The 57,164-nt window shown below is 71.1% G+C and carries 51 protein-coding genes and 3 pseudogenes (1 of these 54 running past the window's edge); 24 read left to right on the forward strand and 30 right to left on the reverse strand.

The genetic code is table 11. From position 1 onward, the window contains the following. Positions 1–154 precede the first annotated feature (154 nt). Positions 155–1,111: pseudogene (locus IG08_RS54845) on the forward strand (cytochrome P450). 35 nt (positions 1,112–1,146) lie between these two features. Then, positions 1,147–1,872 carry an SDR family NAD(P)-dependent oxidoreductase gene (locus IG08_RS54850; RefSeq protein WP_063757821.1) on the forward strand — a complete coding sequence of 242 codons (726 nt, stop codon included), beginning with the start codon at positions 1,147–1,149 and terminating at the stop codon, positions 1,870–1,872. On the opposite strand, the gene IG08_RS62750 is transcribed toward IG08_RS54850, so the two are convergent. Then, positions 1,794–2,258, reverse strand: coding sequence for an amidohydrolase family protein (locus tag IG08_RS62750; protein ID WP_275937274.1), 465 nt, complete (start codon positions 2,256–2,258; stop codon positions 1,794–1,796). The two genes, IG08_RS54850 and IG08_RS62750, sit on opposite strands and share 79 nt — an antisense overlap. A gap of 584 nt (positions 2,259–2,842) precedes the next feature. Here IG08_RS62750 and IG08_RS0139105 point away from each other — a divergent pair. Then, the gene (locus IG08_RS0139105; protein WP_234343074.1) at positions 2,843–3,808 is read left to right on the forward strand and encodes a VOC family protein; all 966 of its coding nucleotides are present in this window, start codon (positions 2,843–2,845) and stop codon (positions 3,806–3,808) included. On the opposite strand, the gene IG08_RS0139110 is transcribed toward IG08_RS0139105, so the two are convergent. The 9 genes from IG08_RS0139110 to IG08_RS0139150 form a co-directional block, all read right to left on the reverse strand. Next, positions 3,792–4,442, reverse strand: a complete 651-nt coding sequence (locus IG08_RS0139110) for a CoA transferase subunit B (RefSeq protein ID WP_030614416.1) — start codon at positions 4,440–4,442, stop codon at positions 3,792–3,794. The two genes, IG08_RS0139105 and IG08_RS0139110, sit on opposite strands and share 17 nt — an antisense overlap. Next, a complete protein-coding gene (locus tag IG08_RS0139115) occupies positions 4,439–5,194 on the reverse strand; it encodes a CoA transferase subunit A (RefSeq protein ID WP_030614419.1) in 756 nt (251 codons plus the stop codon). Before IG08_RS0139115 ends, IG08_RS0139110 begins: the two co-directional genes overlap by 4 nt. Before the next feature lie 346 nt (positions 5,195–5,540). Beyond that, positions 5,541–6,278, reverse strand: a complete 738-nt coding sequence (locus tag IG08_RS0139120) for an SDR family NAD(P)-dependent oxidoreductase (RefSeq protein WP_030614422.1) — start codon at positions 6,276–6,278, stop codon at positions 5,541–5,543. Beyond that, on the reverse strand, positions 6,275–7,204 hold the full coding sequence (locus tag IG08_RS0139125; protein WP_030614425.1) for a fumarylacetoacetate hydrolase family protein: 930 nt from the start codon (positions 7,202–7,204) through the stop codon (positions 6,275–6,277). Before IG08_RS0139125 ends, IG08_RS0139120 begins: the two co-directional genes overlap by 4 nt. A 7-nt stretch (positions 7,205–7,211) precedes the next feature. Further along, a complete protein-coding gene (locus tag IG08_RS0139130; RefSeq protein WP_030614427.1) occupies positions 7,212–8,144 on the reverse strand; it encodes a VOC family protein in 933 nt (310 codons plus the stop codon). Between the two features lie 5 nt (positions 8,145–8,149). Beyond that, complete coding sequence (locus IG08_RS0139135) at positions 8,150–9,148, reverse strand: amidohydrolase family protein (protein WP_030614429.1); 999 nt, start codon at positions 9,146–9,148, stop codon at positions 8,150–8,152. Continuing rightward, positions 9,145–10,275: an FAD-dependent oxidoreductase gene (locus IG08_RS0139140; protein ID WP_030614432.1), complete on the reverse strand. Its 1,131-nt coding sequence runs from the start codon at positions 10,273–10,275 to the stop codon at positions 9,145–9,147. Before IG08_RS0139140 ends, IG08_RS0139135 begins: the two co-directional genes overlap by 4 nt. A gap of 24 nt (positions 10,276–10,299) precedes the next feature. Then, complete coding sequence (locus IG08_RS0139145; protein ID WP_420823307.1) at positions 10,300–11,292, reverse strand: cyclase family protein; 993 nt, start codon at positions 11,290–11,292, stop codon at positions 10,300–10,302. After that, positions 11,289–12,290, reverse strand: coding sequence for a fumarylacetoacetate hydrolase family protein (locus tag IG08_RS0139150; protein WP_078655908.1), 1,002 nt, complete (start codon positions 12,288–12,290; stop codon positions 11,289–11,291). Before IG08_RS0139150 ends, IG08_RS0139145 begins: the two co-directional genes overlap by 4 nt. Positions 12,291–12,392: 102 nt before the next feature. On the opposite strand from IG08_RS0139150, the gene IG08_RS0139155 reads away from it, so the two are divergent. From IG08_RS0139155 to IG08_RS0139165, 3 genes are all read left to right on the forward strand, one after another. After that, positions 12,393–13,400 (forward strand): LysR family transcriptional regulator, encoded by a 1,008-nt coding sequence (locus IG08_RS0139155; RefSeq protein ID WP_078655909.1) that lies wholly within the window; start codon positions 12,393–12,395, stop codon positions 13,398–13,400. A 177-nt stretch (positions 13,401–13,577) separates the two neighbouring features. After that, positions 13,578–14,783 carry an MFS transporter gene (locus IG08_RS0139160; RefSeq protein ID WP_043456332.1) on the forward strand — a complete coding sequence of 402 codons (1,206 nt, stop codon included), beginning with the start codon at positions 13,578–13,580 and terminating at the stop codon, positions 14,781–14,783. 10 nt (positions 14,784–14,793) lie between these two features. Next, positions 14,794–15,672, forward strand: a complete 879-nt coding sequence (locus IG08_RS0139165) for an isocitrate lyase/PEP mutase family protein (RefSeq protein ID WP_030614447.1) — start codon at positions 14,794–14,796, stop codon at positions 15,670–15,672. Position 15,673: 1 nt separating this feature from the next. On the opposite strand, the gene IG08_RS0139170 is transcribed toward IG08_RS0139165, so the two are convergent. Then, positions 15,674–16,792, reverse strand: a complete 1,119-nt coding sequence (locus IG08_RS0139170; RefSeq protein WP_030614450.1) for a sensor histidine kinase — start codon at positions 16,790–16,792, stop codon at positions 15,674–15,676. A gap of 50 nt (positions 16,793–16,842) precedes the next feature. Continuing rightward, the gene (locus IG08_RS0139175; protein ID WP_052425044.1) at positions 16,843–17,511 is read right to left on the reverse strand and encodes a response regulator; all 669 of its coding nucleotides are present in this window, start codon (positions 17,509–17,511) and stop codon (positions 16,843–16,845) included. A 195-nt stretch (positions 17,512–17,706) separates the two neighbouring features. Between IG08_RS0139175 and IG08_RS0139180 the strand changes: the two genes are divergently transcribed. Continuing rightward, positions 17,707–18,912, forward strand: coding sequence for a DUF418 domain-containing protein (locus tag IG08_RS0139180; protein WP_030614456.1), 1,206 nt, complete (start codon positions 17,707–17,709; stop codon positions 18,910–18,912). Between the two features lie 41 nt (positions 18,913–18,953). Here IG08_RS0139180 and IG08_RS0139185 read toward each other — a convergent pair whose 3' ends face one another. Together IG08_RS0139185 and IG08_RS0139190 are read right to left on the reverse strand one after the other, a co-directional pair. Continuing rightward, positions 18,954–20,042, reverse strand: a complete 1,089-nt coding sequence (locus tag IG08_RS0139185; protein WP_030614459.1) for an L-idonate 5-dehydrogenase — start codon at positions 20,040–20,042, stop codon at positions 18,954–18,956. A gap of 20 nt (positions 20,043–20,062) precedes the next feature. Next, positions 20,063–20,833: an SDR family oxidoreductase gene (locus IG08_RS0139190; RefSeq protein ID WP_030614461.1), complete on the reverse strand. Its 771-nt coding sequence runs from the start codon at positions 20,831–20,833 to the stop codon at positions 20,063–20,065. A gap of 227 nt (positions 20,834–21,060) precedes the next feature. Between IG08_RS0139190 and IG08_RS0139195 the strand changes: the two genes are divergently transcribed. Together IG08_RS0139195 and IG08_RS0139200 are read left to right on the forward strand one after the other, a co-directional pair. Further along, positions 21,061–21,828, forward strand: coding sequence for an IclR family transcriptional regulator (locus IG08_RS0139195; protein ID WP_030614463.1), 768 nt, complete (start codon positions 21,061–21,063; stop codon positions 21,826–21,828). 62 nt (positions 21,829–21,890) lie between these two features. Next, positions 21,891–23,090: a 4-hydroxybenzoate 3-monooxygenase gene (locus IG08_RS0139200; protein ID WP_234343075.1), complete on the forward strand. Its 1,200-nt coding sequence runs from the start codon at positions 21,891–21,893 to the stop codon at positions 23,088–23,090. A 112-nt stretch (positions 23,091–23,202) separates the two neighbouring features. Here the strand turns inward: IG08_RS0139200 and IG08_RS0139205 are convergent, their stop codons facing one another. Further along, a complete protein-coding gene (locus IG08_RS0139205; RefSeq protein WP_030614468.1) occupies positions 23,203–24,204 on the reverse strand; it encodes an asparaginase in 1,002 nt (333 codons plus the stop codon). A gap of 374 nt (positions 24,205–24,578) precedes the next feature. Here IG08_RS0139205 and IG08_RS0139210 point away from each other — a divergent pair, with 374 nt between their 5' ends. Genes IG08_RS0139210 through IG08_RS0139220 form a run of 3 tightly spaced genes read left to right on the forward strand, consistent with a single transcriptional unit; the run spans position 24,579 to position 27,423 of the window. Then, entirely contained in the window at positions 24,579–25,634 is a 1,056-nt protein-coding gene (locus IG08_RS0139210; RefSeq protein WP_030614473.1) for a FecCD family ABC transporter permease, read from the forward strand. 2 nt (positions 25,635–25,636) lie between these two features. Then, positions 25,637–26,404: an ABC transporter ATP-binding protein gene (locus IG08_RS0139215; RefSeq protein WP_030614476.1), complete on the forward strand. Its 768-nt coding sequence runs from the start codon at positions 25,637–25,639 to the stop codon at positions 26,402–26,404. A gap of 11 nt (positions 26,405–26,415) precedes the next feature. Continuing rightward, the gene (locus tag IG08_RS0139220; protein ID WP_030614479.1) at positions 26,416–27,423 is read left to right on the forward strand and encodes an ABC transporter substrate-binding protein; all 1,008 of its coding nucleotides are present in this window, start codon (positions 26,416–26,418) and stop codon (positions 27,421–27,423) included. Positions 27,424–27,550: 127 nt separating this feature from the next. On the opposite strand, the pseudogene IG08_RS0139225 reads toward IG08_RS0139220, so the two are convergent. After that, positions 27,551–28,675 (reverse strand): annotated as a pseudogene (locus IG08_RS0139225) (cobalt-precorrin-5B (C(1))-methyltransferase); the annotation flags it as partial. A gap of 188 nt (positions 28,676–28,863) precedes the next feature. On the opposite strand from IG08_RS0139225, the gene nicT reads away from it, so the two are divergent. Continuing rightward, on the forward strand, positions 28,864–29,943 hold the full coding sequence (nicT, locus tag IG08_RS0139230; RefSeq protein ID WP_030614485.1) for a Nickel transporter NicT: 1,080 nt from the start codon (positions 28,864–28,866) through the stop codon (positions 29,941–29,943). 10 nt (positions 29,944–29,953) lie between these two features. Here nicT and IG08_RS0139235 read toward each other — a convergent pair whose 3' ends face one another. The 5 genes from IG08_RS0139235 to IG08_RS59425 all read right to left on the reverse strand — a co-directional run bounded on the left by IG08_RS0139235 (position 29,954) and on the right by IG08_RS59425 (position 37,254). Further along, entirely contained in the window at positions 29,954–30,625 is a 672-nt protein-coding gene (locus IG08_RS0139235; RefSeq protein WP_106981114.1) for a precorrin-8X methylmutase, read from the reverse strand. 29 nt (positions 30,626–30,654) lie between these two features. After that, positions 30,655–31,653: a methylmalonyl Co-A mutase-associated GTPase MeaB gene (gene meaB, locus IG08_RS0139240; protein ID WP_030614491.1), complete on the reverse strand. Its 999-nt coding sequence runs from the start codon at positions 31,651–31,653 to the stop codon at positions 30,655–30,657. Beyond that, the gene (scpA, locus tag IG08_RS0139245) at positions 31,650–33,824 is read right to left on the reverse strand and encodes a methylmalonyl-CoA mutase (protein WP_030614493.1); all 2,175 of its coding nucleotides are present in this window, start codon (positions 33,822–33,824) and stop codon (positions 31,650–31,652) included. The genes meaB and scpA overlap by 4 nt, the downstream gene beginning before the upstream one ends. After that, a complete protein-coding gene (locus IG08_RS0139250; protein WP_030614496.1) occupies positions 33,824–35,626 on the reverse strand; it encodes a methylmalonyl-CoA mutase subunit beta in 1,803 nt (600 codons plus the stop codon). Before IG08_RS0139250 ends, scpA begins: the two co-directional genes overlap by 1 nt. An 848-nt stretch (positions 35,627–36,474) precedes the next feature. Continuing rightward, positions 36,475–37,254, reverse strand: a complete 780-nt coding sequence (locus IG08_RS59425) for a serine hydrolase domain-containing protein (RefSeq protein WP_234343077.1) — start codon at positions 37,252–37,254, stop codon at positions 36,475–36,477. A 508-nt stretch (positions 37,255–37,762) separates the two neighbouring features. Between IG08_RS59425 and IG08_RS56085 the strand changes: the two genes are divergently transcribed. From IG08_RS56085 to IG08_RS0139290, 5 genes are all read left to right on the forward strand, one after another. After that, a complete protein-coding gene (locus IG08_RS56085) occupies positions 37,763–38,188 on the forward strand; it encodes a Zn-ribbon domain-containing OB-fold protein (protein WP_052425045.1) in 426 nt (141 codons plus the stop codon). A gap of 59 nt (positions 38,189–38,247) precedes the next feature. Next, entirely contained in the window at positions 38,248–39,456 is a 1,209-nt protein-coding gene (locus IG08_RS0139275; RefSeq protein WP_234343078.1) for a CaiB/BaiF CoA transferase family protein, read from the forward strand. Between the two features lie 85 nt (positions 39,457–39,541). Next, on the forward strand, positions 39,542–40,720 hold the full coding sequence (locus IG08_RS0139280) for an acyl-CoA dehydrogenase family protein (RefSeq protein WP_030614510.1): 1,179 nt from the start codon (positions 39,542–39,544) through the stop codon (positions 40,718–40,720). Between the two features lie 26 nt (positions 40,721–40,746). Then, complete coding sequence (locus IG08_RS0139285) at positions 40,747–41,523, forward strand: electron transfer flavoprotein subunit beta/FixA family protein (protein WP_030614513.1); 777 nt, start codon at positions 40,747–40,749, stop codon at positions 41,521–41,523. A gap of 26 nt (positions 41,524–41,549) precedes the next feature. Continuing rightward, positions 41,550–42,515: an electron transfer flavoprotein subunit alpha/FixB family protein gene (locus IG08_RS0139290; protein WP_030614516.1), complete on the forward strand. Its 966-nt coding sequence runs from the start codon at positions 41,550–41,552 to the stop codon at positions 42,513–42,515. Between the two features lie 241 nt (positions 42,516–42,756). Here the strand turns inward: IG08_RS0139290 and IG08_RS0139295 are convergent, their stop codons facing one another. Further along, positions 42,757–43,710 carry a LysR family transcriptional regulator gene (locus IG08_RS0139295; RefSeq protein WP_030614519.1) on the reverse strand — a complete coding sequence of 318 codons (954 nt, stop codon included), beginning with the start codon at positions 43,708–43,710 and terminating at the stop codon, positions 42,757–42,759. 154 nt (positions 43,711–43,864) lie between these two features. Here IG08_RS0139295 and IG08_RS0139300 point away from each other — a divergent pair, with 154 nt between their 5' ends. From IG08_RS0139300 to IG08_RS63155, 3 genes and pseudogenes are all read left to right on the forward strand, one after another. Next, positions 43,865–45,037, forward strand: a complete 1,173-nt coding sequence (locus tag IG08_RS0139300; protein ID WP_030614523.1) for an acyl-CoA dehydrogenase family protein — start codon at positions 43,865–43,867, stop codon at positions 45,035–45,037. A gap of 245 nt (positions 45,038–45,282) precedes the next feature. Continuing rightward, positions 45,283–45,780: a flavin reductase family protein gene (locus IG08_RS0139305; RefSeq protein WP_030614526.1), complete on the forward strand. Its 498-nt coding sequence runs from the start codon at positions 45,283–45,285 to the stop codon at positions 45,778–45,780. 37 nt (positions 45,781–45,817) lie between these two features. Next, a pseudogene (locus IG08_RS63155) lies at positions 45,818–46,254 on the forward strand (protein kinase domain-containing protein); the annotation flags it as partial. Positions 46,255–46,467: 213 nt separating this feature from the next. Here IG08_RS63155 and IG08_RS0139315 read toward each other — a convergent pair. Further along, positions 46,468–47,472 (reverse strand): SDR family NAD(P)-dependent oxidoreductase, encoded by a 1,005-nt coding sequence (locus tag IG08_RS0139315; RefSeq protein WP_078655911.1) that lies wholly within the window; start codon positions 47,470–47,472, stop codon positions 46,468–46,470. A gap of 137 nt (positions 47,473–47,609) precedes the next feature. Between IG08_RS0139315 and IG08_RS0139320 the strand changes: the two genes are divergently transcribed. Next, positions 47,610–48,482 (forward strand): helix-turn-helix transcriptional regulator, encoded by an 873-nt coding sequence (locus IG08_RS0139320; RefSeq protein WP_030614535.1) that lies wholly within the window; start codon positions 47,610–47,612, stop codon positions 48,480–48,482. Here IG08_RS0139320 and IG08_RS0139325 read toward each other — a convergent pair. From IG08_RS0139325 to eno, 6 genes are all read right to left on the reverse strand, one after another. Further along, positions 48,467–49,333 (reverse strand): 3-hydroxybutyryl-CoA dehydrogenase, encoded by an 867-nt coding sequence (locus IG08_RS0139325; RefSeq protein ID WP_030614537.1) that lies wholly within the window; start codon positions 49,331–49,333, stop codon positions 48,467–48,469. The genes IG08_RS0139320 and IG08_RS0139325 overlap by 16 nt on opposite strands. A 49-nt stretch (positions 49,334–49,382) precedes the next feature. Further along, complete coding sequence (locus IG08_RS0139330) at positions 49,383–50,291, reverse strand: LysR substrate-binding domain-containing protein (RefSeq protein ID WP_030614542.1); 909 nt, start codon at positions 50,289–50,291, stop codon at positions 49,383–49,385. Positions 50,292–50,400: 109 nt separating this feature from the next. Beyond that, positions 50,401–51,507 (reverse strand): alcohol dehydrogenase catalytic domain-containing protein, encoded by a 1,107-nt coding sequence (locus IG08_RS0139335; protein ID WP_030614545.1) that lies wholly within the window; start codon positions 51,505–51,507, stop codon positions 50,401–50,403. Positions 51,508–51,568: 61 nt separating this feature from the next. Continuing rightward, a complete protein-coding gene (locus tag IG08_RS0139340) occupies positions 51,569–52,120 on the reverse strand; it encodes a carboxymuconolactone decarboxylase family protein (RefSeq protein ID WP_030614548.1) in 552 nt (183 codons plus the stop codon). Between the two features lie 24 nt (positions 52,121–52,144). After that, complete coding sequence (locus IG08_RS0139345) at positions 52,145–53,149, reverse strand: VOC family protein (RefSeq protein ID WP_030614550.1); 1,005 nt, start codon at positions 53,147–53,149, stop codon at positions 52,145–52,147. A gap of 60 nt (positions 53,150–53,209) precedes the next feature. Further along, positions 53,210–54,520, reverse strand: coding sequence for a phosphopyruvate hydratase (gene eno / locus IG08_RS0139350; RefSeq protein WP_030614553.1), 1,311 nt, complete (start codon positions 54,518–54,520; stop codon positions 53,210–53,212). A 469-nt stretch (positions 54,521–54,989) separates the two neighbouring features. Here eno and IG08_RS0139355 point away from each other — a divergent pair, with 469 nt between their 5' ends. Then, a complete protein-coding gene (locus tag IG08_RS0139355; protein ID WP_078655912.1) occupies positions 54,990–55,583 on the forward strand; it encodes an NADPH-dependent FMN reductase in 594 nt (197 codons plus the stop codon). 82 nt (positions 55,584–55,665) lie between these two features. Here the strand turns inward: IG08_RS0139355 and IG08_RS0139360 are convergent, their stop codons facing one another. After that, the gene (locus IG08_RS0139360; protein ID WP_030614558.1) at positions 55,666–56,697 is read right to left on the reverse strand and encodes a LacI family DNA-binding transcriptional regulator; all 1,032 of its coding nucleotides are present in this window, start codon (positions 56,695–56,697) and stop codon (positions 55,666–55,668) included. A gap of 185 nt (positions 56,698–56,882) precedes the next feature. On the opposite strand from IG08_RS0139360, the gene IG08_RS0139365 reads away from it, so the two are divergent. Further along, positions 56,883–57,164: the 5' portion of a fumarylacetoacetate hydrolase family protein gene (locus tag IG08_RS0139365; RefSeq protein WP_030614561.1), read on the forward strand. 498 nt of this gene lie beyond the right edge of the window; the window shows 282 of its 780 coding nt (coding positions 1–282); the start codon lies at positions 56,883–56,885; its stop codon lies off the right edge, out of view.

Here is a 57,164-nt window from a genome sequence, read left to right on the forward strand (position 1 = left end):
GTCGTCGTCCTGAACGAGAACCCGCCCGCCGAGCTGGCCGACGACGTCCGCACCGCGGCCGCGGTCTGCCCCGCGCTGGCCATCCGCATCGAGGAATAGCGACACCCCGTCCCCGAACCTCCCCCGTTCCCCCCACACAACAGGAGGAAAGACCATGGCTGAGGCAACCACCGAACTCGCTCCCGACGAGCAGGTCTACGAGTACCAGGACGACAGGGACGCCAAGTGCCCCTTCGCCCCGCCGCCCGGACTGCGCGCCCTGAACGACAAGGCTCCCGTGACGCGGGGCAAGATCTGGGACGGCAGCACCCCGTGGCTGGTCACCGGGCATGCCGCGCAGCGCGCGATCCTGTCGGACCCCCGGGTCAGCTCGGACGACAAGCAGCCCGGCTTCCCGTACCCGAACCAGCGACGAGCTCATCGACAAGATGCTGGCCGGCCCCAAGCCGGCCGACCTGGTGACCTCACTCGCGCTGCCGCTGCCCTCGCTGATGATCTGCGCGCTGCTCGGTGTGCCGTACGAGGACCACGACTTCTTCTCGCAGCCCGGGTCAAGGACGGCGACCTCACCCTTCCCGAAGCCACCTTGCTGGCCATCATCCTGCTGATCGCCGGGCACGAGACCAGCGCCACCATGATCACGGTGGGCACCGCCCTGCTCCTGGAGAACCCCGAGCAGCTGGCGCGGCTGCAGCAGATCGACAACACCAAGGACGCAGCCGGCGCGGTCGAGGAGATCTTGCGGTATCTGACCGTCGCTCAGTTCGGGCAGCGCCGCATCGCCAGCGAGGACTTCGAGTTCGAGGGTGTGGACATCAAGGCCGGGGACGGCATCGTCGTCCCGCTGCCGGCCGGGAACTGGGACCCGGACGCCTTCCCGGACCCGGAGAAGCTCGACCTCACCCGCAAGGCGACCCACCACCACGCCTTCGGCTGGGGCATCCACCAGTGCCTGGGCCAGCAGCTCGCCCGCATCGAACTGCAGGTCGTCTACGGCACGCTCTACCGCCGCGTCCCGACCCTGCGCCTCGCGGTCGACCGCGACGAGCTCGAGTTCCGCCCGGCCGACGCGCTGGCCTTCGGCATCCGCGAGCTGCCGGTCACCTGGTAAACGACACACGCCCCGCACTTCAACAGGAGTCACGCATGAGCGAGTTCAGCTTCGACGGACGCGTCGTGGTCGTCACCGGCGCCGGCCGAGGCATCGGCCGGGCCTACGCCCGGCTCCTGGCGGAGCGCGGGGCGAAGGTCGTCGTCAACGACCTGGGCGGATCGATGGAGGGCGACGGCTCGGACGCCGGGCCCGCGCAGAAGGTCGTCGACGAGATCACCGCCGCGGGCGGCACCGCGGTGGCCGACACCCACGACGTGTCCACCCCGGAGGGCGGCGAGGCCATCATCGGCACCGCGCTCGAGCACTTCGGCCGGATCGACGTCCTGGTCAACAACGCCGGGATCATCCGCTGGTCCGGTCTTCCGGAGGTCGACGCGGACAACCTGGAGCGGCACCTCGCCGTGCATCTCCTCGGTTCGTTCAACACGATGCGGGCCGCCTGGCCGCACTTCGTCGAGCAGCAGTACGGCCGCGTCGTGCTGACCACCTCCAGCGGCATGTTCGGCCTCGGTGGCGCCGATGGTGGCGTATCTCGCCCACGAGAGCTGCCCGGTCAACGGCGAGATCTACACCGCCGGCGCCGGCCGCTTCGCCCGCCTCTTCATCGCCTCCACCGACGGCTACGCACACCTGGACGGCCGGGCCACGGTCGAGGACGTCGCCGCGAACTGGGACGCGATCAACGACGAGAAGGGCTACTACGTGCCCTCCGACCTGATGGCCTGGTCGGGCTCCTTCCTGCCCGCTGGGCGGACTGACGCACGCGGGCCGCGAGCGGGCGGGCCGGAGGCGCCGGTACGGGGCCGGTGGCCAGTCGGGGGAAGAGGACCTCGGCGTTGGAGCGGTTGACGGCCTGGAGGGCGCCGGGGTCCACCCCGGTGTCGAGGCCGTTGGCGAAGTACTGGCCGGCGGCGGTGGGCGCGAACGGCCAGTCGCTGCCGAACAGCACGTGCCCGGGCCGGGCGAAGGCCAGCAGCGTGGGCAGGGCGGCGGGGCTGGAGGACAGCGCGGTGTCGAAGTAGAAGCCGCGGAAGTCCTCCAGGACGTCCAGCGGGCTGCGCCCGGTGTCGGCGGCGATGGCGACGGCCATGCGGTGCGAGGAGTACGGGACGAAGCCGCCGGCGTGGCTGAGGACGAAGCGGATGTCCGGGTAGCGCCGGGGGACTTCGTTGCGTACGAGGAGATAAGCGGCCCGGGTGTTCGGCGGGGAGCGACGCCGAGTGGTCGTTGAGCCGCTGGGCCGGCGCGGCGGCCTCGCCCGGGTCGGTGAGGAACGCGGTGCCGGGGGTGGAGACGGACACGATCGCCGTGGCGGTGCCCAGTAGGTCCATCAGCTCCAGGGCAGATTCCGGACTCCAGTCGGGCAGGGCCCGGCCGCCGGCCTCGGCGATGCCGGATTTCGCGAGAAGATCGCGGTAGAAGGCGGGGACGATGTGCTGGTGGACGTCGATACGGCCTGCCGGGGTGGTCATGAGGCGGCTTCCTCCGTGGTGAACAGGCCGAGGCCGGACACAGATGACATGCGGGTTCGCTTCCGGTGGATTCAGACGAACGTCACCTGGGATCAGACGGACGTCACCTGGGATCAGACGAACCTCACCGACACCGGGCCGAGGCCGCCGAAGCGTGCCTCGACCTTCTGGCCGGCGCTGACGAAGGGGGCGGTGGTCATGGCGCCGGGCAGCACCACCTGGCCGGGGCTTCAGGGCGGTGCCGAAGGCGGCCAGTGTGTTGGCCAGCCAGGCGACCGCGGCGGCGGGATGGCCAAGGACCTCCGCACCGCTGCCCGACGCGACGTGCTCGCCGTCGATGACCAGGTCGGCGGTGAGGGCGGCGAGGTCGGGGGCGTACGCCGTCGGCGTCCAGGGGCCGCAGACCAGCCCCGCCGAGTTGGCGTTGTCGGCGACCGGCTGGCACATCGACGACCATGCGAGCTTCGAGCAGATCGAGGCCCGCGTACGAGCCCACGGCGTGCCGGTGGCCGAAGGCTCCGAGGACGAGGCGCAGTTGCGCGGGGTCGAACGCCTGCTGCGCTTCCCCGGCCCCAAGGGCATCACCCAGGAGATCTACACGACCCCCGTGAAGTCGGCCGAGCCCCTGCGGATGGCGGCCTCCGGCTGGGTCACCGGCGACTCCGGCATGGGCCACGTCGCCATCACCTCGGCCAAGCCGACGCAACTGCGCGGCTACTTCGACACGGTCTTCGACGCCCGCCTGACCGACTACATCGACGAGACGATCAGCGGCGTCAAGCTCAAGATCCGCTTCCTGCGGGTCAACGAACGCCACCACTCCATCGCGATCGCCGCCGTCCGCGGTCTGCCGATCGACCCCGTCCGCACCCGCGTCCAGCACCTCAACATCCAGGCCGCGAGCCTGGACGACGTGGCCCAGAGCTACCAGCGGGTGTGCGAACTCGGCTTCGACATGGCCCTGTCGGTGGGCCGGCACACCAACGACAAGGAGCTCTCCTACTACGCCCGCACCCCCTCGGGCTTCGAGTGGGAGGTCGGCTGGAACCCGATCGTCGTCGACGAGTCCACCTGGCAGCCCACCACCCACCAGGGCATCAGCATCTGGGGCCACACACCCGTCGGGCAGACGATCATCGACAAGCTGGACCAGTTCCGGTTCGGGGTCCGCTCGCTGGCCCGCCCCGAGAACACCGTCCCCGCACTCAGCATGCGGCGGTGACCGCGTCGGTGCGCAGGGGAGCGGCGGTCTTCGCCGTGATCTCGTCGTACGTCACCCCCGGCGCCGTCTCGACGAGGGCGAGGCCGCCCGGGGTGACGTCGAGGACACCGAGGTCGGTGATGATCCGGTGGACGCACCGCTCGGCCGTGAGCGGCAGGGCGCACTCCTGGACGATCTTCGGCGAGCCGTCCCTGGCGGTGTGCTCCATGAGGACGATGACGCGCCGGGCGCCGTGCACCAGGTCCATCGCGCCGCCCATCCCCTTGACCATCTTCCCGGGGATCATCCAGTTGGCGAGATCGCCGTGCTCCGACACCTGCATGGCGCCGAGCACGGCGGTGTCGATGTGCCCGCCGCGGATCATGCCGAAGGAGAGCGCCGAGTCGAAGAAGGAGGCGCCGGGCAGGACGGTGACGGTCTCCTTGCCCGCGTTGATGAGATCGGGGTCGACCTCGTCCTCGGAGGGGTAGGGGCCGGTGCCGAGGATGCCGTTCTCGGAGTGCAGGACGACGTGCACTCCGGGCGGCAGATGACCGGGGATCAGCGTGGGCAGGCCGATGCCGAGGTTGACGTAGGAGCCGTCGGTGAGTTCGGCGGCGGCGCGGGCGGCCATCTGGTCGCGGGTCCAGCTCATGCTCGTACGGTCCTCTTCTCTATGCGCTTGTCGGCTGCCTGGGTGGGGGTCAGCTCCACAACTCGTTGCACGAAGACACCCGGCAGCTGCACCTCGTCCGGGCTCAACTCGCCCGGTTCCACGAGCTCTTCGACCTCGGCGACGGTGATCCGCCCGGCCATCGCCGCCAGCGGGTTGAAGTTGGCGGCGGCGCGGCGGAAGACCAGGTTGCCGTGCCGGTCGCCGCGCCAGGCCCGTACGAGGGCGTAGTCGGTGGTGATGCCGTGCTCCAGGACGTGCGTACGGCCGTGGAAGTCGCGGGTCTCCTTGGCGGGGGAGGCCAGGGCGACCGAGCCGTCGGGGGCGTGGCGCCAGGGCAGTCCGCCCTTGGCCACCTGGGTGCCGATGCCCGCCGGGGTGTAGAAGGCGGGGATGCCCGCGCCGCCCGCGCGCAGGCGTTCGGCGAGGGTGCCCTGCGGGACCAGCTCGACTTCCAGTTCGCCGGAGAGGTACTGGCGGGCGAACTCCTTGTTCTCACCGACGTACGAGCCTGTGACCCGGGCGATGCGCCCGGCGGCCAGCAGCACGCCCAGGCCCCGGCCGTCGACACCGCAGTTGTTCGACACCACCCGCAGCCCCGTCGCGCCCTGCTCGTACAGGGCCCGGATCAGGACCTCCGGTACGCCGCTGAGCCCGAAGCCGCCGACGGCGAGCGACGCGCCGTCGGGGATGTCGGCGACCGCCTCTTCGGCGCTCGCGCTCACCTTGTTCACAAAGGGTCCTTTCAACCGGGGAGTACCGACGACCAGCCGCCGTCGACGACGAGGCAGGCGCCGGTGATGTACGAGGCCTCGTCGGAGACGAGGAAGACGGCCGCGTGGTGGCGGCCAGGCGACGTTGGCTGCCGGCCACACCGAGTGCGGCTCGGCCCGCAGAGTGAAGGCGAAGTCCTCGTACGGCTGCTCGTCCACCGCTTCGCAACGGACGGCGCCGGCGTTGGCGTAGAGGATGTCGATCCCGCCGAGGTGATCGCTCCCTCGGCTGTGAACCGCAGCGCCGCCGCCAGGCCCCGGCCGCGGGCCGTGCCCGAGACCAGGGACACCTTCCCTCCGAGCCGTCTCATGCGATGCCGTCCCGCATCGCGTCGGAGATGGACTTGACGCCGCCGTGCGCGGTGAGCCCGCCGTCGACCGGGATCTCGGCGCCGGTGACGAAGGACGCCTCGTCGGACAGCAGGAACACCACGACCGAGGCGACCTCGGCGACCGTGCCGGTGCGGCCCAACGGCGTCTCGCGGACGTTCGCCACACGGAACGCCGGGGCGGCCGAGGCCGTCATCGCGGTCTCGATGAAGCCGGGGTGGACGGTGTTCACGCGGATGCCGCGTGGGCCCAGCTCCGTGGCCGCCGCCTTCGACAGGCCGCGCAGCGCCCATTTGCTGGACGTGTACGCCACCGGGTAGTGCCCGGTGAGCGCGGCGGTCGAGCCGACGTTGACGACGGACGAGCCGGGCGGCATGAGCGGGGCGAGGTGCTGGATGCCGAGCAGCGGGCCGGTGACGTTGACGGCGTGGACGCGGTCGAAGTCCTCGGTCCGTACGTCGCCGAGGCGGGCCCGCCAGGTGATGCCCGCGTTGTTCACCAGGCCGTGGATCCGCCCGTACGACTCCCGCAGTTCGGCGGCGAGTTGGGCCCAGTCGTCGGCGCTGCTGACGTCGAGCCGGCGGCAGTCGCCGTCCGGCTCGACGTCGGTGGCGATGACGCGGGCGCCCTCCCGGGTGAGGGCCTCGGCCTCCTCGGCACCCTGGCCGCGGGCGGCGCCGGTGACGACCACCACCTTGCCCAGCAGTCGCTTCACGGGCGCTCCCGGGAACGGCGCCGGCCGGTCGGCAACGGCACCGGATTGGTGCCCGCGACCACGGTGTTGGACGTGGAGCCGAGGCCCTCGACGGTGAGCGTCACGGTGTCGCCGGGCTTGAGCGGCGGCGGGTCCTGCCGTCCCCGAACGCCCCACAGCTCCGCCAGACAGCCGCCGTTGCCGCAGGTGCCCGAGCCGAGCACGTCTCCGGGACGGACGACGGTGCCGCGCGAGGCGTAGGCGACCATTTCCTCGAAGGTCCAACTCATGTTGGACAGCAGGTCCTTGCCGACGACCTCGCCGTTGACCTCGGCGGTGAGCGCCAGGCGGAGGAAGCCGTCGGTGTCTCGGTACGGCTCCAACTCGTCTGCGGTCACCAGGTACGGGCCGAGCGTGGCGGCCGTGTCCTTGCCCTTGCAGGGGCCGAGGTTGACCTGCATCTCACGGGACTGGAGGTCGCGCGCCGACCAGTCGTTGAGGATGGTGTAGCCGACGATGTGGTCGCGGGCCTGCTCGGGAGTGAGGTCGCGGCCCTCGCTGCCGATGACGGCGGCGACCTCGAGTTCGAAGTCGAGGACCTGCGAGCCCGGGGGCACGGGGACGCCGTCGTGCGGGCCGATGACCGCGTACGGGTTGGTGAAGTAGAAGGTCGGGGCGTCGTACCAGGCCGCCGGGACCCCACCGGAGCCGTCGATGGAGCGCCGTACGCCTTCGACGTGTTCCTCGAAGGTGACGAAGTCGCGGAGGGTCGGCGGCTGCAGAGGCGGCAGCAGGTGTACGTCGGCGAGCGGGACGGCGGCGCCCACGGGGCGTACCCCGTAGGCGGCCTCGACCGCCGAGGTGCCGTCCGGCAGGGGGCGTACGACGGTGTCCTCGACGACACCGCAGCGACGGCGGCCTTCATGGACGTAGGTGGCTATGCGCACGGGGACCTCACACCGGCGGGGCGACGAACACGCCGCGGTCGACGTCGTTGAACGACTCCTTGGCGACCAGCTCGTTCATCGCGTTCGCGGTGCCCCACTGGTCGGTGACCTCGGGCTTCGAGAAGTCGTAGACGTGCGGGTGCCAGGTGTCCTCGTCGAGGACCTCCAACTCCGTCGTGTACTCGACCGTGTTGCCGTGCGGGTCCAGGAAGTAGGTGAAGGTGTTGTCGCCCGCCATGTGCCGGCCCGGTCCCCAGACCTTCTGGAAGCCGGCCCGCATCACCCGGCCGGAGCCGCGCATGTACTCGTCGAGGCCGCGCATTTCGAAGGAGACGTGGTGCAGGGCGGTGTGCGGGCCCTGGGCGATGGCCATCGAGTGGTGCTGGTTGCTGATCCGCATGAAGTGCATGACCTCGCCCATGTGCGGCGAGCTGAGGGTGTCGCTCAGGGCGAAGCCCAGGTGGCGCTCGTACCACTCCCGAGTCCGGTTCAGATCGGGGGAGTTGAGGACGACGTGCGACAACTTGACCGGGATCGCCTCCTTCTCCTCGATCCTGCGGTGCTGCCGGACCTCGACGTCCGCCGAGACCTCGATGGTGCGGCCGTCGACGTCGAAGAAACGGAAGCCGTAGCCGCCGCCGGGGGTGTCGACCTTGCCCGGCTGGGAGACCAACTGGACGCCACCGGCGAGGAGTTGCTCGGCGAGCGTGTCGACGTCGGCGGCCGAGGAGGCCCCGTACGAGACGAGGTCCAGACGCTTCTCGTCGGCCTTGCGCAGCCGTACGACGTACTGCTCGGGCGAGCCCTCCGCGGCCAGGAAGGAGATCCCGGAGTCCTCGGCGACCTTGGTCAGGCCCCAGACACCGGCGTAGAAGTCGAGCTGCTTGTCGTAGTCGGGTACGGCGAGGTCGACGTGCCGCAGGTGGGTGAGCAGACGCATGATGGTCAGTCCTTCCGGAGGAGGGCGGCGGCGTTGCCGCCCCGTACGGCGTGGAAGTCGGTGTCGGGCAGCCGGGCCGCGCGCAGCGCGCCTACCGGGTCCTCGGTGCCCATGTCGAAGGGGAAGTCGGAGCCGAGCAGGACGCGGTCGGCACCGGCGACCCGGATCAACTCCCTGAGGACGTGCGGGTCGTGGACCAGGGAGTCGAAGTACAGGCGTCTGAGGTAGCTGCTCGGCAGGTGCGCGCAGCCCGCGCCCGCGTCGGAGCGGGCCGACCAGGCGTGGTCGGAGCGGCCGAGGTGGGTGGGCAGATAGCCGCCGCCGTGCGCCGCGATCAGCTTCAGCTCCGGATGGCGGTCCAGGACGCCGGAGAAGATGAGATGGGAGAGCGCGACGGCGTTCTCGGTGGGCTGGCCGACGACGTTGGACAGGTACCACTGGTCCAGCCGCTCGTCGAGCGTGCACCCGAAGGGGTGCAGGAAGAGGATCGCGCCCGTCTCCTCGACCCGGGTCCAAAAGGGTTCGTACGCCGGATCGGACAGCTCCCTGCCCGCTGCGTGCGAGGAGATCTCGACGCCCAACAGGTCCTGCTCCAGGGCGTGTTCCAGGGCGCGCACGGCCAGTGAAGGGTGCTGGAGCGGGACGAGCCCGAGCCCCTTCAACCGGTCGGGCGCCTGCGCGCAGTGCGCGGCCGTCGCCTCGTTCGCGAGCCGGTGGACCTTCTCGGCCGTCTCCTCGTCCGCCCAGTAGTGGTAGTGCGAGGGGGAGGGACTGACCAGCTGGACGTCCACGCCCTGGGCGTCCATCGCGGCCAGCCGTACGGAGACATCGGTGGCCTTGGGGAGGATCGAGCGCACCATGGGGCCGCTGACCGCGAGGGACGCGGCGCCGTTGCGGCGGGCGTCGAGCGCCTTGGCCTCGGCCAGGCCGGGGAGTCCGGCGACGGCCTCCTCCACCTCGGGGATCAGGACGTGGGCGTGCACGTCGACGGTGGGTGCTGTCACGGCAGTTCCTTCAGGAAGTTCATCGTGCGGCCGATCAGTCCGGGCACGTCGGCGTCCCGGACGCCGTCCAGCTGCCACTGCCCGATCTGCACGGACGCCTCGACGACGGTCCGTACCCGGCCGATGCGGCGCTCGTAGTACGCCTGGAAGAGGTCGTCGTCCCAGTCGCGCCCGCTCGTGAGCAGCTCCGCGAGGACGGAGGCATCCTCCAGGGACTGGGCCGCGCCCTGGGCGATGGTGGGCGGGCAGCAGTGGGCGGCGTCGCCGACGAGGACGACCCGGCCGCGGTGCCACGAGCCCTCGACCAGCAGCTTGTCGAACCAGGTGTAGTTGACCTTCGCCGGATCGTTGATGTGCTCGACGATCTCGGGCCAGGCACCGCCGTACGCCTGCGCGAGCCGGCGCATCTCGTCCGCGTACGTCGCCGGGTCGATGGCGGCGCGGTCGCGGTTGGCCTCGACGACGTAGGCGTAGATGGTGTTCTCGCTGGTCGGGCAGTAGCCGGCGATGTAGGCCGGGCCGCCGTAGGCGAGGTTCGTGCGGGTGACGCCCTCGGGGCGCGGGGCGGGGGTGCGCCAGATGGCCATGCCGGTCGGCTCGGGCTTGTCGACGATGCCGATCGTGGCCCTGGTGGTCGAGTTGAGGCCGTCGGCGGCGATCACCAGGTCGTAGCGGCCGCTCGTGCCGTCGCTGAAGCTCACGGAGACACCGTCGGCGTCCTGCTCCAGGGTCTTCGCGGTGGTGCCCAGCCGGACGGTGGCGCCGGAGGTGCGGACCGCGTCGATGAGGATCTGCTGGAGCCGGGGCCGCTGCATGCCGAGGGTGGCGGGCAGGTCCTCGCCGCCGGTCCGGATGTCCTCGTTCTCATGGATCAGGGTGCCGTCGGGGATGGTCACGCCGAGCGAGCCGAAGGCGTACCCGGAGGCCTCCACCTCCTCCCACACCCCGAGTTCGCGCAGGACGCGCAGGGCGTTGCCCTGGAGGGTGATGCCGGAGCCGGTGGTGGCGTTCCAGTCGGGCCTGGCCTCGATCAGGTCCACGGCGAGGCCGGCGCGGCGCAGCAGGATCGTGATGGCGTTTCCGGAGGCGCCACCGCCGATGACGAGGACACTGCGGGGATGGGTCATGGGGGAACTCCCTTGTTCCGCCGGTTACTTGACGGCGATCGGGTTGACCGGGGAGCCGACGGCTCCGGTGATGGGCAGAGGGGCGGCGGTGAGCCAGAACTCGTACACGCCGTCGCGTGCGCAGTCGGCCGCGAGCGCGTCCGGGTCCCACATCTCGCCGATCAGCAGGCCGATGTGGGGGATGGCGACCTGGTGCAGCGGCTGGAAGGCGTGCTCGAACTCGTTCGGCCGGACCTCGAAGCCCCAGGTGTCGGTGGCGATCGCGGCGATCTCGGTGCGGTGCAGCCAGCCGGCCGTGGTGAACGACAGACCGGGGGAGTCGCCGCCGGCGTAGTCGCCCCAGCCCTCGCGACGGGCGCGAGCGAGCCGTCCCGTCCGTACGACGACGATGTCGCCGCGGCCGACGGCCACGCCGTGGGCCTCGGCCGTCGCGGTCAGGTGCTCCTCGGTGACGGCGAAGCCGTCGGGCAACTCTCCCCCACTCTCGGCTCCGCTCGAGCGGGAGGTGCCCCCACCGGTGCCGACCACTTGGCCCACGTCGAGGAGCACGCCACGCCCGGCGACGTACGGCGCCATGTGCTCGATGCCGGTGACGAGGTCGCCGTCGGAGGTGACGACCTTCTCGGCCCGCCGCCCGTTCCACGCGTTGCCGTGGTCGAAGATGTGCCCGAGCCCGTCCCACTGGGTGGAGCACTGCAGCGGCATCGCGATCACGTCGTCGGCGCCGCCGATGCCGTGCGGGAAGCCCTGGTTGCCGAGGGCGGCGTCGGTGCCGGTGTCGAGCATGGTGTGCACGGGGTTGGTCCGCCGACGCCAGCCCTTCTGGGGGCCGTTCATGTCGAAGGACTGCGAGAGGGAGAAGCTGACGCCGCGCCGGATCAGGGCGGCGCCCTCCAGCCGCTTGGCTTCGTCGAGGAAGTTCAGCGTGCCGAGCACGTCGTCCCCGCCCCAACGCCCCCAGTTGGAACAGGACTTGGCGGCCTCGGCGATCGCGCCCTCGGGGTCGTGGTGGTTCACCGGGACTCCCCGACACATCGCGTGCGCTGCGCGCCCAGCCCGGTGACCGACCCGTCCATGACGTCGCCGTCGCGCAGCAGGCGTCCCCAGTGCATGCCGTTGCCGGCCGGGGATCCCGTCAACACCAGGTCGCCGGGGAGTAGTTGGGCGGTCTGCGAGGCGTATGACACCAACCGTGCGACGCCGAAGAGCATGTCCTTGGTGGACTCGTCCTGCATGGTCTCGCCGTTCAGCTTCAGCGTGACCCGCAGGTCACCGGGGTCGGCGATCGACTCGGCCGGCACGATCCACGGCCCGAGCGGGGTGAATCCGGGCGCGTTCTTGGAGCGCAGCCAGTCGGTGCCGATGGCCGGCATGTCCCGGCGGAAGACGGTGGCGCGGTCGGTGAGGTCGTTGGCGATCGTGTACCCGGCGACGTACTCCAGCGCCTCCTCGACGGACACCCGGTGGGCCGGCTTGGCGATCACGGCCGCCAACTCCAGTTCCCAGTCCGGCTTCGCGGCCCAGGCGGGGAGCGCGACATCGTCGTACGGACCGGTGATCGCGCTCGGCAGACCGGTGAAGACGTACGGCAGGTCCTCGGCCGCCCGGCGGTCCATGATCTCGGCGATCTCCGCCCGCGCCTCCTCGACCGTGCGGGGGTCGTCGGGGGAGCGGTGGGCGACCTCGAGGTCGATCACGTGCTGCCGGTAGTTGGCGCCGGACTGGAAGATCTGCCGGGGCTCGACGGGGGCGTGCACGCGCAGGCCGTCGAGCGGCTGCCAGTCGGCGTCCGCGTCCGCCGCCAGCTCCCGCAGGCGCGGGAGCACCTCGGCCCAGCGCTCCAGGACCCCGCGGGCCGTGAGGGCGGGGTCGCCGAGGGCCGTACGGAGGTCCAGCACACGTCCCTCGGGGACCACGAGGCCGGGGAAGGGGGCCTGGTCGTGGGTGGAGAGAGTGCCCAGGGCGAAGGGTCCGGCGAAGGATGCGGCGGAAGGGGCTGCGGGTTTCACGGGCATGTCCTCCTGATTGCGATGTGACTAATCTGGCCCGGCATCCCGTAATCTGGGAAATCGATTCTGTGGATGCGGATCATCCGTCCCGTTTATGGGGAGCACGCAGTGAACCTGGCCAGCCTCGACCTCAACCTCGTCGTCGCCCTGCGCGCGCTCCTGGAGGAACGCAACGTCACCCGTGCCGGACGGCGGATCGGCCTCAGCCAGCCCGCGATGAGCGCCGCCCTCGCCCGCCTGCGCCGCCACTTCGACGACGAGCTGCTCTCCCGCGTCGGTGGCCACTACGAGCTCACCGCCCTCGGTCAGGTCCTCCTCGACCGCACCTCCACCGCCTGCGACCTGCTGGAACGCCTCTTCACCAGCCAGGCCGACTTCGACCCGGCGGTCGAGTCCCGCGAGTTCACGATCGTGGCCTCCGACTACGCGGTCGCCGTCTTCGGAGCCGAACTCGCCCGCACGGTCCACCGGGAGGCGCCCGGCATCCGACTGCGCTTCGTCCAGACGCCGCCCGGCATCGTCGAGCAGACCGGCACCCTGCTCAGCACGACCGACGGCCTGCTCATGCCGCACGGCATCATCAGCGACTTCCCCGCCACCGAGCTCTACCAGGACCAGTGGGTCTTCCTCGTCGCCGACGACAACCCCGAGGTCGGTGACCAGCTCACCCGCGACGATCTGGCGCGGCTGCCCTGGGTGACGTACCGGCGCACCTACGACGCCCCGGCCGTCCGCCAGCTCGCCATGCTCGGCATCGAACCGCGGGTCGAGGTGTCCGTCGACGGCTTCACGCTGCTGCCGTTCATGGTCGCGGGCACCCGCCGTATCGCACTCGTCCAGGAACTCCTGGCCGAGCGTCTGGGCGGCCTCGCCCCCGTGCGGATCATGAGGGCCCCCTATGAGGCCGTACCGCTGCAGGAAGCCCTGTGGTGGCATCCGGTGCACACCCACGACGCCGCGCACATCTGGCTGCGGGAGACGGCGGCGCGGGTGGGAGCGACGGTGGCCGCGCGGGTCGGGACGGCGGTGGCCGGGCGAGCCGTCCAGGGGGTGGCCGGGCAGGTCATCCAGGCGGTGGATGAAGGTGATCCGGGAGATCGATCGCGTGAGGGCTAGGCGGCGGGGGCGGGCTGGCCCATAGTCGGGGCAGTTCCTGATGCCCGCCCTGCCCGCCTCGCTCACCGCTCGGGCTTCGGGCTCATTCCCCTCGGGTGCGGCTGCGCCCCGCACCACGGCGCACGGCCATGGCGGCGGTACGGCTCCGCACCCCCGCCACCGCTCGTGGAGTCCCGCATGCCCGGATCCGTCTCCCTGTCCGCGCCCGCCTCCGGCACCGTCCCCGCAGGGGGCCGGCTGCGCGCCACGCTCCTCATGGCCGGCAGCTGTCTGCCCGTCCTCGGTGCCGTCCTCATCGCGCCCGTACTGCCGAAGATGCAGGACCACTTCGACTCGGTGCCGGGTGCCAAGACCTTGGTCCCCGTCGTCCTGACCGTCCCGGCCCTCGCCCTCGCCCTGCTCGCCCCGTTCGCCGGCGTCGTCGTCGACCGCCTGGGCCGCAAACGCCTGCTGGTCGTCGCGACCGTGCTGTACGCCGTGTTCGGCACCGCCCCGCTCTGGCTGGACTCACTCGGCGCCATCGTGGCCACCCGCGTTCTGGTCGGCATCGCCGAGGCCGCGATCATGACCTGCTGCACCACCCTGATCGGCGACTACTACTCGGGCCGGGTCCGGGACCGCTACCTCGCCCTGCAGACCATGTGCGCCTCCGCCTCGGCCACCGCGTTCTTCGCCGTCGGCGGAGCGCTCGGCTCGGCGGGCTGGCGCGCCCCCTTCTGGATGTACGCCGTCGGCCTGCTGCTGGCCCCGGCGATGGCGGTCGCGCTCCCCAAGCCCGCTCCCGGTCTGCCTTCGGGCCAACTCGCCGACGAGAAGCGGCCGTTCCCCGTCCGGCGGCTCGCCGGCATCTGCGCGCTGACGGTGTTCGGCGCGATGGTCTTCTACACCGTGCCGGTCGAGATGTCGTACCTGATGGACGACTTGGGCGTGAAGTCCACCGGCGCCATCGGCCTGGCCACCGCCCTCGCCAGCGCGGCCACCGTGGCCGGTTCGATCGCCTTCACCAAGCTGCCCGGAGAGCCCGCCGGCAGGCTGCCCGTGGTCTTCGCGCTGTGCGCGCTCGGGTTCGTGGTGATGGGGCTGGCCACCAGCCCGGTGCTCCTGATCGCCGGTGCGGTGCTCAACTGCCTCGGTACGGGTGTGCTGTTGCCGTCCTTGCTCACCGTGGCGTTGTCCAAGCTGGAGTACGCCGACCGCGGGCGCGGCACCGGGCTGTGGCTGGCGGCCTTCTTCGGGGGCGAGTTCGTCTGCCCGCTCGTGCTGATCGCCGTGGAGTCGGCGACCGGCAGCCTGGCCGCCGCCGTCGGCCTGCTGGGTCTCGCCGCGGCCCTGACGGCATGCGGTCTGCTGTGGGCCGGACGTCGGGCGTCGTCGGTCGTCTAGATTCGGGTGTGTGGACATCGACAAACGAGAACGAGCCGAACGATTCGTCGAGTTGCACCGGGCGGGGTGTTTCCTGCTCCCCAACGCATGGGACGTGGGAAGCGCCCGCATCCTTCAGGCGGCAGGCTTCCCGGCCGTGGCCACCACGAGCGCGGGCGTCGCCTTCTCCCTCGGCCGCCCGGACCACGATTTCTTCGCCGACAGCGAGAAGGAGAACGAGAAGGGGGAGCAGTCGGAGGGCCGCGTCGACCGCGAGACGATGATGCGCCGGGTCCGCGAGATCGCCGACGGGATCGCCGTACCGCTGAGCGCGGACCTCGAGGACGGGTACGGCGAGGCGCCCGAGACCGTCGCGGCGACGATCTCGATGACGCTCGCGGCCGGCGCCGCGGGCGGCAACATCGAGGACTTCACCGGCGACCGCGCCCGGCCGCTGTACGACGCCGAGCTCTCGGTGGACCGTATCCGCGCCGCCCGGGCCGCCGTGGACGCCGGCGGTGAGCCGTTCGTCCTGGTCGGCAGGACCGATGTGCTGCTGGTGGGCGGTTCGCTCGACGAGAGCATCCGGCGGGCCAACGCCTACCTGGCGGCCGGCGCCGACTGCGCCTTCGTGCCGGGTGCCGCCGACGCCACCACCATCGGCACGCTGGTGCGCGAACTCGACGGCCCGCTCAACGTGGTCATGGGGTTGACCGGCAACGCACTGTCCCTGGACGACCTGCGGGAGCTCGGCGTACGGCGGGTCACGGTCGGCGGCAGCATCGCCCGCGCGATGTACCGCCACCTGCTGGGCGCCGCACGGGAGTTGGCGGAACGGGGCACGTTCTCCTACGCCGCCGACCAGCTCTCCCAGACGGAGCTCAACGACCTCTTCCGCGGCGGAACCTGAGTCAGTCCGGGTGGGCCGGAACCCGCAGGATCACCTCGTAGCCGCCGTCGGAGGTGGGCCTCGACTCAAGGGTTCCGCCGAGGAGTTCGGCGCGCTCCCTGAGCCCGACCAGGCCCTGGCGCGAGCCGGGCAGGGGCAGGGAGGGACGGGTGGGCGCGGTGTTGGTCACGGTCACGCCGAAGTCGTCGTCCGTGCTCCAGAGGCGAACGGCCGCGGTCGCGCCCGGCGCGTGCTTGCGGACGTTGGTCAGGGCCTCCTGGACAGTGCGGTAGACGGCACGCTGCCCGGGTGTGCCGATGCCCGGCGGGAGTTCGCCGGTCAGCTCCGCGTCGATGCCGCTGGTGGTGACCAGCTTGTGGAGGTCGGCGAGGGTGGGCTGCGGGGTGAGTTCCGTGGCCCGCCCGCCGGAGGCCCTGAGCAGCGTGACCATGTGGCGCAGCTCGTCGAGCGTGTCGACGCTGAGGGCGCGGATGGTGCGGGCGCCCTCCTTGAACTCCGGCTCTTTGGCGGCGACTTGGAGCGCTCCGGCCTGTACGGCGATCAGGCTGACCTGGTGCGAGACGACGTCGTGCATCTCCCGGGCGAGCTGGGCGCGTTCGCGGGCCAGCACGGCCTGGGAGTGCAGCAGCCGCTCGTGTTCGCGCGACTCCTCGATCTCGACGAGCCGGCCCGCCAAGTCCCGCCGCGCCTGGACCAGTTGGCCCAGCAGGATGGGCGCCGTGGCCGTGGCGAGCGTGTAGATGAAGTCGACCAGGGTCCAGGTGCGCTCGTGCGAGGACACGTCGGTCAGCGGCCAGGGGGCGGCGGAGGCGAGGGCGAACAGCACGGCGCACACGACGAGCAGACGGCGGTTGCGGGACCGCTCGGCCAGCGTGAACAGGGCCGCGCACGGGGCGAACACGATGTCCAGCATCAGGAGGGCCGGCAGCGTGCACACGAACACCGCGAGTGGGAAGCGGCGGCGGAGGGCGAGCGCCGCACAGCCCGCGGCGGCCACCGCCGTCACGAGGGGCGAGGCGTCCCACAGGTTGATCCAGACGTCCACGGCCGCGATCGCGACGACGACGGCATCGACGGCCGGGGCGGGGATGCGGGCCCACCAGGCTCTGGGCGCGGTCATCGCCCTGGACCCGCTCTGCACCCTGGGCCTGCTCTTCGCCTCGGGTGTCCTCATCGCCCGGACCCCGACGAGCGCCGCGGAGCGTCGTCGTCGAGCAGCCCGGCCCGCTGGGCGAGCAGCGCCGCCTGCACCCGGCTGCCCACCCGCAGCTTGGTGAGGATCGCGCTGACGTGGTCCTTCACCGTGCCCGCGCTGAGGTGGAGGCGGCCGCCGATGTCGGCGTTGGACAGCCCCTCCGCGATCAGCACCAGCACCTCGCGCTCCCGTCCGGTCAGCCGTCCCACCCGGGCGGCCTCCTCGTCGTCGACCGCCGTGGCCCCGGGGTGGCTCTGCCAGACGGCACGGGACGCCTTCGGCGACATGACGACTCCGCCCGCCGCCAACGTCCGTACCAGCTGGGCGAGTTGATCGGGCTCGGTGTCCTTGAGCAGGAACCCGGCGGCGCCGGAGCGCAGCGCGGTCAGGATGTACTCGTCGGCGTCGAACGTCGTCAGCATCGCCACCACCGGCGGCCCGGGCAGGGCGCGCAGCTCCCGCAGCACGGTCAGGCCGTCGACGTCCGGCATCCGGATGTCGAGGAGGACGACGTCGGGGCCTTCCGCGCGGACGGCGTCGACCGCCTCCCCACCTGTCGTGGTCGCGACGACCTCGATGTCGTCGGCCGCGCTCAGGATGAGCCGGAAGCCGGACCGCACCAGGGCCTCGTCGTCGACCACCATTACCCGGATCACGAGCGTTCCGCCTTGCCGTCGTCTGCGCGGGTGTCTGCGTCAACCGTAGGACGGGCACTGCCCGGTGAGGGGCCCTGACAGGACAGTCCCGCCACCCGGGGGGACGGTTCCCGCCGATCAGGGGGTACGGACCGGACGGCTGCCGGATACTCCGTGGCCGGGCCGCTTCCCAGCCTGGGAGACATGACCCGCAACGCACAGGAATCGGCGCTCGCGACGCCGACCACCGCCCCGCAGAGCGGCCGAACCCCCGTGGGCCGCCTGATCGGCGTGGACCTCGCCCGCGGCCTCGCGGTCCTCGGGATGTACGCGGCCCACGTCGGCCCCGACCCGGCCGAGGGCGGTGTCACCGGCCACCTGATGGAGCTGGCGCACGGCCGCGCCTCCGCCCTCTTCGCCTTCCTGGCCGGCTTCTCGCTCCTGCTGATCACCGGCCGCCGTGCCCCGAAGACCGGCCGCGCGGGCCGACAGGCGGTCGCCAAGGTGGTGATCCGGGCGCTCGTCCTGCTGGCGCTGGGCACCGCGCTGACCCTGACCGACACCCCGGTCGAGGTGATCCTCGCCTTCTACGGCCTGTACTTCCTGCTCGTCCTGCCGCTGTACCGGCTCGGCGCCCGCACCCTCGCGATCATCGCCGGAGCGAGTGCGCTGGTCCTGCCACAGATCCTCTACGTCGTCCAGCACGCGCTGAACTCCGGCGAACCCGGCGGCATCTGGACCTGGCCGACCGGCGCCGACGGCCTCGTCTCGCTCCTCTTCACCGGCAGTTACCCGGCCCTGGCCTGGATCCCGTTCGTCATTGCAGGCATGGCCGTGGCCCGCCTCGACCTGACCGCCAGCGCCGTCCGCACACGTCTCGCGATCACCGGTGTCTCCCTCGCCGTGCTCGGCCACGGCGGCTCCTGGCTGGCCCTGCACCTGGTCCCCGGCGCGATGGTCACGCTCGGCACGTCCGACGGGAGCGAGGGCGGCTCGGTCGCGTCGGCGTGGTGGTCCGACACCTGGGGCTGGCCGAGCGGCGACACCCCGCTCGGCCTGCTCGTGGCCTCCCCGCACAGCGAGACGACCCTGTCGGTCCTGGCCAACACGGGCGTGGCGATCACGGTCCTGGTCGGCTGCCTCGCAGCGGTCGACTCCTCCCCGCGCTTCCACCGGCTCGCCCGCCCGGTGATCGCGGTCGGCGCGATGTCCCTGACCGCCTACGTCTTCCACGTCGTAGGCATCCGCCTCCTCGGCATCGAGGACCTGCCCGGGTCCCCGCTGCACGTCCTGCTCGGCTTCGTCGTGGCGGTCACCGTGTTCGCGACGCTCTGGTCCCGGTACTTCCGGCGCGGTCCCCTGGAGTGGCTGCTCGGCAAGGCCACCAAGCCGGCCGAGCTGGTCCGGTGACGACTTCACCGGCACGGCGTGGACCTTCACCGCCGACGACACTATGAACCGGAGAGATCCAGCAGCACCTTCGAGGCGACCGTGCGGTCCTGGGCCACGTCGAACGCGGCGACGGACTGCTCCAACGGGAAGGTGTGGGTGAGGACCGGCTCCACGGGCAGTCCCTGCGCCAGCAGCGCCAGTGCCTCGTCGAACTCGGTGTCGAAGCGGAAGGCCCCGCGCAGTGCGAGCTCCCGGGTGACCGCGACATTGCCCAGCAGCCCCACCTCACCGGGCGGCAGCAGCCCCAGCAGTACGACGGTCCCGCCACGGCGTACCCGCTCGACGCAGGTCCGCAGCCCCGCCGGTGCCCCGGACGCCTCGACGGCGATGTCGAAATCACCGGAGCCGGAGCCGGAGCCGGAGCCGGAGCCGGAACCGGAGCCGGAACCGGAACCGGAGCCGGACCAGGCCGGATCGTCTGGCCGGTCCGCGCGTGCCGTGCCGGTGGCGCCCACCTCGGTGGCGATCCGCAGAGGTTCGTCGTGGAGGTCGCTGACGACGACCTCGGCGGCGCCCGCGTGCCGCAGCGCCGCCACGACGAGGCAGCCGATCGGACCGGCGCCGGTGACCAGGACCCGCCGGCCCCGGACCTCGCCCGCCCGGTGCACGGCGTGCAGCGCCACCGACAGCGGTTCGGCGAGCACGGCACGCCGCAGGCTCAGCCCGGGCGGCAGCGGCCGTATCTGCTCGGCGGGCACGCTGATGAGCTGGGCGAACCCGCCCTGGACGTGCGGAGTGTGGGCGGCACTGCCCAGGTAGCGGGTGCGGGCGCAGATGTTGCGCCGGCCGCCCGCGCACTCGCGGCAGGTGCCGCACGGGGTGGCCGGATGAACCGCGACGGCGGTGCCGACCGCCGGTCCGACCGCGCCGGTCCCGAGGGCGGCGACATGGCCGACCACCTCGTGGCCCAGCACCATGGGCTCCCGGAGGGCGAAGTCCCCGACCCGACCCCGGTGGTAGTAGTGCAGATCCGAACCGCAGATCCCGCCGAGCGCGACGGTGACCGCGATCTCGCCGGGTCCGGGACCGTCGTACGGCCGCTGCTCGACCCGCAGATCGCCGGCTCCGTGGACAACACACGCGTGCATGAGGGAAGGCTCCTTGGCGTTCACAGGACGGAGAGCATGCCGCCGTCGACGTACAGCAGCTGCCCGTTGACGAAGTCGGAGGCCGGTGAGGAGAGGAAGAGCAGGGCGCCGACGAGTTCCTCGACCTTGCCCCAGCGACCGGCCGGGGTCCGCTTGCGCACCCACGCGCTGAACTCCTCGTCGGCGACCAGCGCGGAGGTCAGTTCGGTGTCGAAGTAGCCGGGGCCGATGCTGTTGACCTGGATGCCGTGCGGGCCGAGGTCGGCGCACATGCCCTTGGTGAGCATCTTCAGGCCGCCCTTGGTGGCCGAGTAGGGCGCGATGCCGGGGCGCACCGCCTCGCTCTGCAGCGAGCAGATGTTGACGATCTTGCCGTGGCCGCGGGGCACCATGCGCCGGGCGACCTCGCGGCCGACGAGGAAGGCGCTGGTGAGGTTGGTGTCGAGCAGCCCGTGCCAGTCCTCGTCGGTGAAGTCGAGGAAGGGGGCGCGGCGTTGGGCACCGGTGTTGTTCACCAGGATGTCGATCGGCCCGGCGAGGTCCTCGATCCGGGTGACGGCGGCGGCGACCGCGGCGGAGTCGGTGACGTCGAACGCCTCCGCGCGGACCGCCTCACCGAACTCCGAGGCCAGCTCCTTGCGGGTGGCCTCCAGGGTGACGGCGTCGCGGCCGTTGAGGACGACCGTGCAGCCGGCCTCCAGCAGCCCCTGGGCCAGCGCCCGGCCGATGCCGCGGCTCGATCCGGTCACCAGGGCCACCTTGCCGGTGACGTCGAAGAGGGAGTGGCTCATCCACTCGTCCTTTCAGCCAGGCTCGGGGCGCCGGACAACGCGGCACTCCCCGGGCAGCGGAGTAGGCGCGGGGCGGGCCGGGTGATGAGCACTGTCATCCGCGCCACTCCTCGCTTTTCCACTGAATGGAAACAATGTCTGCTCAATGGAAAACATCGTTGGCATCGTCGGCGCGCGATGTCAACCACTGGGTGGGATCGCTTTCCGCTGAGTGGTAATTTGCCGCCGTGACTACCAGCGAAGTCCCCGCCGATGTCGTGGGCCGGGCGATCCGGCTGCTCGTCCTGGTCGGCGAGCATCCGCACGGCATCACGCTGTCGGAACTGGCCCGCGCGAGCGGCGTCCCCGTCAGCACCGCACACCGGCTGGTCAACTCCCTCTGCCGGGAAGGCCTGGTCGAGTTCGAGACCGCCGGCAAGCGCTACAAGCCGGGTCTACGGCTGTTCCAGCTCGGCCAGCAGGCCGGTCAGGCGTACGGATTCGCCGGCACCGCCCTCCCCGTGATGCAGCGCGTGACGCGGCAGACCGAGGAAGCCACCCTGATGTCCGTCCTCGACGGCACCCGGCACCTGTACGTGCACTACGTCGACGGCCCCATGCCGGTCGGCGTGCGCAGCGAGCCGGGCCGCCACGGTCCGCTGCACTGCACCTCGATGGGCAAGGTCCTCATCGCCTTCGCGCCCGAGGACGTACGCGCCGACCTCCTGGACCGCGTCGAGCTCACGCCGTACGGACCGAACAGCATCACCGACCGCGACGTCCTGCGCGAGGACGTGGCCCGCGCCGCCGAACGCGGTTACGCCACGGCCGACGAGGAGCACCACGCCGGCCTGCGCGCGGTGGCCGTCCCGATCCTGCGGCCCGACGGCAGCCTCTTCGCCGCCCTCTCCACCGCCGCCCCCGCCTTCCGCCGCAGCCTGGACGACCTGGTCGCCATGGTGCCGCTGCTCCAGGCGGCGGCCTCCGAGTTGGGCGTACGGCTGCCCGCTCGCTGAGGCCGCACGTGAGCGGGTCCCTCCGGTCCCCGCTCGGTTACGCTGCCCTCGGAGGTGCCCAAGTGGCCGAAGAGGCAACGGAGTTGACGGAGTCCACCACCGTCGCGGTGATCGGCGCGGGCCCGGCCGGTCTGACCGTCGCCGCCCTGCTGCGGAGCAGCGGCATCGACTGCGTCGTCCTGGAACGCCAGACCCGCGAGTACGTGGCACAGCGCCAGCGCGCCGGCATCGTCGAAACCCGCGCCGTCCGGATGTTCGACTCCTGGGGGCTGGCCGACCGCGTCCTCGGCGGTGCCCCGCACGACGGCATCCTGGACATCCGGGTGGACGGCGAGAGCCATCTGGTCTCCGACAACGACGGCTCCGAAGGCCCTACGGCCGTCCTCTGCCCCCAGCAGGTACTGGTCCAGAAACTCACCGCCACCTACCTCGCCGACGGCGGCGACCTGCGCTTCGAGGCCGCCGACGTCTCCCTGCACCACCTGACCGGCGACCGCCCGACCGTCCGCTACCGCACCCCCGACGGCACCCTCCGCACCCTCACCTGTGACTTCGTCGCCGGCTGCGACGGCGACCACGGCATCAGCCGTAGCGCGGTCCCCGACGGCGTCCTCACCGCCCACGCCTTCGACCACGGCATCGGCTGGCTCACCGTCCTCGCCGACGCCCCGCCCCCGGCCCACCCGCTCCTCGCGGTCAGCCCGGACGGCTTCGCGGCCCACTTCCCCCGCGGCCCGTACAGCAGTCGCTACTACCTCCAGTGCCCGCCCGAGGACCACCCCGGCGCCTGGCCCGACACCCGTGTCTGGGACGCACTGCGCATCCGGCTCGGTGACCCCGTCCTCACCGCCGGCCCGATCACCGACCGCGAGATCTTCCGGCTCCGCAGCCTCGTCCACGACCCCATGCAGTACGGCCGTCTCTACCTCGTCGGCGACGCCGCCCACATCGTCTCGCCCATGGGCGGCAAGGGCATGAACCTCGCTCTCTACGACGCCGATCTCTTCGCCCGCGCGGTCCGGGACTCCGTCCGCGACCACGACGACACCGCCCTGCGCACCTACTCGCAGCGCTGTCTGCGCCGCGTCTGGAGCGACCAGGAGTTCTCCCACTGGCTGACCCGGACGCTCCACGACGCCGGCGACGACACCCGCTCCGGCCCCTTCCACCGCAGCCTCGCCCGCGCCCGGCTCGACCGGCTCTTCACCTTGCCCTCCGCCGCCCGCACCTTCGCGGAACTCATGACGGGGGTGGACCCCTGAGCAGCGGTTCGGCAGCGCCCCAAGGGGCGCGGGGAACCGCGCGACCAGCCACGATGCCGCCGCAGACGAACGACGGCACAACGCGGCACCTCCAGCGGAGCGCCCCGGCGGCTCAGCGCGCGAAGGCGGCGAACCCCTCGGCGATCGCCTCGCGGTCCGAGTCACCCTGCGCCAGCAGTTCGTGAAGCAGGAGGCGTGCCTGGTACGGGCCGAGATCCCCGGCCGGGACGAGCCCCCGGCCGATCAGGTCTCTCTCGGAGCCGGGATAGCCGTAAGTACCCGTCAGGACAGGGCCGTTGTCGATGCGCGACGCGAGCACCACGGGGACCCGCGCGGCGAGCCGTTCCAGGCTCTCGACCAGCCGCTGCGGCACATGGCCGACACCGAACGCGGCGACCACGAGCCCGTCGCACCGGCCCTCCCACGCCGCGAGCAGCTCGCCGTCGTCGCCGAGGCTCACCGTGTACAGGCCCACGCGCACGTCCCGGCCCCGCCGCCACGCCAACGGTCCGAACCGGCGGGGCGGCGCGGCAGTCAGCCGTACACCGTCCTCGGCGATCCGGCCGAGAGGCCCGGCGGCGGGTGACGTGAAGGCGGCGGGGCTCGTGGTGTGGGACTTGCGGACGTGGCGCGCCGCGTGGATCTCGTCGTTCAGGACCACCAGCACACCGGCGCCCCGCAGTTGGGGAGCGGCGGCTGCGAGCACGGCCGCGTACAGGTTGGCGGGACCGTCGGGGCCGGCCATGGTCGGGTTGCGCAGGGCGCCGGTGACCACGACCGGCTGCTCGTGGCCGTGATGCAGGTCGAGGACGAACGCCGTCTCCTCGATCGTGTCGGTGCCCTGCGTGATCACGACTCCGTCGACATCGCCGTCGGTGAGGGTCTCGTCGATCGCCGCGCCGAGTTCCGCGAGGTCGCCGAAGGAGAGCGAGGCGCCGGGCACCCGGCGGAAGTCGTGCACGCGCAGCTCGACACCGCGGCCCTTCAGGTGGGGGACGGCGGCCAGCAGGTCATGGGCGGAGAGGGCCGGGACGACTCCGCCGGTCGCCGGATCGGCGGCCATGGCGATGGTGCCGCCGAGAGAGTAGACGGCCACCGTCCTCGTCGCGCCCATCCTCGCCCCACTTTCCGACGGGTCTCGGGCCGAATGGTTCGCGCCCCGGGGGATCGTCCGGTGCAGGCTATCGGGCGGCCCCGCGAAGTCGCCCGGACCGCGAGAGACGCGTCTGCCGACAAGGGCGCGGGCGCCGTTTGTTAGGCTCCGCTTGCCTCCCGCGGGGGAAGTCCGGTGAGAGTCCGGCGCTGACCCGCAACGGTGTGCGCGACGTCCGAACGGCCTGTCGCGCGAGCCCGATCGCCCGAGGGTGGTGCGACCCGTTGAACGCTCGCCGTGGACTGCGAGAGGGGACCGCGCGGCCAACGCGTCGTACGGGCTGTCTCCTTGCGTGAGGCTCCTCCGGCGGCCCCAGGCGAAGGACCGCCCCGACCGTGCGCCGAAGCCCCACTCCCAGCCGAATACCCCTGCCGCCCCTGGTACTCGGGCTCGGGCTGTTCCTCCTGGTGTCGCTCGTGTGCGGAGTGTCGCTCGGGGCGGCCGGGATCGCGTGGGCGGAGGTGTTCCGGTTCCTGTGGGCGGGGCTCACCGGCGGGACCGTGCACACGGATGACGCCGCCGCGTACACCATCGTCTGGGAGATCCGGCTGCCGCGGGTCGTGCTCGGCGCGGTCGTCGGGGCGGGGCTCGCGGCCGTCGGGGTGGCCGTGCAGGCCATGGTCCGCAACGCGCTCGCGGATCCCTTCGTACTGGGCATCTCCTCGGGCGCGGCGGTGGGCGCCAACGCCGTGATCCTTCTCGGGGCGTTCGCGGGCCTTGGTGTGTGGGCGCTGTCGGTGTCCGCGTTCGCCTCGGCGCTCGCGGCGATGGTGCTGGTGTACGCGGTGGCCCGCTCGCCGCACGGGCTGACCCCGCTGCGGCTGATCCTGACCGGGACGGCACTGGCGTACGGCTTCGAGGCCGTCACCACTGTCATGGTGTTCGGCGCGGCCCGGGGCGAGGCGGCCCGCTCGGCGATGATGTGGCTGCTGGGGAGCCTGGGCGGGGCGACCTGGGCGCAGGTGCCGCTCGCCGCGGTGACCGTGGCGGCCGGGTGGGCGTGGCTGCGATGGCGGGCCGAGTCGCTCAACGCCCTCGCCATGGGGGACGAGACCTCCGCCGCGCTCGGAGTCCAACCGGGGCGGCTGCGCCGGGAGTTGTTCCTCGTCACCGCCGCCGTGACCGGGACCGTGGTCGCGGTCAGCGGGGCGATCGGGTTCGTCGGGCTGATGGTGCCGCACGTGGTCCGGATGCTGGTCGGCGCCGACCACCGGCGGGTGCTGGCCGTCGCCCCGCTCGTGGGCGCGGTGCTGCTGGTGTGGGCGGACGTACTGTCCCGACTCCTGCTCGCGCCCGCCGAGTTGCCCGTCGGAGTGATCACCGCGGTGGTCGGGGTGCCCGCCTTCCTGCTGCTCATGCGGCGCGGCGGCTATGCGTTCGGAGGCCGCTGACCATGAGGCTCGACATCGAGGGCGTGACGGTCGAGGCCTCCGGCGCCAGGATCGTCGACGACGTCCGACTGGCCGTGGACAGCGGGGCGTTCGTCGGGCTCGTCGGCCCCAACGGCAGCGGCAAGTCGACGCTCCTGCGCTGTGTGTACCGGGCGCTGCGTGCTGCCGGGGGAGTGGTCCGGCTCGACGGGACCGACGTGCACGCCATGGATCCCCGGGCCGCCGCCCGTGTACTGGCCGCCCTGCCGCAGGAGTCGTCGGCCGAGTTCGATTTCACCGTCGCCGAGGTGGTCGCCATGGGGCGGCTGCCGCACCGGGACCGTACGGCCGCGTCCGACGAGGAGATCTGCGCGCAGGCCATGCTCCGGACCGGTGTGGAGCACCTCGCCGAGCGCGGCTTCCTCGCCCTGTCCGGCGGCGAGAAACAGCGCGTCCTCATCGCCCGCGCCCTCGCCCAGCAACCCCGGGTGCTGGTGCTCGACGAACCCACCAACCACCTCGACATCGCCCACCAGTTGGACGTGCTGTCCCTGGTGCGCGCCAGTGGCGTCACCGTGCTCGCCGCCCTGCACGACCTCAACCTGGCCGCCGCGCACTGCGACCTCCTGTACGTCATCTCCGGCGGCCGGGTCGTCGCCTCCGGCCCACCGCACGACGTGCTCCGACCCGCGCTGCTCGCCGAGGTGTTCGGGGTCCGCGCCCATCCCGTACGGCACCCCGAGACCGGCGCCGTCCAGCTCCTGTTCGACCTGCTCCCGACCACCACCTGAGGAACCCCCACATGCGCAAGCTGCTCGCCGCCGCCCTCTGCCTCGCCGCGACCGCCGCCGTCTCCGGCTGCGGCGCCACCGTCGAGTCGGCCGGGGACGGGGACGCCAAGTCCGCCAAGGCGGTCACCCTCACCAACTGCGGCAAGAAGGTCACCTACGACAAGGTCCCCGAGCGCGTGGTCACCAACGACGTCGGCATCACCGAGCTGATGTTCGCCCTCGGCCTGGAGGACCGCATGGCCGGGTTCGCCATGCCCGACGACAAGGGCGACCTGACCGGCGTGCCCTGGAAGGACGGCTACGACAAGGTGAAGTGGCTCTCCAAGGACCAGCTCACCAAGGAGAACGTCCTCGACGCGAAGGGCGACCTCGTCTTCGCCGGCTGGAACTATGGCTTCCGCGACGACAACGGCTTCACGCCCGACACCCTGAAGAAGCTCGGCATCCCCTCGTACATCCTCACCGAGTCCTGCCGCAACGGCCGTACCAAGACCTCGCGCGGCATCATGCCGCCCCTGGACGCCCTGTACACCGACCTCACCAACCTCGGGAAGCTGTTCGGCGCCGAGAAGCGCGCGGCCACGCTGATCGCCGGCTTCAAGAAGCAGATCGCCGCCGTGCACGCCGAGGCGCCCGCGCAGAAGCCCAAGGTCTTCCTCTACGACAGCGGCCAGGACCAGCCCTTCACCTCCGGCCGCTACGCCGCCCCCGAGCAGATCATCACCGAGGCCGGCGGCGTCAACGTCATGCACGACGTCGACGACTCCTGGACCACCGTCGGCTGGGAGAGCGTCGTCGAGCGGGACCCCGACGTCATCGTCATCTGCAACTACGGCGACGTGAGCGCAGAGCAGAAGAAGAAGTTCCTGCACTCCTACGCGCCCCTGCGCAACGTCTCGGCGGTCAAGCACAAGCGGATCTTCGTCCTCGACTACGTCGACCTGGTCGAGAGCCCCCGCAACCCGTCGGCCATCGCCCGCCTCGGCGCGTACCTGCGCACGGTGGCCGGGCAGGAGTGACGACCGGCAAAGCGGCCCAGGCCGCGCCCCGTAAGGGGCGCGGGGCTGTATCGATATGCGGCTCCGCCGCGTGGGCGCGACCAGCCCCCACCGGCCCGCGGCAAACGAACCGCATAACCAGCGGAGCGCTCCGGCCCACCACCGTGCCCGCCCGGTCGATGCAGATCACGTCGACCGCGACGGGCGCGCCCCGCAGCACGGCCAGCGCCTCGTCGCGGGCGGCCGCCGCCACGAGGTCGCCGAGCGGCACCCCGGCCGCCGCGCACAACTGCAGCGCGGCCAGGCCCGTGTTGGCGTCCGCCACCTCGGCGGCGAGCGACTCGTCGGCGCCGCCGCGCCGGGCCAGTTCGGCGAGGAAGCCCTTGTCGACCTGGGAGCGGCCCGAGTGCAGGTCCAGGTGACCGGCCGCCAGCTTCGACAGCTTGGCGAAGCCGCCGCAGATCGTCAGCCGGTCGACGGGGTGGCGGCGTACGTACTTCAGCACCGCGCCCGCGAAGTCGCCCATGTCGAGCAGGGCGTCCTCGGGGAGGCCGTACTCGGCGACGACGGTCTTCTCCGACGTCGACCCCGTGCACCCGGCGACATGCGTCCGCCCGGCCGCCCGCGCCACGTCCACGCCCCGCCGGATGGAGTCGATCCACGCCGAGCAGGAGTACGGCACCACGATCCCCGTCGTGCCGAGGATCGACAGGCCGCCGAGGATGCCGAGCCGCGGGTTCCAGGTGGAGCGGGCGATCTCCTCGCCGTGGTCGACGGAGACGGTGATCTCGACGTCCCCGGTGCCGCCGTGCCGCGCCGCGACCTGGGCGATGTGGTCGCGCATCATCCGGCGCGGGACCGGGTTGACCGCCGGTTCGCCGACGGACAGGGGCAGACCGGGACGGGTGATCGTGCCCACCCCGGGCCCCGCCTTGAACACCACCCCCGTCCCGGCGGGCAGCCGCCGCACCGTGGCCCGGACCATGGCCCCGTGCGTGACGTCCGGGTCGTCGCCCGCGTCCTTCACGATCCCGGCCATCGCGTACGCGTCCGTCAGCTCCTCGGCCGCCAGCGCGAACGACGGCGTCTGCCCCTTGGGCAGCGTGATCGTCACCGGGTCGGGGAACTCGCCGGTCAGCAGGGCGGTGTACGCGGCCGTCGTCGCCGCGGTCGCACAGGCTCCGGTGGTCCAGCCGGGGCGCAGGCCGGTGTGCTGGAGCTGGGCGCCGCGGCCGCCCTTGGCCTCGCCGACGCCTTGCACTTCGCTGCTCATGAACGGACCCGGGCTTCCCTGCACATACTGATTCTCGACTGAAACCTTACGTCGGCTTTGCCGCCCCATTCTTGTACCTGCAACCTCTTCGCAGAAGCCTGGGGTACGCGGCTGAAAACGGCCGTTCGCCGAGACGTAAGGCCCGCCTCCCCATGACCACCTCCCCGTGGCAGCGCATCCGCACCTCGATGACCCGCAGGGAGTGGGCGAGCCTCGGCGGGATGGCCGCGTTCATCCTGGCGCTGCACGTCATCGGCTGGTTCACGCTGGTGGTGATCGTCGCCCCGGAGCACTACAGCCTCGGCACGAAGACGTTCGGCATCGGCATCGGCGTGACCGCCTACACGCTCGGCATGCGGCACGCCTTCGACGCCGACCACATCGCCGCCATCGACAACACCACCCGGAAGCTGATGAGCGAGGGGCAGCGGCCGCTGTCGGTGGGCTTCTGGTTCTCGCTCGGCCACTCGTCGATCGTCTTCGCGCTGGCCTTCCTGCTCTCCCTCGGTGTGAAGGCGCTGGCCGGGCCGGTGGCGAACGACGACTCCACGCTGCACGGCGTCACCGGCTGGATCGGTACGACGGTCTCCGGGACGTTCCTCTACGCCATCGCGATCATCAACCTCGTGATCATGGCGGGGATCTGGAAGGTCTTCCGCCAGATGCGCACCGGCCGCTTCGACGAGGCCGCCCTCGAAGAACAGCTCGACAAGCGGGGCTTCATGAACCGTCTCCTGGGCCGCCTGATGAAGTCGATCACCAAGCCGTGGCAGATGTACCCGCTCGGCCTGCTCTTCGGCCTCGGCTTCGACACGGCGACCGAGATCGCCCTGCTCGTCCTGGCCGGCTCGGGCGCCGCCTCCGGGCTGCCCTGGTACGCGATCCTGTGCCTGCCGGTCCTGTTCGCGGCCGGCATGTCGCTGCTCGACACGATCGACGGCTCGTTCATGAACTTCGCCTACGGCTGGGCGTTCTCCAAGCCGGTCCGCAAGGTCTACTACAACCTCACGATCACCGGCCTGTCCGTCGCCGTCGCGCTCCTCATCGGCACGGTCGAACTGCTGGGCCTGATCGCCGAGCAGGCGGATCTGCACGGCCCCTTCTGGGACTGGGTCTCCGGCCTCGACCTGAACACCGTCGGCTACGCCATCGTCGGGCTGTTCTTTGCCACCTGGGCGGTGGCCCTGCTGGTGTGGAAGGTCGGCAGGATCGAGGAGAAGTGGACGGCAGGCCTGGCACAGCCCGTCCCGGCCGAGCCTCACCCGTAGTGCCCGCCGCTCACTCCTCCTCGCTCGCGATCGCGTTGACCGCGGCGGCGGCGATGGCGCTGCCCCCGCGGCGGCCGCGCACGATCAGGTGCTCCAGGCCGGACGGGTGCGCGGCGAGCGCGTCCTTGGACTCGGCGGCGCCGACGAAGCCGACCGGGACGCCGATGACGGCGGCGGGCCGGGGCGCGCCCTCCTCGATCATCTCCAGGAGCCGGAACAGGGCGGTGGGCGCGTTGCCGACGGCGACCACGGCGCCCTCCAGCCGGTCCCGCCACAGCTCCAGCGCGGCGGCGCTGCGGGTGGTGCCGAGCTTCGCGGCCAGCTCCGGGACGGACGGGTCGGAGAGCGTGCAGAGCACGTCGTTGCCGGCGGGCAGGCGCTTGCGGGTCACGCCGCTGGCCACCATCCGGACGTCGCAGAGGATCGGCGCTCCGGCGCGCAGGGCCTCGCGGGCGCGGGCCACCACACCGGGCGTGTAGGCCACGTCGCCCGCGAGGTCGACCATTCCGCAGGCGTGGATCATCCGGACCACGACCTGGCTGACGTCGGCGGGCAGGCCCGCGAGGTCCGCCTCCGCGCGGATGGTGGCGAAGGACTGGCGGTAGATGGCCGCGCCGTCCTTCTCGTAGTCGTACGTGGTCACGGTGTTGTTCTCGCTGCTCTCGGGGTTCGTACGGCTCATGAGGTGATCGCCCGCGAGCATACCTACGGTCACTTCCCGTGACCCTTGCCGTGCTCCTCCGTGAACGCCCCCAGGATCCGCTCGGCAGCCAGCGTGGCCGTCAACTCGCCGTCTCTGACCTGCTGTTCGAGGGCGGGGGCGTGGGCCCGTACCGCCGAGTCGGCGTGCAGACGGCCGAGGAGTTCGTCGCGGACCATCGACCAGGTCCAGTCGACCTGCTGGTCCCGGCGCTTGGCGGCCAGGCGCCCGGTCGAGTCCAGCAGCGTGCGGTGCTGTTCGAGGCGTTCCCAGACGGTGTCCAGGCCGGCCGACTCCCGTGCGCTGCAGCTGAGCACGGGCGGGGTCCAGGCCGCGTCCTTGCCGTGCATCAGACGCAGGGCGCCCGCCAACTCCCGTGCCGCCGCCTGCGCGTCGCGCTCGTGCGGGCCGTCCGCCTTGTTGACGGCGATGACGTCGGCCAGTTCGAGGACGCCCTTCTTGATGCCCTGCAACTGGTCGCCGGTGCGGGCGAGGGTGAGCAGCAGGAAGGAGTCGACCATGTTCGCGACCGCGGTCTCGGACTGGCCGACGCCGACCGTCTCCACGAGGACCACGTCATAGCCGGCCGCCTCCATCACCACGATCGACTCACGGGTCGCCTTGGCGACGCCGCCCAGCGTTCCTGCGGTGGGGGAGGGGCGCACGAAGGCCGCCGGGTCGACGGCCAGCCGTTCCATCCGGGTCTTGTCGCCCAGGATCGAGCCGCCCGTACGGCTCGATGACGGGTCGACGGCGAGCACCGCGACCCGGTACCCCAGCGAGGTCAGCATGGTGCCGAACGCGTCGATGAACGTCGACTTGCCGACCCCCGGCACCCCGCTGACGCCGATCCGCCGCGCCCGCCCGCTGTGCGGGAGCAGCTCGGTCAGCAACTCCTGTGCCAGCACCCGGTGTTGAGGACGCGTGGACTCGACGAGGGTGATGGCGCGGGCGACAAGCGCCCGCTTCCCGTCGAGTACGCCCTTCACATAGGCGTCGACATCGATCACAGGTCGTGCCCGAGGCCGGCCGACAACCGCTCCACCAGGTCGTACGCCGCGTCCGGAATCACCGTCCCGGGCGGGAAGACGGCCGCCGCGCCCATCTCCAGCAGGGTCGGCACGTCCTGCGGCGGGATCACCCCGCCGACCACGATCATGATGTCCTCGCGCCCCTCCTCGGCGAGCGCCTCGCGCAGCGCCGGTACGAGGGTGAGGTGCCCGGCCGCCAGCGACGACACCCCGACGATGTGCACGTCCGCCTCGACGGCCTGACGGGCCACCTCGCCCGGGGTCTGGAACAGTGGGCCGACGTCCACGTCGAAGCCGAGGTCGGCGAAGGCGGTGGCGATCACCTTCTGGCCGCGGTCGTGGCCGTCCTGGCCCATCTTGGCGACCAGGATGCGCGGACGGCGCCCCTCGGCCTCCGCGAAGGCGCTCACCAGGGTGCGGGTGCGGTCCACGGACGGGGACTCGCCTGCTTCGTTGCGGTACACGCCGGAGATCGTACGGATCTGGCTCGCGTGGCGGCCGTACACCTTCTCCAGGGCGTCGGAGATCTCCCCGACGGTGGCCTTGGCGCGGGCCGCGTTCACCGCCAGTTCCAGCAGGTTGCCCTCGCTGCCGGCGGCCCGGGTGAGCGCGTCCAGCGAGTCCTGGCAGGCCCGCTCGTCCCGCTCCGCGCGCAGCCGGCGCAGCTTCTCGATCTGCTGGGTGCGCACGGAGGAGTTGTCGACCTTGAGGACGTCGATCTCCTCGTCGGTCTCGACGCGGTACTTGTTGACACCGATGACCGGCTGCCGCCCCGAGTCGATCCGGGCCTGGGTACGGGCCGCGGCCTCCTCGATGCGCAGCTTCGGGATGCCCGCGTCGATGGCCTTGGCCATGCCGCCCGCGGCCTCCACCTCCTGGATGTGCTGCCAGGCCCGGCGGGCGAGGTCGTAGGTCAGCTTCTCCACGTAGGCGCTGCCGCCCCACGGGTCGATGGACCGGGTCGTGCCGGACTCCTGCTGGATCAGCAGCTGGGTGTTGCGGGCGATGCGCGCGGAGAAGTCGGTGGGCAGCGCGAGGGCCTCGTCGAGGGCGTTGGTGTGCAGCGACTGAGTGTGGCCCTGGGTGGCCGCCATCGCCTCGACGCAGGTGCGCGTGACGTTGTTGAAGACATCCTGCGCGGTCAGCGACCAGCCCGAGGTCTGCGAATGGGTGCGCAGGGAAAGCGACTTGGGGTTCTGCGGGTCGAACTGCCTCACCAGCTTCGCCCACAGCAGGCGCGCCGCCCGCAGCTTGGCGATCTCCATGAAGAAGTTCATGCCGATCGCCCAGAAGAAGGAGAGCCGGGGCGCGAACGCGTCGACGTCCAGGCCGACTTCACGGCCCGCCCGGATGTACTCCACGCCGTCCGCGAGCGTGTACGCCAGCTCCAGGTCGGCCGTCGCACCCGCTTCCTGGATGTGATAGCCGGAGATCGAGATGGAGTTGTAGCGGGGCATCCGCTGCGAGGTGAAGGCGAAGATGTCGGAGATGATCCGCATCGACGGCTTCGGCGGATAGATGTAGGTGTTGCGGACCATGAACTCCTTGAGGATGTCGTTCTGGATGGTCCCGGCCAACTTCTCGGGCGGTACGCCCTGTTCCTCCGCGGCGACGATGTAGAGCGCGAGCACCGGCAGCACGGCGCCGTTCATCGTCATCGACACGCTCATCTTGTCCAGCGGGATGCCGTCGAACAACTGCCGCATGTCGTAGATGGAGTCGATGGCCACGCCCGCCATGCCGACGTCACCGGTCACCCGCGGGTGGTCGCTGTCGTAGCCGCGGTGCGTGGGCAGGTCGAAGGCGACCGACAGGCCCTTCTGACCGGCCGCGAGGTTGCGCCGGTAGAAGGCGTTGGACTCCTCGGCGGTGGAGAAGCCCGCGTACTGGCGGATCGTCCAGGGCTGGTTGACGTACATCGTCGCGTACGGCCCGCGCAGGTACGGGGCGGCGCCCGGGTACGTCTCCAGGAAGTCCAGGCCCTCCAGGTCCTGCCCGGTGTAGAGCGGCTTGACCGGGATGCCCTCCGGGGTCTCCCACAGCAGGTCGTCCCCGCCCGCGGCCCGCTTCACGGCCGTACGCCACTCGTCGGCGCCACCGGCGACGGCCGGACTCCCCAGCTCGATCCCGGAGAAGTCGGGGATTCCCATCAGGACACTCCCATGCGGTCAAGGGTGGCGGACAGGACGGCGACGGCGTCACAGCCCGCGAAGACATACGCGTCGACACCGGGGTGATCCCCGGGACGGCCCGCGAGGAACACATGCGCGGCGCCTGCCGACCTCAGCTCGGCGGCCACGGTCGCCGCCTGCTCCTCGTACACGGCGTCACTGGAGCACAGACAGGCCTCCGTGGCCCCGCTGTCCTCGAAGGCGCCCTCCGTGACGGGCTCGATGCCGCCCGCCTGGAAGAGGTTGGCGGCGAAGGTCGACCGGGCGGTGTGCGCGGCGGCCGGGCCGATCGTGGCCAGGAAGACGCGCGGCCGGGAGCCGGTCGCCGCGAGGTGGGCGTCCGAGCGGGCCCGCAGCGCCTCGTACGCCTCGTCACGCCGCACGCGCGGCAGCCCGCCGGAGGGCTGCTCGGGCGCGCTCGCGCGGACGACCGGCTTCTCGGCGAGATGCGGGAACTCGCTGATGCCGGTGATGGGTTCGCGCCGCTTGGCGAGCTTCGCGCTGCGAGCCTGCCAGGTGGTCGCGAGATCCTCCCGCAGCTGCCCCGAGCGCAGGACGGCTGCCTGGCCGCCCGCACCCTCGATGCGCTGGAAGAACTCCCAGCCCGCGTGGGCGAGTTCATCGGTGAGCCGCTCCACGTACCAGGAGCCGCCCGCCGGGTCGATCACCCGGGACAGGTGCGACTCCTCGATCAGGATCGTCGACGTGTTGCGGGCGATGCGCCGAGCGAACGCGTCCGGCAGTCCGAGCGCGTGGTCGAAGGGCAGCACGGTCACGGCGTCCGCCCCGCCCGCCCCGGCGGCCAGCGTGGCGATGGTCGTGCGCAGCATGTTCACCCACGGGTCGCGGCGCGTCATCATCACCGGCGAGGTCACCACGTGCTGGAGCTGCGCCCCCGCGCCCGGCGCCCCGCAGGCCTCGGCCACCCGGGCCCACAGCCTGCGCGCGGCCCGCAGCTTGGCGATCGTCAGGAACTGGTCGGCCGTCGCCGCGTAGCGGAACTCCAGCTGCCCACAGGCCTGTTCGACGCTCAGCCCGGCCTCGGTAAGCTCGCGCAGATACGCGACCCCGGTCGCCAGCGAGCTGCCCAGTTCCTGGGCGGCCGAGCCACCGGCCTCGTGGTACGGCAGCGCGTCCACGGTCAGCGCCCGCAGCCCCGGGTACTCCTCGGCGCACAGCCGCGCGAGTCCGGCGACCGGCGCGCTGTCGTACGTCTGCCCGGTGCGGGCCTCGTGACCGAGCGGATCGGCGCCGAGGTTGCCGCGCGCCGCGTCCTTGGCGACTCCCCGCTCCTCGTACAGCCGGAGCAACTCACGTGCGGCGGGCTCGACTTCGGGCCCCGCGTCGAGGACGACGGGCGCCAGGTCGAGATAGACGCCGTCGAGGACCCGGCCGAGCGACGACACCGGGATGGCACCCTCGCCGACGGCCAGCCACAGGGAGGTGACGCCGTTCTCCAGGTCCGCGAGTACGCCGTCGGCCGTCGTGTGCCGCTGTCGTACGTCCCAGCCGCCGACGGTGTTCCCCTCGGCGCGGCTGCCGCGTACGAAGGGCGCGAACCCCGGGAAGCCCGGTTCGGGCGCGGTGTCGCGCGGGGAGTACAGAGGCCGGGTGCGCAACCCGTCCTCCAGCGCGGTGGACAGGGCTTCCTCGGCCTGAGCACCCTCGACGTTTTTGCCCGACTTGCGCAGCACACCCGCAACGAGGCGCTGCCACTGCTCATGGGACACGTCAGGAAACTCGCCGGCCAGCTCAAGCCCGTCGTCAGGCAGGACCGTCATGCTCGGATGCTAGGCCAGAGGCGCAAAGGAGCAGCAGGGGGCATGGCTGTGACCTTGCCCTCTCCGTGATTGTGACCTGGGCCTCGCACCGGTCGGCCGGGAAGAAAACACCGCGGGGAAGCCCGGCGACGGGGCCGCTTCGACGACCCCCGGAGCCGGATCAGCCCGCGCTGGGCGAAGAGGAGTTCCGCGAGCCGGTGCGGGCGATGCACGGGCTCGACTGGTAGGGCACCGCCCACACCCCCGGGGTCCGGCAGCCGAGCCGGGGTGGAGTGCTACGGGGCGTCGGGCGCCACCGCCGCCGACACCTCGGCCAGCAGGCGCTCGACCTCCGCGCCCCACCGCGAGCTGATCACCAGGTCACGCGCGCCGGGTCCACCCACAGCAGATGGCCTCCGCCGTTGCCGCGGGCGCAGCGACCGGTCCCGGGGGCCTCGGGCCACACCGTTCGGTCGTCGTTGAGCCACCAGGACAGGCCGTAGTTCGGCTTGACCCGACAGGGGGTCCACAGCTCCTCGATCCAGCGGCGCGAGACGACACGCCGCTCGCCCCAGGCCCCGCCACGCAGACAGAGCCGGCCGATCCGCGCCAGGTCGAGGGCCTGTCCGGCGGATCAGGCCGGCTGCAAGAAACGGTGCTTTTCAGGCAACCCGAGCGGGGTCTGGTGCGTGCAGCTGCAAGGCGGAGGAGGGCGGCGACGCGATGGGGGTCCCCCCGCGCGAGGTTGTTCGAGCGTGGGGGAGTCGGCAACCGACGACAACGCGGCTGGGGGTCCCCCCACGCCTTTGAGGCAGTGGGGGAGTGCGTGCCAGACCCCGCGACGCCGGCATGGTCCGCCGGACAGGCCCCTAGGGCGCTGATCCACAGACGCCGCCCCAGTGCGCGCCACCGGACACCACCGGGACGCGCGCGCCGTCGATCTCGGTCACCGAGTTCTCGTAGCCGTGCCAGGACCAGCCGTCGGAGGCGCCGATCGGCGCCATGACGCGCTCACGCAGCACCTGTGGCAGGGCACGGCCCGCCAGGACCGTGAGCGCGAGCGCGGTGAGGTTCACCCGGACGTCGTTGTAGGCCCAGCCCTCGCCGGGCGGGCCACCCGCGGACTCGGTGCCCTCCCGGGTGCTCTGCGCGTCCACCCGGGTCGGCTTGCCCCACAGCTCGCCCTCCCACTGGCTGGTCTGGTCGAGGAGATGGCGCCACGTGATGGCGCGGCCGTGGGCGCCCGCGAACTGCGGAAGGTCCACCGACTCGGAAACCGGCTCGTCCAGGCGCAGCCGCCCGTCGTCGAACAGGACGCCCGCCACCACGGACAGGACACTCTTCGTGGCGCTGTACGCCATCTCCGCACGCGTCGGGTCGCCCCACGAGGCGATGACCGTGCCGCGCCGCACCACGACACCGCCGGCGCCCTGTCCGTCGAGGAGCGGACCCACCACCTCGCGGTGAGAGGCGTCCGACACCTGGGCGTCGAGGTACGACGCCATGTCGTCGATGCCCGGCACCGGCCGCCCGGCCTGCGCGCGGACGGCCCGCGCCAGCGCCGCCCGGCGCACGCCCTCCCAGGGGTCGAGGGTTCCGGGCTCGTCCTCCAGAACCTCCCCCTCGTGGCCCGACGTCACGGTGTCCACCTCATACCTCCGCCAGATATCGGTCGTTCGGCGGTGCGCTACCGGCTCCTGAAGCCAGGGAGCGAGCTCATTGAGCCGGTCCCTGCCCACGCAGCCCATGCTGGGGTTCGGCGACGACCGGACTGAGCGATCGGCGCGATGGGCATCGGTACCGCTGCGCGACGGTCGGCCGAACGCGCCGAGAACACCGCCCTGGACCGCAGCCAGGCCCCGGAGCCGGTCCCTGCCGCATCCGCGGCGAAGGGGCCTGACCTCGCCCGTCCGTGCTGGGCGACCGAGAACGGCGAAGTCGCCCAGTGCATCCGGCAGCAAGGGCCGGGGCGTTGACTCACACAGGCAGAGTAGTGCCCGGAGACCAGCTCCGACCTCGGTGAATGGAGCGTATTCCGCGCACAAAGATGCGTCAGTACGTCGTTGACCGGCGATCCGCGGCAGGGCCAGGGTGAGGGAGCCACATCGGATCCCGACCGCCCGTTTCCGGTCACCGGACTGCGTGCAGGAGGCCGTGATGCTCCAGACAGACACCCGTGAACACGACACCGAGTTCGGAGAAGGCCACGAGGCCGCAGCCACGGCCGCAACGACCGACGCACCGGCGGTCCGCCGCGAACTCCTCTTCCAGCGCTGCCTGTGGTGCGGCACTCCGGCCTACCGCCGCTCGTACTGCCGTTCCTGCGGGTCCATGACCTTCAAACGGGAGCGCAGCGAGGGGTCCGGTGTCGTCGTGCGCCGGAACGGCCAGACCCCGCACAACACGTGGTTCGTCGCGATGGACGAGGGCTTCACCCTGCTCTGTCAGGTCAGCGGGACGGCGCCGGTCGCCGTCGCGGTGGGGCTACGGGTGAGTGTCGTACGGTCCGTCGCCCCCCTCGGCCAGGGACTGCCCGTCGTCGAACTCACCCACCCTGCGCCGTCGTTGGAGCGCTGGCGGTAATGGGAAACGGCCGAGACGCAGCCACCTCGCACACGCGGGGCGATCGGAGAGGAGGGTGCGTGGGCACCCAGCACAGCGCATCGGACGGATGGGCCGGCGTTCACGACGGAGCGGGGCGCGGCGCGCTGGAAGGTCTGCGCATCGCCGACTTCTCCCGGGTTCTCGCGGGGCCCTACGCCACCATGCTCCTCGCCGACCTCGGTGCCGACGTGGTGAAGGTGGAGCGGCCGGGCATCGGGGACGACACCCGGGCCTGGCACCCTCCGGCGGACCACGACGGCACGTCGACCTATTTCCTGAGCGTCAACCGGAACAAGAGGTCCGTCGTCCTGGACCTCACGACCGACGCCGGCCTCGAACAGGCCCGCGCCCTGGCAGCCGAGTCCGACGTGCTGGTGGAGAACTTCCGTCCCGGCACGATGGAACGACTGGGGCTCGGCCAACGCGAACTCCGCGCCCGGCACCCGGAGTTGATCTACTGCTCGATCAGCGGCTTCGGCAGCGGTGCGGGCGCGGCGATCCCCGGATACGACCTGCTCGTGCAGGCGGTCGGCGGCCTGATGAGCGTGACCGGGGAGGCGGCCGGGGAGCCGGTGAAGGCGGGCGTGGCCCTCGTCGACGTGATCACCGGCCTGCACGCCTCGCTGGGCATCCTCGCCGCCCTCCGGCACCGGGACGCCACCGGTGAGGGGCAGCACGTGGAGGTGAACCTTCTCAGTTCGCTGTTGTCGGCCATGGTGAACCAGGCGTCGGCGTTCGCCGTCGCCGGTGTGGTCCCGGGCCGAATGGGCAACGCGCACCCGAGCATCGCCCCGTACGAGACCTTCCCCACCGCCGATCGTCCGATCGCCGTCGCGGTGGGCAACGACCGGCAGTTCGCCGCGCTCGCCGAGGTTGTCGGGGATCCCGCTCTCGCTGCAGACGACCGCTTCCGCACCAATGCCGACCGGGTCGCCCACCGCGCCGAACTGAGGGATGTCCTGGCTGAACGGCTGGGCATCGCCGGCGCCGACCACTGGTCGGCCGTCCTGCTGGCCGAAGGCGTGCCCGCCGGTCCGGTCAACACCCTTGGCGAGGCATTCGACTTCGCCCGGAAACTGGGCCTCCCCGGCATCGTCGACGTCTCCGACGGAGCGGAGGACAGGCCCTCCCGCCAGGTCGCGAGCCCCATCGCGCTGAGCGGTACACCGGCGCAGTACCGCTTGCCGCCGCCGGGCCTGGGCCAGCACACCGCGGAGATTCTCCAGCGCTTTTCCGACCACGCCTGAGCGCCGGGAGGAGCGGTCGACGCGACCGTTCCCGACGCAGGTGCGCCATGACCGAACCGATCACCACAACCCCCAGGAGCTCACGATGAGCGGCGCCAAGCCGATGAAGGACCCCCTCGACCTGCTCGACCTCGCCTCCACCCTCACCGACGAGGAACGGGAGATCCAGGCCACCGTCGCCAAGTTCCTTGCCGACCGGGTGCGCCCGCACATCGGCGAGTGGTTCGAGAACGCCCACTTCGCCCGCGAACTCGCCCCTGAACTCGGCAAGTTGGGCGTCCTCGGCATGCACCTCGACGGCTACGGCTGCGCCGGGACGAACGCGGTCAGCTACGGCCTCGCCTGTCTGGAGCTGGAGGCGGCGGACTCCGGCTTCCGCAGCTTCGTCTCGGTACAGGGCTCGCTGTCGATGTTCTCCATCTGGAAGTGGGGCTCGGAGGAGCAGAAGCAGGAGTGGCTGCCCCGGCTCGCCGCCGGTGAGGCGATCGGCTGCTTCGGCCTGACCGAACCCGACTTCGGCAGCAACCCCTCCGGGATGCGCACCAGGGCCGTCCGCGACGGCGCCGACTGGATCCTCAACGGCTCCAAGATGTGGATCACCAACGGCGGCATCGCCGACGTGGCCACCGTCTGGGCACAGACCGAGGACGGCATCCGCGGCTTCCTCGTGCCCCGCGGCACGCCCGGCTTCACCACCCAGGACATCAAGCAGAAGATGTCGCTGCGCGCGTCCATCACCTCGGAGCTGTACTTCGACAACGTACGGCTGCCCGACTCGGCGCGCCTGCCCCTCGCAGAAGGCCTGCGCGGACCGCTGTCCTGCCTGAACGAGGCCCGCTTCGGCATCCTGTTCGGCGCCGTCGGCGCGGCCCGCGACTCGATCCAGGCAGCCATCGAGTACGCCGACTCCCGGGTGCAGTTCGACAAGCCGATCAGCGCCTTCCAGCTCACCCAGAAGAAGCTCGCCGACATGAGCGTGTCCGTGGGCAATGCCGCACTGCTCGCCGTCCACCTGGGCCGGCTCAAGGACCAGCACCGCATCCGGCCCGAGCAGATCAGCGTCGGCAAGCTCAACAACGTACGGGAAGCGATCGCCATCGCGCGGGAGTGCCGCACCATCCTGGGGGCCAACGGCATCTCCCTGGAGTACTCCCCGCTGCGCCACGCCAACAACCTGGAGTCCGTCCTCACCTACGAAGGCACCAGCGAGATGCACACGCTGGTCGTCGGCCAGGCGATCACCGGCCAGGCCGCGTTCCGCTGATCACCGAGGACCGAGGGAACACACCCGTGAACATCGTCGTACTCGTCAAGCAGGTCCCGGACTCCGGTGCCGAACGCACCCTTTCCCGGACGGACCACACCCTCGACCGTGCGGGTGCCGAACTCGTCCTGGACGAGATCAACGAGCGCGCCGCCGAAGAGGCGTTGCGGTTGAAGGAGACGGCGGACGCCCACATCACCGTCGTCTCCATGGGACCCGACTCCGCGCTCGACGCCATCCGCAAGGTCCTGGCGATGGGAGCCGACCGGGGGATCCACATCTGCGACGACAGGCTGCACGGCGCCGACCTGCTGACCACCGCGAAGGTCCTGGCAGCCGCCGTACGGACCGTGGCGGACGTCGACCTGGTGCTCGCCGGCGACGCGGCCACCGACGGTGGGGCGAGCGCGGTGCCCGCCGTCGTGGCGGATCTGCTCGCCCTGCCGCAGGTGACCCACGTGCGGCAGCTGGACGTGGACGCGGGACGGGTGCGCGCCTTGCGCGAGACCGAGAACGGCCAGACGACGCTGGACGCGCCGCTGCCCGCGCTGGTCAGCGTCACCGAGAAGATCAACGAGCCGCGCTACCCCTCGTTCAAGGGGATCATGGCCGCCAAGAAGAAGCCGGTGGACACGGTCGGCCTCGACGATCTGCTGCCCGACGCGGACGGGTTCCTGGTGTCCCGTACCCGCGTCGTGGAGGCCGTCCCGCGTCCCCCGCGAGCCGCCGGAACCCGGATCGCGGACGACGGCTCGGCCGGCCGGCAGCTCGCCGCGTATCTGATCGCCCAGAAGCTCGTCTGAACCACCCGCCCAAGAAACAGGCCCCCATGCCCGAAGTCCTCGTACTCGTCGACCACGACGGGGAGCACGTCAACAAATCCACCTACGAACTCCTGGCCGTCGCACGGCGGTTGGGGGACCCGGGCGCCGTCGTCGTGGGCACCCCCGGCACGGCGACGCGCCTCATGGAATCCCTCGCCCGATACGGCGCCACGAGCGTCCACGCGGCGGAATCCAAGGACGCGGCCGAGTTTCTCGTCACGCCCGCCGTGGACGCCCTGGAGCTCGCGGTCCGTGACACCTCTCCCGCCGCCGTTCTGGTCTCCGCGACGACGGACGGCAGGGAGGTGGCCGCACGTCTCGCCGCCCGACTGGGCGCCGGGCTGCTGATCGACGCGGTCGACCTGGACTCCTCCGGTGTGGTCACCCAGATCGTCTTCGGGGGGTCGTACACCGTGCGCTCCCAGGTCACCCATGGCATACCGGTGATCACCGTGCGCCCGGGGGCTTTCGAGCCGGAGGAACACCCCGGGGAGGCCGTGGAGCGGACCATCACCCTGCCGGTGGTCGACCCCGCGACGTCCGCCCGCGTCACCGACCGACGCACCGCCCCCGCGGGCGACCGGCCCGGGCTCACCGAGGCGACCGTCGTCGTCTCCGGAGGCCGCGGTGTCGGAGGGGCGGACGGTTTCGAGCTCGTGGAGCAACTGGCCGACGCCCTGGGAGGCGCGGTGGGCGCCTCGCGCGCCGCGGTCGACGCCGGTTACTACCCGCACCGGTTCCAGGTCGGGCAGACCGGCAAGACCGTCTCACCCCAGCTGTACATCGCTCTGGGTATCTCCGGGGCCATCCAGCACCTCGCCGGGATGCAGACCTCCAAGACGATCGTCGCGGTCAACAAGGACCCGGAGGCGCCGATCCTCGACCTCGCCGACTACGGCGTGGTGGGCGACCTGTTCGCGGTGGCTCCCCAGCTCACGCGGGAAGTGGCCGCCCGCCGCGCGGTCGGCTGAGGTGCTGCGCAGCCGCAGAAGATGTCGTGAACCCCGGATCACGTCTGCTCGTTGATCGAGCAGACGGTGGCGGGACTCCGCAGGGGCGGCCGGCGATCGGCCGCCCCTGCCGGGCTTTTCACACCTGCCGCGAGCGCCACCAGCAGCAGCTTTGACTCACGGCTCGCCGCACCAGGTCGGACGGCTCGGAGGTTCTCGCTGTCTCGCCGTCCCCGGCGGGCGGCGGTTACCGCCCCTCAATTCACCTGTTGGTCCGGCCAGATGGTCCGTTGTCCGTTGTCCGCGAGCCGCCCAGGTCGGCGAGGGTCTCCTTGGCGTACTGGAGGAACGCGCGGGCCCGGTGTGTGGGAGTGACGTTCGAGGCGTAGGCGATCACGAGCTCGACGTCGTCCAGCGGGTCGCTGAGTGGCACGGATGCCAGGGGGAGTCCTTCGACGCTGGTGTTGGTCGGCCAGGACTGGATCAGCGTGGCGAAGCCGAGGCCGCGGGCGACCATGCTGCGGACCGCCTCGATGCTCGAGGTCCGGTACCGGATGTTCGGCCGTGCTCCGGCGAGGGAGAACCAGTGGTCGGCGTTCTGCTGGGCAGGCGGCTCGGCGTAGATGATCAGTGGTTCGTCCGCCAGTTCGGCGAGTGAGACGGACTCGCGCCCCGCCAGCCGGTGACCGGCGGACACGATGACGTACGGACGGCTTGCGCGGAGCGTCGTACAGGACAGGCCGGCTTCGGCGCCGAGCGCGTACAACAGCGCCAGGTCGCACGAGCCTTGGACCAGGGCCTGCCGCATCTCGTCCTGCTGACCCTCGATCAGCTCCAGGTCGACCGCCGGGTGAAGCCGGGTGAACCCGTCCACCAAGCGTGGGATCAGGAAAGGTGTCAGGGCCTTGTAGCAGCCGATCGTCAGGCGGCCGGCCAGCCGGCCTTCCTCGGCCTGGGCGCTGGCCGTGATCTCGTCGGCCTGAGTCAACATCGTCTGGGCGCGTCCGAGGATCCGGCTGCCGGCTTCGGTGAGAGTGACACCCTTCGCCCGGCGTCGTACCAGCAGCTGGACGCCGAGACGGCGTTCGAGGTCGGCGATCGCCGTGGAGATGCTGGCCTGGGAAGCATGGCATCGCACCGCTGCCGCGCTCATCGAGCCGGTGTCCGCCACCGTGACGAAGTATTCCAATTGACGGAGGGAAAAGTTGGCCGTCATTTCTCTCCTGCTGTCATGGGAACTCTCAATAAGCCTTATAGGAAATTTCTGGTTTTCCTGGCCGTAACGCGGATGTCATCCTAAGCCGAAGTCACCTGTTGAAAAAGGCTCGGTATACGAGCAGGCCCCCGCACGTCCAGTTAGGAGACCTTTCATGACCACGCTTCTTGACCCCACTCGACCCCAGGACCGAGGAACCGGCGACAGCGTTCTCGACCGCGTCCGCGCCCTCCTTCCCGAGATAGCGGCACGCTCTGCCGAGGGCGAGGACGCCCGGGCGGTTCCGGCGGAGGTCGTCGCCGCGCTGCGCGAGGCCGGAGTGTTCCGGATGGCCCTGCCCCAGGTGTGGGGCGGCGAGCAGCTCGGGTTGCCGGAGGGGGCCCGGGTGGTGCGGGAGATCGCCCGAGCCGACGGATCGACCGGCTGGACCGTCCAGGCCGCTTCGATGGCGTGGTTCTTCGTACGGTCGCTGCCGCGGGAGACGCTGGAGACAGAGGTGTTCGGAGGCGGCGCGAACCTGATGCTCCGAGGAGCGGTGGCTCCGAAGGGGCTGGCGAGGCCGGTGAAGGGAGGCTACCGGATCAGTGGCCGTTGGCCGCTGGCGAGCGGCCCGTTCACCCCGGACTGGATGCTCGGAGGTTTCCTGGTCGAAGGGGCGCCTCCCCTGCCGGACGGCCGCCCGGACATGCGCGTCGCGCTGTTCCGGCCCGAGCAGGTCACGTTCCTCGACACCTGGGACGCGGTCGGCCTGCGTGCCACGCAGAGCACCGACTTCACGATGGACGACGTCTTCGTGCCCGAGCACCACACGGGGCCGATGTTCGGCGACAACAACATCCCCGCTCCCCTTTACGACTTGCCCTATTCACCCACAGGGGCCTCGCACGACGCGGTCATCCTCGGCGCCCTGGACGGTGCACTCGACGATCTCGCCGAACTCGCCGCGACCAAGCGGCCGGCGTTCAACCCCAAGGCACTGCTCGGTGAGGACCCGGTGTTCCAGGAGACGTTCGCCGAGCTGAAGTTGCGGGCGGCGGCTTTGGCTGCCCTGTCGGAGCAGACCGGACGCATCGTCATGGACCGTGCCCTCGGGGGAGATGTGCCCAGCCCGGCCGAGTGGTTCAGTTACAAGGGCGCCACCCAGCACATCCACCACGAGGGCATCCGGATCCTCAACGAGATCATGACCCTCTCGGGCAGTGCGGGCCTCTACAGCACCAGTCCGCTGCAGCGCCGCTGGCGCGATGTCCGCTGCGTCTCCCAGCACGTGGTCGGCAACACCGGCGCGATGCGGCAGCTGGGCGCGGTCCTGTCGGGCCAGAACTGACGCCTGGTGACGCGAGGAACCGCTGAGCACTCACCCATGGGAAACGCGGGTGATCGCGTGGTCGTGAACCGCCGGACCGGGTCCCCAGCCCGTACGGCTTCACGTACGAGCCCCTCCCCGCCAAGAACTCTCAGCATCTCGGAGCATGCAATGCATCCGCCACCCACCCCCGTTCTGCGAACCCGCGCGATCCGCGCCGCGGCACAGCCGCACCCCATACGCCGACACCGGAAGGGTGACCCCCGATGAGCCCTCTCAACGCGACACCGACCAACCCCGCCCTGCTGCGCCAGGCTTTCGGCTGCTTCCCGTCCGGGGTGACAGCAGTGTGCGCACTCGACTCAGGCACCCCGGTGGGCATGGCCGCGAGCACATTCACCCCGGTCTCCCTCTCACCCGCCCTGATATCGGTCTGCGTGCAGGACACCTCCACGACATGGCCGAAACTGCGCGGGCGGAGCCATGTGGGCGTGAGCGTGCTCGCCGAAGGACAGGACACGATCTGCCGGTCGCTGGCCAGCAAGGAGGGGGACCGGTTCGCGGGAGTCGACTGGGATGCCGACGACGACGGCGGCGTGTACATCCACGGCGCCAGTCTCTGGCTGAACTGCTCGCTGCACGCCGAACTCCCCGGCGGCGACCACACGATCGTCCTGCTGGAAATCCAGGGTCTGAAGGCCGAACCTGACCGACAGCCCCTGGTGTTCCACAACAGCAGGTTCCGGCGCCTGGCCGTCTTGTAAGCAGGTGCCGCTGCGCGAGTCACGCCTACGTGGGGGGTGGGACTTCGGGGGGTACACGGACCGGCTCTTCCTGGTGATGGAGCTCGGCGAGGGCGACAGCCTCGCTCGCCCGCCTCCTCGCCGCCACAGGGGCGTTGCCCGCCGAGCAGGTCGCTCGCCTCGCCGCTCAGGCCGCGGCCGGGTTCGCCGCGGTTCAACAACAGGGCATCGTGCACCGGGACATCAAGCCCGCGAACCTGCGCGCAGACCGTCGGCACCGGTCTCTGCCTCGCCCCCGAGCGGGCGGTGGGCCTGACTGCCGGGCCGGCCTCCGATGTGTACTGCCTGGGCTGCGTGCTCCACCAACTCCTGACCGGTCGACCGCCGCTCCATGCCGACACCGCGCTCGCCGTCCGCCACCAGCACCCGGATACTCCGCCCGTGCCACCGCACGAGCTTGGCGTCCACCTGCCGCCTGCGTTCGACAACCACCTCCCGAACGACGGGCTCTGATCCGGCATCGCCTTCGTCACCTACAGCACGCGCGTCGGCAACCGGCCTCGGCCACCGGGTGACACTCCGGGTGCACGGGGCGCTGGAGAGGCACCCGGTTACGAGGGCCGGGGCGTCTGCGCCGATACCGATCAGGGAGGCTGACACGCGAACGCGACCCCTGTCCGTGATCAGAGGCTTCGACAACCCCGATCATCAGGAGTCGTGTTCACCGCTGTCGGCAGGCGCCGTTCGGTCCCATCGGGGTGAACCGCTCAGCACGTCGTCCGAGAGCGCATCCGCGCCGGCAGCGTAGGCCGCGGTGAACCGTTCGGCGGCCTCCCAGAGTTCGTGCTCGCGCCGCGGGTCGTAGGACTCCTCGGACGACCGGGCCACGCGGCTGCGGTCGACGTACGACCCGGTCGGCGCCGGGGTCGTGCCGAGGACGATGTCGGCGAGGTAGCGGCCCGCGGCGCGCCGTCCGATGGCGAACGGGGTGAGGGTCATCACCGGCAAGATGCGACGCATCGCGAACCGGGTGACGGGTCCCGCGTTGCGGGCGAGGCCGGTGCCGGGGACGAAGCCCGGGTTGTAGGCGACGGCGTCGATCCCGGCCGGCAGCCGGCGCGCGTACTCGTGCACGAGGTGGATCGCGGCCAGCTTGCTCGTCGAGTACGCGGTGCGCCCCGCGGCCGCGGTGTGCGGCCTGGGGAAGGCACCCGTGCGGGCGAGGAGGTCCGGGGACTTCCAGGCCGGGCCGGGCACCATGCCCAGGTTGTGCCTGAGGTCGCCGAAGTGGGTGTCGCTGGCGGTGATCACGATCCGGGCGGGGACGGCGAAGCGGTCCTGGAGCAGGCGGACGAAGAGGTGGTTGGCGAGCACGTTGACGGCGAAGGTGGCCTCGAATCCGTCGAGTGACTCGGTGAGCGCGTCGGTGTACTGCGTGCCCGCGTTGCCCACGAAGCCGCGTAGCGGCGGGAGTTCACCCCGGTCGAGCCGGTCACGTATCCCAGTGGCGGCCGAGCGCACGCTCTCCAGCGAGCCGACGTCCGCCGGGACGTGCGAGACCGTGTGCCCTGAGAGCTCCGCGGCCAACCGCGCGCCGGATGATCCGCGGGCGACGAGGAGGAGGTGCGTGTCCGGCGACCGGCGCAGGATGTGCTCCGCGGCGACGCGGCCGATCCCGCGACTCGCGCCCGTCATCACGAGGGTGTGCTGCATGGGAGGCTCCTCCACGGGTCGGGTTCGCTGGTACCTCTCCACGTTCACCGTTCGCGCCGGTGCCAACCAGTGCCGTCCCCGTCACTAGGACTGGCAGTACCCAGGCTGATGCGGTGCCGCGCGGCGAGAATGAACCCATGGCCTCCTCACGCTCCGGCTTCGCCGCACTCCTGCGCGCCTGGCGCGACCGTCTCTCCCCGGCCGACGCCGGTTTCACCGTGACGGAGGGCCGCCGTGCCCCGGGACTGCGCCGCGAGGAGCTCGCACAGCTGGCCGCTCTCTCCGTCGACTACGTCCTGCGCCTGGAACAGGGACGCGCGAGGAACCCCTCGGCCCAGGTGGTCGGCGCCCTCGCCCGGGCCCTGCAGCTCTCCCGCGCCGAACGCGACCAGCTGTACCGAGGCGCCGGGCTCCTGCCGCCGCAGGACGGAACGGTCGGCACCCATGTGCCTCCGGGGATCCAACGGCTCGCCGCGCGCCTGGGCGACGTCCCGATCGGCGTGTTCACCGCCGACTGGACCCTGGTGTGGTGGAACTCCATGTGGACCGCCGTGTTCGGTGACGCCGCCCTCGTCCCGCCCGCCGAACGCAACCTCGCCCGCGCGCTCTTCGGCAACGGCCTCGCACACGCCGCGATGCTTCCCGTCGAATCCGAGCGCGGACCGGACGTCTTCGCGGCGTCGATCGTCGCCGACCTCAAGGAAGCGGTGTCCCGCTATCCGGGGGACGCCCAGCTCGATCGTCTCGTGCGGGAGCTGCGAGAGACATCCGACGCCTTCGCTCATCACTGGGCCGTGGAGACGTCCGCCGCCCAGCACACGACCGACCGCAAGACGATCCGGCATCCGGAGATCGGCGACATCCTGCTCGACTGCGACGTCCTCATCGTCCCCGGCGCCGACCTGCGCATGGTCACCTACACGGCAGCGACCGGAAGCGGCGACGCCGGGAAACTGGACCTTCTTCGCGTCACAGGTGGCCGTACCGTCGGCCCTCAGGCGGCCCGGTAGCTGAAGAACCCCTGTCCCGACTTGCGGCCCAGCAGCCCCGACTCGACCATGCGGCGCAGCAACGGGGGAGGGGCGTACAGCGGTTCCCGGTACTCCTCGTACAACGCCTCGCCTATCGCCGCCACGGTGTCCAGGCCGATCAGGTCGGCGAGGCGCAGTGGGCCCATGGGGTGCGCGCAGCCGGCGGTCATCCCCGTGTCGATGTCCTCCGCCGTCGCCGTACCGGAGCCGACCATCCGCACCGCTGCCAACAGGTAGGGAACCAGGAGGGAGTTGACGACGAAGCCCGCGCGGTCCTCGGCCACGACCGCCTTCTTGCCCAGGATCTCCGTCGCGAAGGTCCGCACACGCTGTTCCGTGGCTTTCGAGGTCTGCAGTGAGGGGATCACCTCGACCAGCGGCATGGCGGGGACCGGATTGAAGAAGTGCAACCCGACCACCGCCTCCGGCCGTCGGGTCGCGGCCGCCAGCCGGGCGATGGGGATCGAGGAGGTGTTGCTGGCCAGTACGGCGGCCGGGTCGGCGACCACTTCGTCCAGCTGCCGGAACAGCGCGGTTTTGGCCTGCTCGTCCTCTACGGCGGCCTCGATGACCAGGTCCGCCCCGGACAGTCGGGAGAGGTCCGCGGTGACCGACACGCCGGCCAGGGCATGGGCGCGGTCCTCCGAGGTGATGGTTTCGCGCTTCTCCGCCTTGAGCAGGGAGTCCGCCACACCCGCCAGTCCCGCACGGGCCCGGTCCTCGGTCACGTCGCACAACGTGACGTGCAGCCCGGCCCGGGCACAGACCTCGGTGATACCCCGGCCCATCTGCCCGGCGCCGACGACTCCCACGTGCTTGATCGATGTCATGTGTTCCTCCACCATGCGGTCTGTTCGTCGTTGCCGGGGCGCCGTGGCATCAGCCGACGGCGGTGGTTGCGGCGGCCGCCTCCCGCAGACGGCGGATCACGCCGCGCACGGCGGGCGAGGTCTCACCTCTGCGGTACGCGCCCACCAGCCGAGTGGTCAGCGGTACGTCCGCCAGCGGGCGGTAGGCGACACCCGGTATCCGTACGCGGCGCAGCGAGTCCGGCACCAGTGCCACCGCGAGACCGCCGCCCACCAGAGTGAGAGCGGCGATGAAGTCCCGTACCGGAGGCGCACACTGAGGGCTGAATCCCCCCTGCGCGGCCACCTCCAGGATCTGGTCGCGGCAGCCGTACTCCTCGTCGAAGTGCGGGGCCACGAACTGCTCGTGGCGCAGTTCCGCCGCGGGCACCGCCTCGTACGCCGCCAGCGGGGCGCCCTCCGGCAGCGCCAGCACGACCTCCTCGGTGAGCAGACAGGTGGCCGTGACCCCGTCCGGATACTCCGGCCGCCAGCGCAGGAAGCCGACGTCGATGTCCCCGCAGGACAGGGCCTCCAGCTGGGCCGGTGTCTCCAACTCGCGCACCTGCACGGTGAGGTGGGTGTCGAGGGCCGCGCACCGGGTGAGGACGTCGGTCAGCACACCGGAGAAGGCGGCCGAGGCCACGTAGGCGATCTCGGCGTGCCCCAGCTCCCCGCGACCGGCACGCCGGCCCACCGCCTCCGCCCGGGCGGCCTGCGCGAGGGTCAGCCGGGCCTCTTCGAGGAACAGCCGCCCGGCGCTGGTGAGCGCCGGGCGGGTGCGGCGCCCGCGGTCGATCAGACGGACTCCCAAGTGCGACTCCAGCGCCCTGACCTGGGCGCTGAGTGCCGAGGGAGCCAGATGCAGCCGGTCCGCCGCGCGCGCGAAGTGCAGTTCCTCCGCGACGACGACGAACGATTCCAGCCAGCGCAGTTCCACCGGTTCCTCCGTCCTGCCGGGTGCACCGGCCGTGCACACGGCCGGTGGGATGGGCACCCCGCGGCGGCGTCAGGGCAGAACAGGTCCGCCGCGGGGTGAGCAGGGGATGTCAGGGGATGACGACGTAGTTGCTGAATCCGCCGTCGCGGTCCGTGAGCCCCGAGATCGCTTCGTTCACCCTGGACAGCGGGAACGGCTTGGCCTGCAGGTAGGACAGGTCCAGGGCGCCCGTGGCCACCATGTCGGCGAGCTCCTGCCCCTGCGCGGTGCTGAACCAGTTGGAGCCGATCAGCTGGACCTGCTCGTCCATGAGCCACTTCACGTCCACGGGCAGCCGGTCGGCCACGCCGCCGACGTTGACCACCTTGCCGCCCCGCCGGACGCCCTGCAGGGAGTCGAGCATGGTCTCCACCGGGGCTTTGGCGCCGAGGGCGCTGATCACATAGTCCGCGCCCTCGCCGCCGGTGCGGGACTTCGCCCACTCACCGGTGGACCCGTCACCCAGCCGGAAGACCTCGACACGGTCCGGGGCAAGTTCCTTGACGCGTTTGAGGAGTTCCTCGTTGCGGCCGGTCCCGAGGATCCGGGAGGCTCCGGAGGCGAGCGCGAGTACGGTCGACGCGACGCCGAGGGTTCCCGTGATCCCGTCGATGAGCGCGACCTGGCCGGGGCCGGCCGCCGCGTTCTTGAGGGCACCGTAGGACGTGCCGATGTAGCCGAGCTTGCCGGCCTGTTCGAACGTCATGTTGTCCGGGATGTTGACGATCGAGTACTGCGGGGCGGTCATGTACTGCGCGAAACCGCCGTAGGGGTAGAGGTCGAAGATCCGCTGGCCGTCACGGGAGGTGCTGAAGTAGCCGTTCAGCGTGAAGTAGCGACACCGGCTCAGTTCACCGCCCCGGCAGACCTGACAACTCCCGCATCCGCGCAGGGGGTTGACGTACACCCGGTCACCCGGCTTGGTGTTCAGCACCGCCTCACCGACGGCTTCGACCACCCCGGCCGCGTCCAGGCCGAAGATGGCGGGGAACTTCGGCAGCGGCTGATGCGGGAACCAGGTCGGCCAGTTGTTGATCACATTGGCCATGTTCGGCACGATCCCGCACGCCTTGACCCGCACCAGCACGTCGGTCGGTCGCGGGGTGGGCCTGTCGATCGTGTCCACGGACATCGGCTCACCGAGCGCGTGCAGTCGTGCAGCGAGCATTTTCGCCATTGAAATACTCCTTGAAACTGCCCCGCCCCAGGCGGCCGGGGGCGGAGAATCTAAAAATTCCCTACGAATTAGGGAAAGGATTCGGGTAGTTGTCCTCGAGGTCGATGCCCAGCAGCCCCATGATGCGGACGCCGGAGTTGTACCAGGCGATGGACAGCGACAGTTCGACCATCTGCTTGTCCGTGAGATGGCCGGCGGCGGCACGCCACGTCTCCTCCGAGACGTCGACCAGGAGCGTGGACTCCTTCGCCAGGCGCATCACCGCCTTCTCCGTCTCGTCGAACAGGTCGGACGACTCGAAGTCGGCCACCGCCGCGAGCTGTTCCTCGGTGAGTCCGGCCTTGAGCCCGTGCGACTGGTGATGCGCGACCTCGTACGCCGACCGGGTCGCGTACCCCACGGTCAGGATCGCCAGTTCCCGGAGCTTGGGGCTGAGGTCGGCGGCCCGCAGCGAGTTGGCGTAGGTCAGAAAGGCGTCCAACTGGGTCGGTGCGTTGGTCAGGGCGAGGAAGATGTTCGCCGTCGGCACCTTGCGCTCGGCTTCGAGCCGGTCGTACAGGGGCTTCTGCGACTCGTCCGCGTCCTCGCGGTGCAGGTAGGGGACTCGTGCCATGGTCACTCCTGGAAGTACGGAAGGTCAGTGCGGGGACTTTTCGAGCAGGAACCGCTCGAGCGACATCGGCTTCGGCAACTCGGCCGGCGGGATCTGCGGCACGCCGACGAAGGGCGACGCCTCGAAGTACCACTTCTCCAGGGCCGGCAGGCCCCAGCGGGCGTTGGTGCTCAGCGATCCCGCGTCCCAGCGCACCGGCTCGATCTCGGTGTCGATCGTCTGGTAGTGGCTGTTGAAGACCTCCACCCGGTGCCCGTCGGGGTCGCGGAGGTAGGTGAAGAGCATCCCGCCCGGACCGTGCCGTCCCGGGCCCCGCTCGACGCCCTCGCCGTAGCCCTGGATGCCCGCCCAGTCGCAGGCGGCGAAGATGTCATGGCTCTCGGAGACGGTGTAGGCGAAGTGGTGCAGGGCGGGCCCGGTGTTCTCGACGATCGCGAGGTCGAGGCAGGTGCCCTTGCGGTACATGAACGCACCCAGCAGCTTGTCGCCGTGCTCCAGGTACTCCGAGTTGCGGAAGCCGAGCTCGCTGTAGAACGCGCACAGTTCGTAGGTGTCGGGCGCGAAGATCTGGTAGTGGTCCAGCCGCTGCGCATGGGCGCCCTTGTACTGCGCGAAGTCGATGTGCAGCCGCGGCCGGGTCTCCATGTGCGCGCAGAGTTCGAGCGGCGTGCCGATCGGGTCGCTGACGTGCAGCGTGCGTCCCTGGTACGGGAGGTCGACCCACTCGGCGGGCAGATCCCGCTCGCGGAACCAGTCGTACGCGATGTCCAGGTCCTCGTCGAAGAACACCCGGAAGCCGATCCTCCTGCTCCTGCCCGCGCCCTCTTCGTCCAGCTCCAGGACGAGGCTGTGGTGGCAGGCCTCGGCCAGGCCGCGCAGGTAGCAGGTGCGCTCGTCCTCGTCGCTGACGACCAGCCCCAGCACGTTCACGTAGAAGTTCCGGCTCTCGGCGAGATCGGCGACCGTGAGACGCACGTGGCTGGAGCGGGTGATGTTGAAACTGGGGCGCAGATTGACGGGTGGCAGCATGCTGGTCTCCGTGCTCGGATCGGCTCTGGATTTCGATGAATGTAATGCTTCGAGGCCGTTTTACGGCTTGGTCGTCGGGGAATCGACGGCGGCGAATGTGAATGCGGACCATCCGCTGAATTCCGCGGATTCGCCGAGGGACTCCTCGATACGCAGAACCTCGTTCCATTTGGCCATGCGCTCGGAGCGTGTGAACGAGCCCACCTTGAGTTGGCCGGCGTCCCAGCCGACGCTCAGATGGGCGATGGTGATGTCCTCGGTCTCCCCGGACCGCGCCGAGACGATCGTGCCGAAGCCGGCTTCCTTTCCGGCCCGCAGGGCCTGGAACGCCTCCGTGACCGTGCCCGCCTGGTTCGGCTTGATCAGGACGGCGTTCGCCGTTCCGCCGGTCGCCGCGGCCTCGACCCGCTTGGCGTTCGTGACCAGGTAGTCGTCGCCGATCACCTGGCAGCGGTGGCCGTGGCGCCGGGTGAACTCCAGCATGCCCTCGTGGTCGTCCTCGCCCACCGGGTCCTCGACGGACAGGATCGGATACTGCTCGACCCAGCCGCCCAGCATGTCGATCAGCGCGGCGGTGTCCAGGGTGCGGTCGTCCAGGGCCAGCGTGTACCGCCCGCCGCTGCCGAACTGTGAGGCCGCGACGTCCAGTGAGATGCCGACCTGGGTGGTGGGTGCGAAGCCCGCGCTCTCGATCGCCCGGGTCAGCGTCTCCAGCGCCTCCTCGTTGGAGTCGAACGCCGGCCAGAAGCCGCCCTCGTCGGCGACCCCCTGCGCCTTGCCCGCCTTCCGCATCAGAGCGCCGGCGGCCCGGTAGATCTCCGCCGTCCAGTCCAGGGCCTCGGAGAAGCTCCGCGCCGCGGGGCACATCACCATGAAGTCCTGGACGTCGACGCGGCGGTCCGCGTGGGCGCCGCCACCGAAGATCTGGATCTCCGGCAGCGGGATGCGCACCGGCCGTCCGCCCGCCAGGTGCTGCCACAGGGGTACGCCGGCCGACGCGGCGGTGGCGTGCAGGACCGCCATGGACGTGGCCACGATCGCGTTGCCGCCGAGACGGCTGCGGTCGGGGGTGCCGTCGAGGTCCACCAGCAGCCGGTCGACGGCTTCCTGGTCGGTCGTGTCGAGGTCCAGGAGGGCGGGGGCGATCTCGTGGTTCACCGAGCCCACCGCACGTCGGACATCGAGGCCGCCGAAGCGGCTGCCGCCGTCGCGCAGGTCGAGCGCCTCGCCCTGACCCGTCGAGGCCCCCGCCGGGGCGATGGCCCGCCCGATCGCGCCGTCCGCGAGGTGGACCTCGACCTCGACGGTCGGCCGACCGCGTGAGTCCCACACCCTGCGGCCGTGGAGCTTGGCGATCCGCGCGTCTGTCATGGCGGTGCGACCTTTCGGAGTTCGGATGATCGGGGTGATGAGCGGTGCCCGTGCCTCTCGTCCGGGGGACTTCCCTGCGGCCGGAGGCGTACGGGAGAAGTCCTCGCTGACGAACGGGCCTGGACGGCCCCCGCGGGGCGGCACCTGAGATCGGTGCGGCGGCGCTGGGCACGAGCGAAAGGGAGATCGACGAGGGTTACTCGTCCACTGCGGCTCTTGTCGTGCTAACGATAGCGCAATCGTGCAAAGAAGCGGCGGCTGTGTCAAGGGGTGGGTGACGCTCCGATCCCTTGGCCTCGCAGTTTGTTTGCGCCGTCTTGGCTCGCCGGGACGTGAATGCTATCGTTCGCACAACCGTGAGTGCTCCGACAAGAACTCCGGCGGACCCGCGCTCTCCTGGACCGACGGACAGCGCAGGCGGCGTGAGTCCGCCGGGCCGGATCCCGGCCGAGAGGAAAGTGAGCCCGACATGACACTCCAGCCCTCCGTGGCGCCCATGACCCTCACCACCGTGGTGGCCAGCACTCGCCCCGGACGTGTGGGCAGATCCGTCGCGGACTGGTTCACCCTCCGGGCCGCGGAGCACGACCGGTTCGAGTCGCACACCGTCGACCTGTACGAACTCGATCTCCCCTTCTACGACGAGCCGCATCCGCCCGCCCAGCAGCGGTACACGAAGAGCCACACCCGCGAATGGAGCCGGATCGTCGACGCGTCCGACGCGTTCGTCTTCGTCACCCCGGAATACAACGGCGGCTTCCCCGCCCCGTTGAAGAACGCGTGGGACTACCTCGTCGTGGAGTGGCAGCACAAGCCGGCGGGCTTCGTCAGCTACGGAGGCGTCTCGGCGGGCACCCGGGCGGTGCAGATGGGCAAGCAGGTCGTGGCGAACCTCAGGATGCTGCCGATCGGTCCGACCGTGAGCATCCCGTTCGTCAACGAACTCGTCGAGGACGGCGATGTCAGGCCCGGCAAGATACATGAGGCCGCCGCCGAGCAGATGCTGGACGAACTCGCGCGCACCGCCCGTGTCATGGGGCGGCTGCGCAGCGGAACGTACTGATCTGGTGCCGTACAGGCGAAGGCGCCCGGAGTTCATCGCTCCGGGCGCCTTCGCATGTACGGCGGATGAGGCCGTCCCCGGCTCAGACGGACCTGGACGGGGCCCTTCCGTCAGGGGGCGCCGTGCTGCCGCGCAGGACGAGCGAGCCGGGGGAGACCGACGTGTACGGGCCGTCGTTGACCGGCTTGGTCTTGAGCCGGCGCATCAGCCACAGAGCACAGCCGGTGGCCATCTCCTGGATCGGCAGACCGATCGTGGTGAGCCCGGGACCCCACCAGGAGAACCCCGGCTCGTCCCCGAACCCGACCACGGACAGCTCCCCGGGCACCTTCACCCCCTGCTCGGACAGCTCCTCCAGGACCCCCAGGGTGAGCTGGATCGATCCCAGCACGAGCGCGGTGGGCGCGTCCGGACCCTTCAGCAGCCGGCGCACCGCCTGGCGGCCGTGGTCCACGGACGACGGCGGCCCGAGCTCCGTATACCCGGCGTCGTCCGGCAGGCCGCCTTCACTCAGGGCGCTACGGAAGCCGCGCAGACGCTCCGCACCCGTGGGCAGCTCTGTGGGCCCGCCCAGATACGCGACACGGGTGTGGCCCAGCGTCACCAGGTGGGCCGTGGCCCGGCGCAGTGCCTCGTGGTCGTCCACGCCGAACCACTGGGAACCGAGCGACGGGTGGCGGCGCAGCAACTGGAGGTGCGGGACCGCCTTGAGCAGCTTGACCGACTCGGCGTGGGGGCGTGCGGTGGGCACGATGATCACGCCGGCCACGCGGTTGGCGGACAGTTCGCGCAGGTGGCGCAGCTCCACCATCCGGTCGTCGTCGGTCTCCGAGAGCATCAGCTGGAAGCCCTCGGCCTCCATGTTCTTGGACAGCTCGTGCGCGATCGTCGAGTAGAAGCTGTTGCGGATGTCCGGGATGACCAACGCGACCACGTTGCTGGACGCTCCGCGCATCATCCGGGCCGCGCGGTTGCCGACGTATCCCATCTCGGATGCGGCCTGGCGGACCCGGAACTTGGTCTCCTCGCTGATGCGGGGGTCGTCGGAGAGCGCCCGGCCGACCGTCGAGACGGAGATCCCGAGGCGTTCGGCGATGTCCCTGGTCGTGATCACGTAAGGGCCCCCTCTGGCCGACTGATCCCGGTGCCGTCACTTTCCGTGTGCCAACGATAGCACTTTCGTCGCGCTCCGTGGTCGACGCTGTGGGGGCATCGGATTGATCATTATCATCGTGCTAACGTTAGCACTGCTGGATGGGCCGTGCAGCCGCTTGAGGCTGCCTAGTTGCGGAGGTGTCCGTGCGGATCGTCAGGTATGCAGTCGGCGGTGTGCGTCACTACGGAGAACTCGAAGCCGGTGACGCCAGGATCACGAGATTCGAGGGTGACCCTTTCACCGGACTGGCCCCTGCGGGGCATGTCGACGAAGTCGGCGACGTAATCATTCTCGCGCCGTTGGAGCGGCCCCGAGTCTTCGGGTTCGCCTACAACTACGCCTCACACATTGACGAGACCGACCGTGAGGTTCCGGAAGTTCCCGTGTGCTTCATGAAGCCGAGCACTGCGGTGATCGGGCCGGAA

Origin of the sequence: Streptomyces fulvoviolaceus (assembly GCF_000718165.1) — a bacterium.
GTDB classification, from domain to species: Bacteria; Actinomycetota; Actinomycetes; order Streptomycetales; family Streptomycetaceae; genus Streptomyces; species Streptomyces fulvoviolaceus.

Coding starts and splice junctions, on each gene's coding strand:
- IG08_RS0139110 (WP_030614416.1), bottom strand. CDS start 4,442: ATGAGCTGGACCCGCGACCAGATGGCCGCCCGCGCCGCCGCCGAACTC.
- IG08_RS0139215 (WP_030614476.1), top strand. CDS start 25,637: ATGAGGCTCGACATCGAGGGCGTGACGGTCGAGGCCTCCGGCGCCAGG.
- IG08_RS0139175 (WP_052425044.1), bottom strand. CDS start 17,511: ATGGTGGTCGACGACGAGGCCCTGGTGCGGTCCGGCTTCCGGCTCATC.
- IG08_RS0139345 (WP_030614550.1), bottom strand. CDS start 53,149: ATGCTGCCACCCGTCAATCTGCGCCCCAGTTTCAACATCACCCGCTCC.
- IG08_RS0139235 (WP_106981114.1), bottom strand. CDS start 30,625: ATGAGCCGTACGAACCCCGAGAGCAGCGAGAACAACACCGTGACCACG.
- IG08_RS0139290 (WP_030614516.1), top strand. CDS start 41,550: ATGCCCGAAGTCCTCGTACTCGTCGACCACGACGGGGAGCACGTCAAC.
- IG08_RS0139320 (WP_030614535.1), top strand. CDS start 47,610: ATGGCCTCCTCACGCTCCGGCTTCGCCGCACTCCTGCGCGCCTGGCGC.
- IG08_RS0139205 (WP_030614468.1), bottom strand. CDS start 24,204: ATGGGCGCGACGAGGACGGTGGCCGTCTACTCTCTCGGCGGCACCATC.
- IG08_RS0139315 (WP_078655911.1), bottom strand. CDS start 47,472: ATGCAGCACACCCTCGTGATGACGGGCGCGAGTCGCGGGATCGGCCGC.
- IG08_RS0139305 (WP_030614526.1), top strand. CDS start 45,283: ATGAGCCCTCTCAACGCGACACCGACCAACCCCGCCCTGCTGCGCCAG.
- IG08_RS0139355 (WP_078655912.1), top strand. CDS start 54,990: ATGACACTCCAGCCCTCCGTGGCGCCCATGACCCTCACCACCGTGGTG.
- IG08_RS0139325 (WP_030614537.1), bottom strand. CDS start 49,333: ATGACATCGATCAAGCACGTGGGAGTCGTCGGCGCCGGGCAGATGGGC.
- IG08_RS0139140 (WP_030614432.1), bottom strand. CDS start 10,275: ATGACCCATCCCCGCAGTGTCCTCGTCATCGGCGGTGGCGCCTCCGGA.
- IG08_RS0139250 (WP_030614496.1), bottom strand. CDS start 35,626: ATGACGGTCCTGCCTGACGACGGGCTTGAGCTGGCCGGCGAGTTTCCT.
- IG08_RS0139190 (WP_030614461.1), bottom strand. CDS start 20,833: ATGAGCCACTCCCTCTTCGACGTCACCGGCAAGGTGGCCCTGGTGACC.
- IG08_RS0139180 (WP_030614456.1), top strand. CDS start 17,707: ATGACCCGCAACGCACAGGAATCGGCGCTCGCGACGCCGACCACCGCC.
- IG08_RS0139335 (WP_030614545.1), bottom strand. CDS start 51,507: ATGGCGAAAATGCTCGCTGCACGACTGCACGCGCTCGGTGAGCCGATG.
- IG08_RS0139130 (WP_030614427.1), bottom strand. CDS start 8,144: ATGCGTCTGCTCACCCACCTGCGGCACGTCGACCTCGCCGTACCCGAC.
- eno (WP_030614553.1), bottom strand. CDS start 54,520: ATGACAGACGCGCGGATCGCCAAGCTCCACGGCCGCAGGGTGTGGGAC.
- IG08_RS56085 (WP_052425045.1), top strand. CDS start 37,763: ATGCTCCAGACAGACACCCGTGAACACGACACCGAGTTCGGAGAAGGC.
- IG08_RS0139300 (WP_030614523.1), top strand. CDS start 43,865: ATGACCACGCTTCTTGACCCCACTCGACCCCAGGACCGAGGAACCGGC.
- nicT (WP_030614485.1), top strand. CDS start 28,864: ATGACCCGCAGGGAGTGGGCGAGCCTCGGCGGGATGGCCGCGTTCATC.
- IG08_RS0139220 (WP_030614479.1), top strand. CDS start 26,416: ATGCGCAAGCTGCTCGCCGCCGCCCTCTGCCTCGCCGCGACCGCCGCC.
- IG08_RS0139150 (WP_078655908.1), bottom strand. CDS start 12,290: ATGCCCGTGAAACCCGCAGCCCCTTCCGCCGCATCCTTCGCCGGACCC.
- IG08_RS0139160 (WP_043456332.1), top strand. CDS start 13,578: ATGCCCGGATCCGTCTCCCTGTCCGCGCCCGCCTCCGGCACCGTCCCC.
- IG08_RS0139170 (WP_030614450.1), bottom strand. CDS start 16,792: ATGACCGCGCCCAGAGCCTGGTGGGCCCGCATCCCCGCCCCGGCCGTC.
- IG08_RS0139340 (WP_030614548.1), bottom strand. CDS start 52,120: ATGGCACGAGTCCCCTACCTGCACCGCGAGGACGCGGACGAGTCGCAG.
- IG08_RS0139185 (WP_030614459.1), bottom strand. CDS start 20,042: ATGCACGCGTGTGTTGTCCACGGAGCCGGCGATCTGCGGGTCGAGCAG.
- scpA (WP_030614493.1), bottom strand. CDS start 33,824: ATGGGAATCCCCGACTTCTCCGGGATCGAGCTGGGGAGTCCGGCCGTC.
- IG08_RS54850 (WP_063757821.1), top strand. CDS start 1,147: ATGAGCGAGTTCAGCTTCGACGGACGCGTCGTGGTCGTCACCGGCGCC.
- IG08_RS0139280 (WP_030614510.1), top strand. CDS start 39,542: ATGAGCGGCGCCAAGCCGATGAAGGACCCCCTCGACCTGCTCGACCTC.
- IG08_RS0139295 (WP_030614519.1), bottom strand. CDS start 43,710: ATGACGGCCAACTTTTCCCTCCGTCAATTGGAATACTTCGTCACGGTG.